50 protein-coding genes (1 of these 50 only partly in view) are annotated in these 57062 nt (G+C 59.8%); 28 read left to right on the top strand and 22 right to left on the bottom strand.

The genetic code is table 11. The annotated features are described in order from the left end of the window. The 4 genes from CLV74_RS16590 to CLV74_RS16575 form a co-directional block, all read right to left on the bottom strand. A protein-coding gene (locus CLV74_RS16590; RefSeq protein WP_245888579.1) for a sugar ABC transporter ATP-binding protein crosses the window boundary here: on the bottom strand, positions 1-809 show its 5' portion. 628 nt of this gene lie to the left of the window's left edge; only the first 809 of its 1437 coding nucleotides appear in the window; it begins with the start codon at positions 807-809; its stop codon lies beyond the left edge, outside the window. 343 nt (positions 810-1152) lie between these two features. Further along, positions 1153-1815 carry a sensor histidine kinase gene (locus CLV74_RS16585; RefSeq protein WP_106266981.1) on the bottom strand — a complete coding sequence of 221 codons (663 nt, stop codon included), beginning with the start codon at positions 1813-1815 and terminating at the stop codon, positions 1153-1155. Next, positions 1812-2252 carry a response regulator gene (locus CLV74_RS16580; protein WP_106266978.1) on the bottom strand — a complete coding sequence of 147 codons (441 nt, stop codon included), beginning with the start codon at positions 2250-2252 and terminating at the stop codon, positions 1812-1814. Before CLV74_RS16580 ends, CLV74_RS16585 begins: the two co-directional genes overlap by 4 nt. Beyond that, a complete protein-coding gene (locus CLV74_RS16575) occupies positions 2242-4791 on the bottom strand; it encodes an ATP-binding protein (RefSeq protein ID WP_106266976.1) in 2550 nt (849 codons plus the stop codon). The genes CLV74_RS16580 and CLV74_RS16575 overlap by 11 nt, the downstream gene beginning before the upstream one ends. Before the next feature lie 803 nt (positions 4792-5594). On the opposite strand from CLV74_RS16575, the gene CLV74_RS16570 reads away from it, so the two are divergent. Both CLV74_RS16570 and CLV74_RS16565 read left to right on the top strand, forming a co-directional pair. After that, the gene (locus tag CLV74_RS16570) at positions 5595-6113 is read left to right on the top strand and encodes an HlyD family secretion protein (protein WP_245888574.1); all 519 of its coding nucleotides are present in this window, start codon (positions 5595-5597) and stop codon (positions 6111-6113) included. A gap of 2 nt (positions 6114-6115) precedes the next feature. Further along, positions 6116-8113 (top strand): glycosyltransferase family 2 protein, encoded by a 1998-nt coding sequence (locus CLV74_RS16565; RefSeq protein WP_106266972.1) that lies wholly within the window; start codon positions 6116-6118, stop codon positions 8111-8113. On the opposite strand, the gene CLV74_RS16560 is transcribed toward CLV74_RS16565, so the two are convergent. Together CLV74_RS16560 and CLV74_RS16555 are read right to left on the bottom strand one after the other, a co-directional pair. Then, the gene (locus CLV74_RS16560) at positions 8110-8850 is read right to left on the bottom strand and encodes a class I SAM-dependent methyltransferase (RefSeq protein ID WP_106266969.1); all 741 of its coding nucleotides are present in this window, start codon (positions 8848-8850) and stop codon (positions 8110-8112) included. The genes CLV74_RS16565 and CLV74_RS16560 overlap by 4 nt on opposite strands. 152 nt (positions 8851-9002) lie before the next feature. Beyond that, positions 9003-9893, bottom strand: a complete 891-nt coding sequence (locus CLV74_RS16555) for a LysR substrate-binding domain-containing protein (RefSeq protein ID WP_106267096.1) — start codon at positions 9891-9893, stop codon at positions 9003-9005. Between the two features lie 189 nt (positions 9894-10082). Here CLV74_RS16555 and CLV74_RS16550 point away from each other — a divergent pair, with 189 nt between their 5' ends. The 9 genes from CLV74_RS16550 (at position 10083) to CLV74_RS16510 (ending at position 18706) form a co-directional block, all read left to right on the top strand. Further along, a complete protein-coding gene (locus CLV74_RS16550) occupies positions 10083-11093 on the top strand; it encodes a hydroxyacid dehydrogenase (protein WP_106266966.1) in 1011 nt (336 codons plus the stop codon). A gap of 2 nt (positions 11094-11095) precedes the next feature. Beyond that, on the top strand, positions 11096-11776 hold the full coding sequence (locus tag CLV74_RS16545; protein ID WP_211299067.1) for an RraA family protein: 681 nt from the start codon (positions 11096-11098) through the stop codon (positions 11774-11776). Between the two features lie 41 nt (positions 11777-11817). Continuing rightward, positions 11818-12774, top strand: a complete 957-nt coding sequence (locus tag CLV74_RS16540; protein WP_106266962.1) for a tripartite tricarboxylate transporter substrate binding protein — start codon at positions 11818-11820, stop codon at positions 12772-12774. A 134-nt stretch (positions 12775-12908) separates the two neighbouring features. Continuing rightward, positions 12909-13370 (top strand): tripartite tricarboxylate transporter TctB family protein, encoded by a 462-nt coding sequence (locus CLV74_RS16535; RefSeq protein WP_106266960.1) that lies wholly within the window; start codon positions 12909-12911, stop codon positions 13368-13370. Between the two features lie 3 nt (positions 13371-13373). Next, positions 13374-14870, top strand: a complete 1497-nt coding sequence (locus CLV74_RS16530; RefSeq protein ID WP_106266958.1) for a tripartite tricarboxylate transporter permease — start codon at positions 13374-13376, stop codon at positions 14868-14870. A gap of 112 nt (positions 14871-14982) precedes the next feature. Next, the gene (gene dctP / locus CLV74_RS16525; RefSeq protein WP_106266956.1) at positions 14983-15951 is read left to right on the top strand and encodes a TRAP transporter substrate-binding protein DctP; all 969 of its coding nucleotides are present in this window, start codon (positions 14983-14985) and stop codon (positions 15949-15951) included. Position 15952: 1 nt separating this feature from the next. Next, entirely contained in the window at positions 15953-16465 is a 513-nt protein-coding gene (locus CLV74_RS16520) for a TRAP transporter small permease (protein WP_106266954.1), read from the top strand. Between the two features lie 4 nt (positions 16466-16469). Continuing rightward, positions 16470-17762, top strand: coding sequence for a TRAP transporter large permease (locus CLV74_RS16515; protein WP_106266952.1), 1293 nt, complete (start codon positions 16470-16472; stop codon positions 17760-17762). Next, entirely contained in the window at positions 17759-18706 is a 948-nt protein-coding gene (locus tag CLV74_RS16510) for an SMP-30/gluconolactonase/LRE family protein (RefSeq protein ID WP_106266950.1), read from the top strand. The genes CLV74_RS16515 and CLV74_RS16510 overlap by 4 nt, the downstream gene beginning before the upstream one ends. A gap of 33 nt (positions 18707-18739) precedes the next feature. Here the strand turns inward: CLV74_RS16510 and CLV74_RS16505 are convergent, their stop codons facing one another. Then, positions 18740-19417 carry a GntR family transcriptional regulator gene (locus tag CLV74_RS16505; protein ID WP_211299066.1) on the bottom strand — a complete coding sequence of 226 codons (678 nt, stop codon included), beginning with the start codon at positions 19415-19417 and terminating at the stop codon, positions 18740-18742. Between the two features lie 152 nt (positions 19418-19569). Here CLV74_RS16505 and CLV74_RS16500 point away from each other — a divergent pair, with 152 nt between their 5' ends. The 4 genes from CLV74_RS16500 to CLV74_RS16485 all read left to right on the top strand — a co-directional run bounded on the left by CLV74_RS16500 (position 19570) and on the right by CLV74_RS16485 (position 23813). Continuing rightward, complete coding sequence (locus CLV74_RS16500; protein WP_106266948.1) at positions 19570-20508, top strand: 3-hydroxyacyl-CoA dehydrogenase NAD-binding domain-containing protein; 939 nt, start codon at positions 19570-19572, stop codon at positions 20506-20508. Between the two features lie 18 nt (positions 20509-20526). Then, positions 20527-21432: a beta-keto acid cleavage family enzyme gene (locus CLV74_RS16495; RefSeq protein WP_106266946.1), complete on the top strand. Its 906-nt coding sequence runs from the start codon at positions 20527-20529 to the stop codon at positions 21430-21432. Beyond that, entirely contained in the window at positions 21429-21818 is a 390-nt protein-coding gene (locus CLV74_RS16490; protein WP_106266944.1) for an acyl-CoA thioesterase, read from the top strand. The genes CLV74_RS16495 and CLV74_RS16490 overlap by 4 nt, the downstream gene beginning before the upstream one ends. A 174-nt stretch (positions 21819-21992) precedes the next feature. Beyond that, complete coding sequence (locus CLV74_RS16485) at positions 21993-23813, top strand: OmpA family protein (RefSeq protein WP_106266942.1); 1821 nt, start codon at positions 21993-21995, stop codon at positions 23811-23813. Positions 23814-23888: 75 nt separating this feature from the next. On the opposite strand, the gene CLV74_RS16480 is transcribed toward CLV74_RS16485, so the two are convergent. The 3 genes from CLV74_RS16480 to CLV74_RS16465 all read right to left on the bottom strand — a co-directional run bounded on the left by CLV74_RS16480 (position 23889) and on the right by CLV74_RS16465 (position 29521). Next, on the bottom strand, positions 23889-26387 hold the full coding sequence (locus CLV74_RS16480) for an Ig-like domain-containing protein (protein ID WP_146134972.1): 2499 nt from the start codon (positions 26385-26387) through the stop codon (positions 23889-23891). Between the two features lie 593 nt (positions 26388-26980). Next, complete coding sequence (locus CLV74_RS16470; RefSeq protein WP_106266934.1) at positions 26981-27376, bottom strand: (R)-mandelonitrile lyase; 396 nt, start codon at positions 27374-27376, stop codon at positions 26981-26983. Positions 27377-27550: 174 nt separating this feature from the next. Then, positions 27551-29521, bottom strand: coding sequence for a 3-hydroxyacyl-CoA dehydrogenase NAD-binding domain-containing protein (locus CLV74_RS16465; protein WP_106266932.1), 1971 nt, complete (start codon positions 29519-29521; stop codon positions 27551-27553). A 199-nt stretch (positions 29522-29720) separates the two neighbouring features. Here CLV74_RS16465 and paaG point away from each other — a divergent pair, with 199 nt between their 5' ends. The 4 genes from paaG (at position 29721) to CLV74_RS16445 (ending at position 33054) form a co-directional block, all read left to right on the top strand. Then, complete coding sequence (gene paaG, locus CLV74_RS16460) at positions 29721-30512, top strand: 2-(1,2-epoxy-1,2-dihydrophenyl)acetyl-CoA isomerase PaaG (protein WP_106266930.1); 792 nt, start codon at positions 29721-29723, stop codon at positions 30510-30512. 14 nt (positions 30513-30526) lie between these two features. Further along, positions 30527-30991, top strand: coding sequence for a hydroxyphenylacetyl-CoA thioesterase PaaI (gene paaI, locus CLV74_RS16455; RefSeq protein WP_106267092.1), 465 nt, complete (start codon positions 30527-30529; stop codon positions 30989-30991). After that, on the top strand, positions 30988-32295 hold the full coding sequence (gene paaK, locus CLV74_RS16450) for a phenylacetate--CoA ligase PaaK (protein WP_106266927.1): 1308 nt from the start codon (positions 30988-30990) through the stop codon (positions 32293-32295). Before paaI ends, paaK begins: the two co-directional genes overlap by 4 nt. Positions 32296-32454: 159 nt before the next feature. Beyond that, positions 32455-33054, top strand: coding sequence for a TetR/AcrR family transcriptional regulator (locus CLV74_RS16445; RefSeq protein ID WP_106266925.1), 600 nt, complete (start codon positions 32455-32457; stop codon positions 33052-33054). Here the strand turns inward: CLV74_RS16445 and CLV74_RS16440 are convergent. The 10 genes from CLV74_RS16440 to CLV74_RS16395 form a co-directional block, all read right to left on the bottom strand. After that, on the bottom strand, positions 33038-33679 hold the full coding sequence (locus tag CLV74_RS16440; protein ID WP_342753496.1) for an acyltransferase: 642 nt from the start codon (positions 33677-33679) through the stop codon (positions 33038-33040). The two genes, CLV74_RS16445 and CLV74_RS16440, sit on opposite strands and share 17 nt — an antisense overlap. Next, positions 33658-35724 (bottom strand): phenylacetic acid degradation bifunctional protein PaaZ, encoded by a 2067-nt coding sequence (gene paaZ / locus CLV74_RS16435; RefSeq protein WP_106266920.1) that lies wholly within the window; start codon positions 35722-35724, stop codon positions 33658-33660. The genes CLV74_RS16440 and paaZ overlap by 22 nt, the downstream gene beginning before the upstream one ends. Before the next feature lie 58 nt (positions 35725-35782). Then, on the bottom strand, positions 35783-36847 hold the full coding sequence (gene paaE, locus CLV74_RS16430) for a 1,2-phenylacetyl-CoA epoxidase subunit PaaE (protein WP_106266918.1): 1065 nt from the start codon (positions 36845-36847) through the stop codon (positions 35783-35785). A gap of 36 nt (positions 36848-36883) precedes the next feature. Further along, complete coding sequence (gene paaD / locus CLV74_RS16425) at positions 36884-37390, bottom strand: 1,2-phenylacetyl-CoA epoxidase subunit PaaD (RefSeq protein ID WP_106266916.1); 507 nt, start codon at positions 37388-37390, stop codon at positions 36884-36886. Then, a complete protein-coding gene (gene paaC / locus CLV74_RS16420; protein WP_106266914.1) occupies positions 37384-38157 on the bottom strand; it encodes a 1,2-phenylacetyl-CoA epoxidase subunit PaaC in 774 nt (257 codons plus the stop codon). The genes paaD and paaC overlap by 7 nt, the downstream gene beginning before the upstream one ends. Next, entirely contained in the window at positions 38157-38444 is a 288-nt protein-coding gene (gene paaB, locus CLV74_RS16415; RefSeq protein WP_106266911.1) for a 1,2-phenylacetyl-CoA epoxidase subunit PaaB, read from the bottom strand. The genes paaC and paaB overlap by 1 nt, the downstream gene beginning before the upstream one ends. A gap of 21 nt (positions 38445-38465) precedes the next feature. Beyond that, positions 38466-39449 carry a 1,2-phenylacetyl-CoA epoxidase subunit PaaA gene (gene paaA / locus CLV74_RS16410; RefSeq protein ID WP_106266909.1) on the bottom strand — a complete coding sequence of 328 codons (984 nt, stop codon included), beginning with the start codon at positions 39447-39449 and terminating at the stop codon, positions 38466-38468. A gap of 26 nt (positions 39450-39475) precedes the next feature. Continuing rightward, a complete protein-coding gene (pcaF, locus tag CLV74_RS16405) occupies positions 39476-40681 on the bottom strand; it encodes a 3-oxoadipyl-CoA thiolase (RefSeq protein WP_106266907.1) in 1206 nt (401 codons plus the stop codon). Between the two features lie 158 nt (positions 40682-40839). Continuing rightward, on the bottom strand, positions 40840-41664 hold the full coding sequence (locus CLV74_RS16400) for a PaaX family transcriptional regulator C-terminal domain-containing protein (protein ID WP_106266905.1): 825 nt from the start codon (positions 41662-41664) through the stop codon (positions 40840-40842). A 41-nt stretch (positions 41665-41705) separates the two neighbouring features. Beyond that, on the bottom strand, positions 41706-42584 hold the full coding sequence (locus CLV74_RS16395) for a LysR family transcriptional regulator (RefSeq protein ID WP_106266903.1): 879 nt from the start codon (positions 42582-42584) through the stop codon (positions 41706-41708). Positions 42585-42683: 99 nt separating this feature from the next. Between CLV74_RS16395 and styA the strand changes: the two genes are divergently transcribed. From styA to CLV74_RS16365, 6 genes are all read left to right on the top strand, one after another. Further along, entirely contained in the window at positions 42684-43934 is a 1251-nt protein-coding gene (gene styA, locus CLV74_RS16390) for a styrene monooxygenase subunit StyA (protein WP_106266901.1), read from the top strand. A 65-nt stretch (positions 43935-43999) separates the two neighbouring features. Beyond that, complete coding sequence (locus tag CLV74_RS16385; RefSeq protein WP_106266898.1) at positions 44000-44641, top strand: OmpW/AlkL family protein; 642 nt, start codon at positions 44000-44002, stop codon at positions 44639-44641. 55 nt (positions 44642-44696) lie between these two features. Next, positions 44697-45200: a flavin reductase family protein gene (locus CLV74_RS16380; RefSeq protein ID WP_106266896.1), complete on the top strand. Its 504-nt coding sequence runs from the start codon at positions 44697-44699 to the stop codon at positions 45198-45200. A 62-nt stretch (positions 45201-45262) separates the two neighbouring features. Next, positions 45263-45811 (top strand): styrene-oxide isomerase StyC, encoded by a 549-nt coding sequence (styC, locus tag CLV74_RS16375; protein WP_211299065.1) that lies wholly within the window; start codon positions 45263-45265, stop codon positions 45809-45811. Positions 45812-45841: 30 nt separating this feature from the next. Further along, a complete protein-coding gene (locus CLV74_RS16370; protein ID WP_106266894.1) occupies positions 45842-46162 on the top strand; it encodes an EthD family reductase in 321 nt (106 codons plus the stop codon). Positions 46163-46261: 99 nt separating this feature from the next. Then, entirely contained in the window at positions 46262-47659 is a 1398-nt protein-coding gene (locus CLV74_RS16365; RefSeq protein ID WP_106266892.1) for an aldehyde dehydrogenase family protein, read from the top strand. A gap of 166 nt (positions 47660-47825) precedes the next feature. Here the strand turns inward: CLV74_RS16365 and CLV74_RS16360 are convergent, their stop codons facing one another. Continuing rightward, positions 47826-48677 (bottom strand): hypothetical protein, encoded by an 852-nt coding sequence (locus CLV74_RS16360; protein ID WP_106266890.1) that lies wholly within the window; start codon positions 48675-48677, stop codon positions 47826-47828. Positions 48678-49050: 373 nt separating this feature from the next. Here CLV74_RS16360 and CLV74_RS16355 point away from each other — a divergent pair, with 373 nt between their 5' ends. Genes CLV74_RS16355 through CLV74_RS16345 form a run of 3 tightly spaced genes read left to right on the top strand, consistent with a single transcriptional unit; the run spans position 49051 to position 52056 of the window. Beyond that, positions 49051-50187 (top strand): ABC transporter substrate-binding protein, encoded by a 1137-nt coding sequence (locus tag CLV74_RS16355; RefSeq protein WP_106266888.1) that lies wholly within the window; start codon positions 49051-49053, stop codon positions 50185-50187. A gap of 55 nt (positions 50188-50242) precedes the next feature. Beyond that, the gene (locus tag CLV74_RS16350; protein ID WP_106266886.1) at positions 50243-51301 is read left to right on the top strand and encodes a FecCD family ABC transporter permease; all 1059 of its coding nucleotides are present in this window, start codon (positions 50243-50245) and stop codon (positions 51299-51301) included. After that, on the top strand, positions 51295-52056 hold the full coding sequence (locus tag CLV74_RS16345) for an ABC transporter ATP-binding protein (protein ID WP_106266884.1): 762 nt from the start codon (positions 51295-51297) through the stop codon (positions 52054-52056). The genes CLV74_RS16350 and CLV74_RS16345 overlap by 7 nt, the downstream gene beginning before the upstream one ends. Positions 52057-52721: 665 nt before the next feature. On the opposite strand, the gene CLV74_RS16340 is transcribed toward CLV74_RS16345, so the two are convergent. Continuing rightward, positions 52722-57062: beta strand repeat-containing protein (locus tag CLV74_RS16340; RefSeq protein ID WP_170108084.1), on the bottom strand; the 4341-nt coding region annotated here is incomplete at its 5' end.

Below are 57062 nucleotides of genomic sequence, written 5' to 3'. Positions count from 1 at the left end.
GCTAGTCCCAAGATCGTCCCGCGCTGGATTGGATGCTGGATGGTCGGTCCTGTCAGGGTCGCGACGACGGGCTGCCCGTCATTTCGGGCGATTTGCGCCTCGGCACGGTGGGCGGGCTGGCCCATTTCCTGAATGATCGCCGCATCCGTCAGCATCCCGATAGGCCGCGCATCAATGGCCGTTTTGCCATCCCGAATGATCGTGCAGACATCGCAAAGCTGCCGGATTTCCTTCATCCGGTGCGACACAAAAACGATCCCGATGCCCTTGTCTTTGGCCAGCCCTTTCAGGACTGCGAAGAGTTGTTCGGTTTCGGCGGCGGTCAGGTTTGCGGTGGGCTCGTCTAGCAACAGCACCTCGGCACCGGTCGAGAGGGCGCGGGCAATCTCGACGATCTGGCCTTCGTGCATGGACAGATCACCCGCCTTGCGAAACAGGGCTGTCCGCGCCAGATGCGGGTCGATCAACGACAGCGCCTCTTCGGCAATGAGGGCCGCCTGCGCCTGCCGTTTCAGAGCAAAACCCGAGGGCGCGTGGACCAAGGCGATATTCTCGGCCACGGTCAGATCGGGGATCAAGGCCAGCTCTTGGTAGACCACGGCGACCTTGGGATCGCCCCCGTGTGAGGCTTGCAGATGAAGATCGCCCGCGTTCGCGCGGATTTCACCGGTGATCACACGGATCATCGTGCTTTTGCCTGCGCCGTTCCCGCCAAGCAGCGCATGGATTTGGCCAGGCCGGACGGTAAAGTTCACGCCTTTCAGCACATGGGTCGGACCAAAGGATTTCTGGATGCCGCGCAGGGTCACCAAGGGCCGCTGCGGGTTAGACTGTCTTTCTGCAAGGGTTGTAGATGAACTTAAAGAAGTCATAGCGTCTGTGCCGCCATGACCAGAAATCTCATAGAAATAGGCGCAAGGCTTTGCGCCGTTTCAAAGCTGAAACAGCATAAAATCAAAGGCATGTTGTCCTCCCGTGTTTGCAACCATGAGGAGAGTTCACGGCGAAAGAAATCAGGAAGAATTTGAGTGTTGTGAAGAATTACTTCACAACTTTAGGGGAAACCGTGCAGCGATTCCGCGGCGCAAGGCGGCAAAGACGCCTTCGCGCGGCATAAGGAACGCCTTTACGCGATCGCAATTAGATAGAGGATCATCCGGCGGGCATCGGGCAGGTGATCGACACCTCAAACCCGTCGTCAGCTTGCGTCCAAGACAGCTTGCCATTCAGCTTTTCCACGGCAAGTTGGGCATAGTAGAGGCCCATGCCTTTTGACCCGCTGCGCTTCTTTTCGATTGTGCCCACCTGAAAAGGGGCCGTCGCCCTGTCTGCGAAGGCTGGGTCAATGCCGGGGCCTGAATCGCGCACGATGACGGATAACTCGCCGTCGTTATGGGCGATTTTCACATGGGCCCTGCGGGCGTCAGAATGGGTCAGGGCGTTCCGGACAACCTCTTTGGCGGCCAGATTGATCAGATGATTGCAGCCCGTAACGGTCTGATCCGCGACCTCAAACGTGATGTCCGCGCCGCTGAACTCAAACGCCAGATACAGCCTGATATCATCTAGGCCGAACGAAACGCTCTTAGCCGAATGGAACAGGATCGAGCGGATCCCGCGCACGCTGTCCAGAACATCCTGTGCCTGAACGATGGACTGCTGTAGCATGTCCAAATCCCGCTCAAGGCTTGCGCTGTCCTGACTTTCGCCGGCCTTGCGGACCCTATTGGTGAAATAGGTCGCGGCGCGAAGAGGCGCGCCCATGTCGTGAATGATCAGCGACAGGGCTTTTTCGATGTCCGTGCCTTGGCTCATGCAGGTTCCGTCGGAAGCGCGACCATCTGCACCCAGAAATGCTCGATCCCGCGCATGGTTTCCAGAAACTTATCCAAGTCGATCGGCTTTGCAATGTAGCAATTGGCGGCCAGATCGTAGATCTGTTTGATTTCACGGGGGTCTTCAGAGCTGGTCAGAACCACCACTGGAATGTCTTTGAGGTGCGGTGTGGATTTCACATGGGCCAGAATTTCCTTGCCGCTGGGGCCGGGCAGGTTCAGGTCCAGCAAAATGACATCGGGCAGCACGGCGCCTTCGCTTTGACCCGTCTGGTTCAGGTAATCCAGTGCCTCATAACCATCACGGGCGATGGCCATTTCATTGCGCAATTTGGCGTCCTCAAACGCGTCTTGCGTCAGCATGATGTCTGCCTCGTTGTCTTCGATGAGCAGAATTTTTATCGTTTCATGCGACATTCAGGGTGATTTCCTTCGCTTGTTCAAACGTCATGTGAAAGATCGTGCCGCCGCCCGGGGCGGGGGTGTGCCAGATGCGGCCGCCGTGAAGTTCGACGATTTTCTGGCAGTTCGACAAACCGATGCCGGTCCCCGAGAATTTTTCCCGCCGGTGCAGCCTGCGGAAAATCGCAAAGACCTCGTCCCCGCGGTTTTCTGGGATGCCGATGCCGTTGTCCTGCACGCACAGCTCGACGAGGCCGTCCTCCTCATGCCCATAGATCCGGACCTGCGCGGTTTCGGGGGTGTCTTGATACTTCAGTCCGTTGCTGATCAGGTTCTGGAACATCTGATGCAGTTGCCGGGGGTTCACCATCACCGAGGGCAGGTTGGCGTCGATCTGGACTTTAGCAGCTTGCTCCGGCTCTAGCAGAGCCTTCACGGCGCCTGCCACCTCGGTGGGATAGGCCGGTTCCGACACGACGTTGTCATGTTCGATCTTCGAATAGGCAAGAATATCGCGGATCAACGATCGGCTGTGGCTGGTGCCGTCTTCGATAAACCGCAGATAGGTCTCGCTTTTCTTGTCCAGCAGCTGGTTGCTATCCAGATACTCCCGCAGTTTCTGGCTGAAGGTCAGCGCAATACGCACCGGCTCTTGCAGGTCGTGCGAACAGATATAGGCAAAGCGCGACAGCGCCTCGTTGGATCGCATCAGCTTTTGCGTCAGTTCGGTCTGCTGCTTGAACTCTTCAAACAGCGGCCCGAGCGAGGTCAGGAAAAACACCTGCTCATAGCTTTGATTGCGCGCTTGCACATCGGGGAAGATGAACGACGACGACATGCTGACGATCTGGGTGTCGCCCTTCATCGGAACGAACTTCTGGATGTTCTTGAAGGCGTCATAGTCGATATGACGTTCGCCGAAGGCTGCATCGAATTCGGAAAAGTCATAATCCTGCAAGAAGCGGTCAATCGATTGCCCGATGCATTCAAGGTCGCGATCACCCAACAACATCAGTGCTGCGCGGTTGGCGCGGGTGATGGTGCCGTCCGGACGTGTAAAGATAATTGCGTCCGACACACCTTCCATGACGTCGGCCAGACGGTCGCGGGTGCTTTCGGCGCTTTTGAGGGCCCGTCTGCTTTGGCAGATGATCACCGCAAACAGGAATGCCGCAAAGAACGACAGGGCGGCGCCGACCAGTGTCACGATCAACGGATCCAACTGCCGCAGGGACATCAGATGGGTCGCGCTGGGAGAGATCGAAAAGCGCCAGTCTCGGCCGAAAAAGTCGATCTTTGTCGCGCGGGCGGGGATCGCGCCGGGTGTCAGCGGTTCATTGGATTCCAGTAGCGTCGCGCCGGCGTCGGTTAGCAAAAACGAGAACCGGTTGCTCAGGATGCCCGAAACCTCGAACAGTTTGGCCGCGCTGACGTTCACAGACATGACCGCGACAGAGCCGTCTTTTGCGACGACACGCTGCATGACCAGATTGCGAAGGGGCCCCGAAATTAGCCGGAAGGGCGCGGTTGCGACAGGATCATCCGTGGCCATTGCTTGTTCGAACGCCTGCGCTCTGGCGACGTCATAATCGTATTGCGATCCGATAATGCGCTGTTCGATTTCAGCCGGATAGGCCGCAATAATCCTGCCATCGGCAGAGGTCAAAGACACCCCGGCAACGTGAGTCATCGAGAAATAGCGCTCGGCAAATTTGCGGAAGTCCTGCGGGTCGATGGTCTCAGCTTCGCTGATTGCGTGGGACATCACGTCAATTGTCTTCGCCAACTGGCTCAGGTTCAGTTGCAGTGCCGTTGTTGTGCTGTCCTCAACGCTTTTCTGGTAGCTTTCGACCGTACTCATGTTCGATGTCTGGAGCAGCAAGCTGAGCAAAAGCGACAGCGGCAGGAACGCCACAAACGCTGTGGACACAAGGAAGGCAAAGCGGCCTTTTGTGTTAAGCTTCAGTCGGTTGGTCAGCAGACGCAGGGCCTCGGGGCCGCAAATGACCATGAAACTTAGGGATGCTTTGAACGATGCGCCCGGAAAGATCGCCGCCGATTGAATATTGTACACCGACGAACTTTGCGCCAACGCATTTGCGCCCGCCGCGCAGGCCACAACAGCATGCATAACCAACGCCTGATTGTCAGAGCGTGCGAAGGTAGCGGCGTAAAAGCCGCCAACAGCCATCAAGAACCACAGGGCGGTCGTATTCGACATCTGGCCTTTGCCCGCCGCAATGTCGGTCAGCGCAAAGCCTTTGAACATCCAATAGCTTTTGTCGCCAATCGTCAGAGCCACGATGCCAACCAAGCAGGCCACCATCAATTGGCGGGCATCCGAGATTCGCGCGACAATGAAGCAGGCCAACAGTAGAATACCCAGCGCTGTTGAGGATTGCATGGGCGACAGGCCGTCCAGAACAGTCACCAGCGCATAGTTGTCCGCCTGCCATCCAGCCAGCGCGATCATCGAAATGGCGACCGCAACGATGGCGGATAGCAGGGACAGTTGCCAGTTTTCCAAGATGGAATTGACGCCAATACGATTCATGGAACTATCCAGTCAGTGGAGGGATGACGGGTAAAAGATCAAGTAAATCGCACTAAAGGCTAATATTTCATCCTTTTTTATTAATTAAAAGATCACCTTTAGTCTTACCTTAGGTAAACTTTCGCGATGGCACGCAAGCAACAGCAGCTCTTAATCGATCATATTCAAAAACTGCTTGTTCTTTCTGGGGTTAGAGGTGCCCAAAAACGTCACTATTAAGAACAACTTAAAAGGACGTAAGGAAAACCTTACTTAATGAACGCATGGTAAAGGGCGGGGTTTGGCCAACTGGGTGGCCAAAATTTGCTGAAAATCATTTTCGATCCTCAGGTCTCATCTGCAGCGTGCGACTTGCCTGCACGCGACATGCAGTGTCGCAAAATTGCAGATCCAAGTGCAGCAGTTTTGCAATACATCACTACTCTGCCGATGCAATCGCTTAGTTTTGAAGCAGCTATAGCCTAAAACGTGGGAAACTGTTCGTTTGAATGGGCTACGCGACGTAAGGATAAACACTTTTTCGTAATCACTAGAATATCCGGATGTATCTCTGGTAACCTATTTGTAGAACCTAGCGTAAGCAGGATTTTCTAGTTTCCTCTCCTTTCCATCGTGACTCACCCTGCGCAAGCGATACGCTGAAAGGATTAGACGTGCGATATTGGCGACTGCTTCTCGGAGCCATACTGGTTATCACAGCTTTATGGATTATCCTGGGAGAGCAGATTTCAGGCATTAGTTCGGATGCGGTTATCAACGCACGTCTGTCGACGCTGCGCACCCCGATTTCCGGACAGCTGGAGATGCCCCTGCGGGCCTTCGGCGAGGAATTCGACGCCCAAGAAACTGTTGCCACGATCAAGCCGTGGATGGACGGAGAGACCGCTCCCCGAGCCACCAGCATGGACTTGGTGGCGCCGGTCAACGGCCTGCTTTGGGAAGTCCTGGCTGGCGACGGAGAATTCGTCGAGCGCGGACAGGATATCGCACGGTTTATGGTCTGCGGCTCGGCGCTGGTGACATTGTCTGTGTCGGATAACGTCTACGCCCGTCTACAGGTGGGCCAAGCCGCGCAGTTCCGCCTGAGCGGTAAAAGCAAGATCTACGACGGCACCATCACGCGGATGGCAGGCGCGGGCGCGGAAACGATTTATGGTAACCTTGCCGTTGCGCCCTCGATCAAGCACCTAGAACGGTATGACGTGGCAATCCTTGTGCCTGCCTTGCGCGAACAACCAGCGCTGAAGTGTTCAGTCGGGCAAACCGGACGGGTCTTTTTCGACGTCCGTCCTTTGGACTGGTTGCGCCAGATGATGCGCTGATCATGGATGATTTTCTGTTCCTCGGCGAAATTCAAAGCAGCCTAGCGCGGGTCTTTTTGGTGGTGGGCTGCGCGTTGGCGCTGCCTTTCTTCTTCGACAGGACCAAAAGCCTGCACCGGTCTTTTGTCTTCTTGATCGCGGGCCTTTTGTCCCTGCGTTACTTGTGGTGGCGGGCCACGCAGACCATCGCTCCGCTGGATTGGACATGGGATTGCGCTGCAAGCTGGTCCTTGCTGGGGATTGAAACGCTTGCGGTTCTAAGCGGGCTTAGCTCATTCGGCATTCTGTCCCGCGTGCGGCACCGCAGCGCCGATGCGACAGCACATCTGGGCTGGTGGGGCGCGGCCAAGCCACCCCATGTGGCGATCCTGATCGCGACCTACAATGAAGAGCTTGAGGTGCTAGAGCGGACGATCATCGGGGCCAAGGCGCTGAACCACCCTTCGAAAGAGGTGGTGGTTCTGGACGACGGTCGCCGCGATTGGCTGCGGGATTATTGCGCCAAGCAGGACGTGCGGTATCTGACGCGGACCAAGAACGAAGGGGCCAAGGCGGGAAACATGAACAACGCGGTCCGTGTGCTGGCCGCCGATCCGGTGCCGCCGGACTATATCGCGGTGCTGGATGCGGATTTCGTGCCGCATCGCGGCTTTCTGAGCCGCTCGCTGGCGCTGTTTCATGATGAAACAGTCGGCTTGGTCCAGACCCCGCAGCACTTTTTCAACGCCGATCCGATTCAGCATAACCTTGGCCTTAGCCGGTCTTATCCTGACGAGCAGCGCCTGTTCTTTGACCACCTGCAACCCGCGCGGGATGCGTGGGGCATCGCCTTTTGCTGTGGCACATCCTCGGTCATCCGCTGGCAGGCCATTCAGGACGTGGGCGGCTTTCCCGAAGACAGCGTCACCGAAGACTACATGATGACGCTGGTGCTGCGCGATGCCGGTTGGCAGACCGTCTATCTGGACGAGCCCCTGACCGAGGGCCTCGCCCCCGAAGGGCTAAAGGAATACGTCACCCAGCGCGCCCGTTGGTGTCTTGGCATGATGCAAATCGCCCGCAGCCGCGTTGGCCCGTTTGCCAAAAACAACCTTCGACTGCGCGACCGTTGGAGCGTCATCGACGCGGCGCTCTACTGGCTGACGACCTTTCCGTTCCGTCTCGCAACCCTGATCTACCCGTTGTTTTATTGGTATTTTAACATCACTGTGGTGGATGCAAGCGTTGCGGAAGTCATCAACTATTTCGGCACCTACTACCTGTGGATTCTGCTGGCGATGGGCCTGATCGCGCGTGGTCTGGTGATGCCGGTTCTGAACGATGTCAGCCAGATCCTCGGGGCGATCCCGATTGCGCGCTCGGCCTTTGTGGGGCTGCTAAAGCCCAAGGGCCACCCGTTCCACGTGACGGCAAAGGGCGGGGACCGCAGCAACATCATCGTCCAGTGGGAGCTGATGCGCCCCTATCTGATCCTTTTGCTGCTTAGCATCGGCGGGATTATCATCGGCATCCTCACCGATTTCTTTGCCTATGATGACGCGGGGCAGGGCAAGCAGGTTGTGCTGTTCTGGACCATCTACAACATTGTTGTGCTGTCCCTGACCGCTTTGACCTTTGTCGAGCTGCCCCGCACCGAGGTTCACGTGGCAGACAAGCCCGAACAGACTGTCTTTACCTTTGCAGAGGGCGAAGTGCCGGTCAGTGTCCGCGAACTGACAATGGACACCTTGCGCATCAAAGGGCAGGTGCTGCCGCTGGGGACTGTCGGCTCGGTCCAGTTGAGGGACGTCGGAGAGGTGCAAGCCACAGTCGTTTCAAACCTGCGCAATGGCGTCCGGCTGCGATTGCAGGCCACGCCAGAGCAGAAAGACGCGCTGATCCTGCGCTTTTACACGGACGGCGATGCGCCGGGCATCCCGCGTGCAAAGCTGGCCGCCGTGCTGCAAGGGATCGCGTGGCGACTGTCCGATGATCAGGAAAGCCGGTTGGGCAAGCGTTAAGGTTTTCGGGCACAGATCGCATAGCGGTGTTCACTGCGCCGCAAGAGCGATTTGCGCCAACCTAGCTGCGCCGCCTGCGCCCTGTGGATGGGGCCAAGCTTATGGTCGATCGTCAGCCCGTCAAAGCCGGTGCGGCGCAGCAGGTCCGCCACCGCATCGGCCCGCGCCCCTTGCGTGAAGTAGACCTGCGCCAGGATTTCTTGATGCCGCGTGGTTCTGCCGTTTGCTGTCGCAGGGCGCGGTGCCAGCCAGCGGGCCAGCCAATTGCGAGTCACGAAATCGCCGTCGACGATCAACAACACGCCGCCCGGTTTCAGTACACGGAACCATTCAGCAAAGGCGCTTGCGGCATCGACCAGTGTCCAGACCAGATGGCGGGTGACAATCACATCCATGCACCCGTCCGGCAGCATCGTTCGTTCGGCATCTGCCTGTAGAAAGCTCACCTCCGGTAGCTTGGCGCGGGCGCGCTCCAGCATCGGCTCGGCCCAGTCCAATCCGGTGACGGTAAAGCCCAAGGATTGACACAGACGCGCAATCTCGCCGGTGCCCGAGGCCAGATCCAACAGGTTGCGCCCGTCTGCGGCACCCAGATGCCACGTGAACAATGCCCGCCATGCGGTCATCTCTGCCCCCTCAGCAATCTTGTGGCCGGGGTCATTGTCAAATGTCGCAGCGCGGTCGGACCAGTAGTCACGGATTTCATCGCGCAAACTGCGGTTGGATTGGGATGTCATAAGGTGTGTCGTGCCTACGCTAGGAGGATCATCAGCATCGAACGGCTGAAGATCCTTGAACCATCTCAAACCAGTGGCGTTGGCTACCTAGTCTTCCGCACACCTGCCTGCTTCGGTTGCTGCTGTCAATTGATCGCGTCAACCGGTGCCCCTCAGGCAGACCGCTCAACCCCGTATTCGCCGCAAAGCTCTGACAGGACCGAGTGCAGTTTTGCGATGATCTCACCTCGCGGCGAGACGGTGCGCTCTACGATGCCGATCTGCCGCGTGACTTGTGGAAAGCCGAAGGGCAGGCGCAGGATGCCCACGTCCTCTGGCTCTTGCAGCGCCACATGAGGCACGACCGAGATCCCAAGCCCTTGCCGGACACAGGTCACGATAGACCCGATGGTGTCCATCTCGGCCACGTCATTGGTGACCACCCCAAGGCGCGAGACCTCGGTGTCGATCAGGTTGGCCAAGGGAACCGCGCTGCGAAACCGGATGTAGGGTCGGGTGTTCAGCAGCTCGATCGGGTCGGTGCTAGTCGTGCCTGAGGGTGCGATCAGCCACAGAGGTTCACGCAGAAAGGGGCTCCAGCGTAGGGCGTTCGGGAATCCCACATGCTCGGCCACAATCGCTGCATCAAGACGGCCCGCCGCCACATCGGCAATCAGCGTTGAGGACAGCGAGACCCGCAAGCTGGATTTCAGGTCCGGATAGCGTTGGCGCATTTGCACGAGGGCGCGCGGCAGCAGGTTCAATGCACTGGACCGGACCGAGCCAAGCATCAAGGTCCCCGCGATCTGATCACCCCGCAGGCTGGCCTTTGTATCCTCTTCGCGCTGAAGGATATCCTTGGCCATTTCAAGAACTTGCAGGCCGGATGGCGTCAGGCGCGGAGGGCGCGTGCTGCGGTCGAAAATACTGACGCGCAACTCATCCTCCAGGGCCTGAATTTGCTGGCTGACCGCCGACGGGGTCAGGCCGACCACATCCGCCGCATGGGCAAAGGTGCCGTGCGATTGGATCGCAAGAAGGGTCTTCAGCTGTCGTGTGTCCATCATCAAATCCAGTTTTGCTTAATCTAATAACCAGAATTACGCGCTTTTGATAAGACATTCTTCGCATTAGGTTCAGCTTTCAAGGAGGATGCTGCTGGCAGGGTTGGGAGACCTGCCGCGGTTCAATCGACAGAAATGCAAGAAAATACCGCGTTCCGAGGCTTCGGGACGCCATTGGAGAGATGTGCGATGAGCAAAACAATCCTGGTGACGGGGCCTGATCTTGATCCCTTGGCTGCCCGCCTTGTGGCGGACCACGGATACCAGACGGTGCATACCCCGGCCTATGCCGACAACGCTGTGATTTCCGAATTTTTGCAGAAGACCGGCGCGGTGGGGATTGTCTCTCGGATGGGGCGGATTGATGCCGCGGCGATGGATGCCGCGCCGCAGTTGCGCGTCATTTCCAAGCACGGCGTTGGCGTTGACAACATCGATATTCAGGCGGCGGCGGATCGGGGCATTCCGGTGCTGGTCGCCACGGGGGCCAATGCGGTTTCCGTCGCAGAGCATGCCATTGCCCTGTTGCTGGCGACGGTGAAACGCATCCTGCCGCTGGATGCCGGTCTGCGTGCGGGGCGCTGGGAAAAGCCCGGTTTTGCAGGGCGCGAGATTGCGCAATCGACCATGGGCCTGATGGGTATGGGATCAATCGCGCAGGCGACGGGGCGTATGGCCAAGGGTCTTGGGATCAAGCTGGTGGGCTATGACCCCTTCGCCCCCGATAGCGCCTTTGATGAGCTTGGCGTGACCCGCTGTGCCAGCTTTGAGGACATGCTGGCCCAGTCCAATATCCTTAGCCTGCATTGCCCGCTAACTCCGCAAACCCGCCAGATTCTGAACGCCAAGACCATCGCGCTGATGCCGCAGGGCTCTTTCGTGATCAACACCGCGCGGGGCGGTCTGATCGATGAGGCCGCACTGGTTGCCGCGATCCGCTCGGGCCATTTGGCAGGGGCAGGGCTTGACACCTTCGCGACCGAGCCGCCCGCCGCAGACCATCCGTTCTTTGCTGAACCCGCCATCGTGCTGACCCCCCATATCGGCGGCGTGACCCGAGAGGCGGGCGCACGGGTGGGCGTCGATGCGGTGCGTGGGATTTTCCAGATCCTCGACGGTCAGCCTGTGGCCCCTGAACGCATCATCAATCGCAAACTCATGGCCGCCGATCAGGCGCAACTTGCCCAAGGAAAGAAATAAGCATGACCATCGGTTTTCGTATCCTGAACCGTGAACGCACCGCCTCGAAAGAGCTGGTGGCAGAGTTCGCAAAACTGCCTGTGGCCAATGTCTCGGACAGCATGGCGCGGATGACTGCGGCAGGCCCGACCTTGCGGCCGATGCACACCTCGGGCGGCATGGCGGGGGTCGCGCTGACCGTCAAAGCGCGCCCCGGTGACAACCTGATGCTGCACAAGGCAATTGATATGGCCGTACCGGGCGATGTCATCGTGGTTGATGCAGGCGGCGATCTGGCCAATGCCCTGATGGGCGAGTTGATGCTGGCCTACGCCATCAAGAAAGGCGTTGTGGGCTTTGTCCTGAACGGTGCGATCCGCGATCTGGACAACTTTCGCGCCACAAACCTGCCCACCTATGCGGCGGGCGTCACCCATCGCGGCCCCTACAAGGATGGCCCCGGAGAGATCAACGTGCCCGTCGCGATCGACGGCATGGTCATTCATCCCGGCGATATCATGATCGGCGACAGCGATGGCGTGCTGTGCGTGCCCATCGATGGGGCCGAAGAAATTCTGAAATCCACGCAGGCCAAATCCGAAGCAGAAATCAAACAGATGGCAGCTATCGAAGCGGGCACCAACGACCGCTCGTGGGTCGACCGAGCCCTGACCCAGCGCGGCTGCATCCTGCCCACCGACTGACCCGACCCCAAAAACACACCGCATGATCAAGGAGGAGCGACATGCTAACCATCTTTAAAAAGGCCGCCATTGCTGGCGTTATGACCCTCGCCGCGGGTGCGGCATTGGCCGAAGGCTATCCTGAAAAGCCGATCGAGGTCATCGTAGGCTATTCTGCCGGTGGCGGCACCGACGTGATGGCCCGCACCACCATGCCGTTCATCGAAAAATACCTTGGCAACGGCGCAAGTCTGGTCGTGAAGAACGTCCCCGGCGCGTCCGGCCAGATCGGCATCACCGAAGTCGCGAATGCGGCGCCTGACGGCTATACTCTGGGCACCTTCAACCTGCCCGGCATGATGGCACGGACGCTGGACCGCGAGGCGGGCTATGACCGTGACAGCTTTACCTATCTGGCGAATGTGGTGAATGACCCAAACGTCATCGTCTCGTCCAAGGACAGCGGGATCAACACGATGGACGATCTGATCGCAGCCGCGAAAGAGAACCCGCTGGCGATCACTGTGGGCATGTCCTCGCTTGGGGGTGATGACCACTTCCTGCTGATCAAACTGCAAAAAATGACCGAGACCGAATTCACCATCGTGCCTTTCAAAGGCTCGGCTCCGGCGCGGACGGCGGTGATGGGCGGCCATGTGGCCGTGGGCATCTTCAACGTCTCGGAAGTGGCGAAATTCGCGGGCGAGTTGAACATCCTTGGTGTGGCGCAGCCCGAGCGTTCGGAATTTGCCCCTGACGCGCCTACCTTCCGCGAACAGGGTCTGGACCTGATCAACGGATCGCTGCGCGGTGTCGTGGCCCCCGCTGGCCTGCCCGACGATATTGCGGCCAAGCTGCGCGATGCCTTTGAAAAGGCCGCGCAAGACCCCGAGTTCGTCAAGGCAATGGCCGACACTGCGAACCCCGTTGCCGTGGTCACCGGCCAAGAGTTCCGAGAGTTGACCGACAGCCTTTACGATCTGGCGAAAGAGGCGTGGGAAACCACCCCTTGGAACTGATCCGCGCTTGTGCCGGCGTGTCCGGCCCTGACCTCCCAGTGGCCCTGTGCCCTTAGGGACAAGGCCACAGCGCGCGGACCGGACGTGTCCAGCGTCTGCGCGCACCTCTTCTTCTTTGCAAACGAGAGCATGTCATGTCTGACCGATCTCATAACCGTCTGACCAGACCCGAGACGCTGACCGCCGTCGGCATCATTCTGATCGCAGCGGGTTTCCTTGTTCCGACCACGGATTTGCGTTCGATCTCTGCGCTATTGCCTGCGGCTATGTTGATTGGACTGATCGTGCTGGCGCTGGTGCTGCTGGTGATGGATCAGCGCAAGGCGGCTAGGGCCGAGGCTCCGGTCCAGATGACCCAAGCGCCAAAGCGTGTTGCGGGCGCATTCCTGTTGATCCTTGGCTACGCGCTGGCCTGCGATTTTATCGGGTTTTACGTCAGCACTGCCGTCACCATTCCGCTGGTAGCTTTTGCCTTTGGCTACCGCAATCCGCTGGGGCTGCTGGTCGCGACGGGAATCGTGGTGGGCAGCATTTGGCTGATTTTCGATTTCGGGATGTCCCAAAGCTTTCCCGCTGGCCGTCTTTGGAAGGACTGATTCATGTACGCTGACCTTCTTCACGCTTTGCCGGATGTCTTTGCTTGGACCAACTTTGCCGCCGTGGTGATCGGCGTGATCGCCGGTATCGTTGTCGGCGCCATGCCGGGCCTGTCGGCCACAATGGCGATTTCGGTTCTGGTGCCTTTCACCTTCGGACTTGAGCCCCTAGTGGCCCTTGGCCTGATGGCGGGTATCTATAACGGCGCGATGTACGGGGGCGCGATCCCTGCGGTTTTGCTGCGCATCCCCGGCACTCCCGCCGCTGTGGCCACCACCTTCGACGGCTATCCCATGGCGCAAAAAGGCGAGGGGGGCTTTGCCCTGCAAGTAGCGGTGGTGTCTTCGTCCATCGGCGGCATCGCCTCGGCTTTTGCGCTGATGTTGCTGGCCCCGCCCCTGAGCAAAGTCACTTTGCTGTTCGGCCCGTCCGAGGTGTTCTGGGTGGCGGTCTTCGGCCTTGCCTCGATCATCTTTCTGCTGGGGGGGAACCCGATCAAGGGGCTGATCTCTGCGTGTTTCGGGGTCTTTGTCTCGGTTATCGGATCGGACCCGATTTATGGTAATGACCGTTACACATTCGGCCAGCTAGAGATGCTGGATGGCATCCATATTGTGATCCTTCTGGTGGGGCTTTATGCGCTGCCGCCGGTGATCGATCTGCTGGAAACCCCGCTGAAGACTGGCGTGAACAGCTCTAACTTAGGGACCGAGCCGATCTGGAAGGCCATCCCCCGCATGAAGGGCTATTGGAAAACGTGGCTGCGAGGGTCTTTCATCGGGATCTGGATCGGCATTCTGCCCGGTGCGGGCGGCTCGATGGCGGCGTTCATGTCCTATAATGAGGCCCGTCGCGCCTCAAAAAACCCCGAAACATGGGGCGAGGGCGAGCCCGAAGGCGTGGCTGCCGCCGAAACCGCCAACAATGCCGATACCGCTTCGGCGCTGATCCCCGCTTTGACCTTGGGTATTCCGGGCACTGCTGTGGCGGCGGTGATGCTGGGGGGGCTGCTGGTCCACGGTCTGCAACCCGGCCCGATGCTGTTCCGCGACAACCCTGACGTTGTGTTCGGCTTTATGTGGCAGTTCCTGTTCGGTGCAATCCTGCTGGTTCTTCTGGGCGGCAGTCTGGCCACCAACAGCTTTGCGCGGCTCTTGAACCTGCCCCGCCCGCTGCTTGGGTCCGTGATCATCGTGCTGATGCTGATCGGCGTCTATTCGATCCACGGCCGGATGTTCGATGTCTACCTGATGCTTGGCTTCGGCGCTGTGGGCTGGGTGATGGACAAGCTGAAATTCCCGCTGCCCCCTGTTGTACTGGGTCTGATCCTAGGCGGCTTTGCCGAAGAGAACCTGCGTCTTGCCCTGCGCATTGGCCGCGGTGATCCGCTGGTCCTGTTGCAGAACACTACAAGCCTTGTGCTGGTGGCACTGACCGTCGCGGTCATCATCGGCCCGACCATCAAACAGCGCCTTGCCGCCAGCCGAAAGCCCGCGTGACGGCGCAATCCGTCGCCATCCCTAAGAAGAAAAGCCCTGAACGCAATTGTAAGGCCGGATGGTTGTTTCCGGCCCCCAAAACACCCGATATGAGTACTGGAGGAGACATCTAATGACACTCAGAACCCTTGGCGCTGCGGCGCTCATCGCGGCATCCGCCACTGTTGCCCAAGCGGATGATTGGACCGCTTACACCTATTCGTCGGTATCCACCACGTCGGCGGTCAAAGGCATGAACCGTATCGTCGAGCGCGTCGGCGCAGACAGCGATCTGTCCATCGACCTGCACCTTGGCAAGACGCTGCAAATCGCCTCGGCCGATATCACGCAAGCGGTGGGCGATGGAATCATCGATATGGCGGCAGATTTCTTCTTCTCGGGCAGCGTGCCGCTGGCGCGGGTTCTGAACCTGCCGATGCTGATCGAGAATGACGACGAATGGGCCAAAGCCTATGCCGCGATGGAGCCGACCCTGATCGACGCCTTCGCACAGCAGGGTGTGGTTCTGCTGGGGGGCTACCGCTATCCCGAACAAACCATCTTCACCACGTTCGAGATCACCTCGCTGGCCGATCTTGAAGGGCACAAAATCCGTGTCACCTCTCCCGAGCAGGGCCACTTTATCGAAGAGTTCGGCGGCGCGGCGATTACCCTTTCGGGGTCCGAAGTGCCCACCTCGCTTGAGCGCGGCGTGATCGAAGGTGTTTTGACCGCATCGGCGGGCGGGGCGAAGAACTGGCATGAGTTCCTGCCCTACAACTATCGCTTTGCGGTGAACTACGGCAACTCGATGATCATTGCGAACGCAGATAGCTTTGCAGCCCTTTCCGAGGACACGCAGAACGCCCTGCGCGCTATTGTGGCCGAAGAAGGCCCCAACACCACCGCCGCCTTTATCGAGGACGAAGCCGCGCAGCAAAAATCGCAGGCCGAGGCTGGCATGACCATTGTTGCAGCCGCAGGCGGCGATGCGGCAGCGGCCAGCGCGAAACTGGCCCCCTACTGGGAAGCATGGGCCAAAGAGAACGGTCCCGAATATGAGGCCGCCCTTGCAACCGTCCGCGCAGCCATCGGCAAGTAAGATGCAGCTTGATACCAAAAAGGGGCCGGCTTCGGCTGGCCCCCTCTTTGACATGGCGGCAAAGGCGACGGGCGTTCTGACCAGCACCGTTCTGGCCGCGCTGGTGATCCTTGTGTGCCTTGAGGCGTTCTTGCGCGGGGCCTTCAATTACTCGCTTGGCTTTGCCGAAGAACTGACGGGCTACGGCGTTGTCTTTCTGACCTTTTTCGGGGCGGCACTGGCTTTGCGCGGATCATCCATGTTTCAGGTCCACTTCCTGCTGGACCGCTGGTCAGAGCCGACCCGCCGCCTGCTGATCCGGCTGTTTGTTGTGATCGCCGTACTGATCTGCCTTGTCCTTGCGTGGAAGACCAAGGACCTGACGCTGAGCTCATTCTCGCGGGGGAAATTCGCGCCCACTGTGCTGCGCACCCCGCTGTGGATTCCGCAGGTCATCCTGCCTGCCGGTTTCTCTGTTTTGACGTTTTTTCTGGTCGAGCAGTTCCTGCTGACCTTCCGTAAATCAAAGGACTGACCCCATGGAAGCGATCCTTGCCTTTGGCCTGCTGATCGGAATGATCCTCGGCGGGATGTGGGTGCAATTTGCCGTGGCCGGTGCGGGTCTGACCTATATCTGGATGCTCAAGGGGTTCGCGGGCTGGAAGGCCCTTGGTCTGGTTAGTTGGGGCGCGGCCAACAGCTTTACCCTTGCCGCTATTCCCCTGTTTGTCCTGATGGCCGAAATCCTGCTTGGCTCTGGCCTGTCCACGCGCCTTTACAACGGCGTTGCGCCTTTCATGCGCCGTCTGCCGGGTGGGCTGCTGCACACCAATATCGCGGGCAGCGGGATTTTTGCGGCGATCTCCGGCGGATCGGCCCCGACTGCGGCGGCCATGTCCACTGTTGCCCTGCCAGAGATGTCAGCACGCGGCTATAACAAGCGTCTGGTGGCCGGGTCGCTGGCGGCGGGGGGTACTTTGGGCATCCTGATCCCGCCCTCGATCACCATGATCATCTACGCCACCTTTACCGAAACCTCGATTGCGCGTCTGTTTGCGGCAGGCCTTTTGCCCGGTATCCTGCTGGCCCTGTGCTACATGGGGTTCATCGTCCTGCGCGTGAAGATGAACCCCGCGCTGGCACCCAAGAATGACACCCCCGCCAGCTTGGGCGATCTGCGGCGGGCGCTTCTGGATATCGTGCCGTTCCTGATGTTGATCGTCATCGTATTGGGCAGCATCTACGGCGGTTTCGCCACCCCGACCGAGGCAGGGGCCGTAGGCACCATAGGCGCGATCCTGATCTCTGGCCTCTATGGGAAACTGTCCTTGAGCCTGATCACCGAGGCCCTCTCGCGCACCGCATCCATGAGCGGGAACATCCTGTTCATCGTCTTTACCTCGATGATTTTTGCCTACGCCACGGCGCTGTCGGGCATTGGCGAAGATTTGGTCGGGGTTCTGGAAAACGCCGATGTCTCGCGCTTGGGGTTCTTGCTGATCATTATGGTGGTCTTCGCCATTCTGGGCTGCTTCATGGAGGGGCTGGGGATGATCGCGATCATCGTGCCGGTGATCTTCCCCGCGCTGGTGGCGCTGGATGTGGACCCGATCTGGTTTGGCGTCTTTGTGGTTATTCTGGTGGAACTGGGCCAGCTGACCCCGCCGCTGGGGGTGATCCTGTTCGTTGTGGCGTCTTCGTCCGATCAGGTGAAGGTCGAAGATGTGATCATGGGGACTTTGCCCTTCTTCATCATCATCGTGTCCTTCATGCTGCTGTTGATCGCCGCACCGCAAATCGCGTTGTTCCTGCCGGAGTTCACCTACCGATGAGCCACACCTACCCCTTCCCTGAACCCGTGATCATAGACGCCGAGGTTTTTACCGAACTGCCCGCCGCTCTGCGCCGCACGGGACAGCCCTCCTACTGGGCCGAGAAGAACCGGCGCGGTGCCCCTGCGGACAGCTTTCTGGAGGGTCCGTCCTTTGACCGCGCGGGTAATCTCTACTTCGTCGATATCCCCTTTGGCCGCGTGTTTCGCGCCAGCCCTTCGGGTCAGATTACGCAGATCACCGAATATGACGGGCAGCCCAATGGTCTGAAGATCCATCAGGACGGCCGGATTTTTCTGGCCGATTACCAGAACGGGATTATGCAGCTTGATCCCGCCACGGGCGGCGTCACCAAAGCTCTTGGCGACGCGGATACCGAAAGCTTCAAAGGGTGCAATGATCTGCATTTTGGCAGTGACGGAGCGCTGTATTTCACGGACCAAGGGCAGACGGGCCTACAGGACCCCTCGGGCCGTGTCTGGAAATGGCAGATGGACAGCGGGCGGCTGGAATGCATGATCGACAGAGTTCCCAGCCCGAACGGTCTGGTTCTGGATCTGGCCGAGCATGTCCTATTTCTGGCCGTCACACGGGCGAATGCGGTCTGGCGCTTGCCGATCTCTCCCAGCGGGCGGGTGAATAAGGCGGGCCTTTTTATCCAGTTCTCCGGAGGACGTGCAGGGCCGGACGGGTTGGCGCTGACCTCCGACGGGGGTGTCGTGGTGTGTCAGACCGGAATGGGGCTGGTCTGGGTGCATAATGCGCTAGGCCAGCCGATTGCCGTGATCCGCAGCCCCCGCGGTCTAGGCACCACCAACTGTGCCTTTGGCGGCCCTGAAGGACGGACCCTTTTCATCACTGAAAGCGATAGCGGCAGCATCCTGAAGGCAGAGCTGCCTAAGGACCTTGGCATCACCGGCGCGCCTATGTTTTCGGGCTGCTGAAAGCAGCTTTCTTCAAGTTTGGCGGGCAGCGTCCTATTTCGCTGCCGCGCCCAAGGCATCGCGAATATGCGCCGCAGCATCTGTCAGGTCCGCTGAAATGGCGTCTTTCGCGGCCTCTGCATCGCCAACGCGAATAGCATCAATCACCGCTTGATGGTGGTTCGCGCCCGTGCGGGACAGAACGCCACTGCGCACGGTGCTCATCAAGGGGCCATAGCGCATCCACAGCAGTTCAATCATGTCCAGCAGATCGGCATTCCCAGCTGCCCCGTAGAGTGTGAAGTGGAACCTTTGATTGGCATTCAGATAAGCCTTGAGGTCCTCGGCGGCGGCGTGGCGGGGCATCTCTTCGTTGATCTTGGTTAGCGCTTCGGCCAGCGCGGCACCTTGTGCGGCCGCCAAACGCGTCGCCTCACCCTCTAGCAGCAAACGCAGGGGCAGCAGCTCGTTCAACCGTTCAAGCGTCGCCTCGGGGATGCGCAGGGACCGGCGGGGCGGTGCCTCCATCGCTTTGGCAGCGATCAGGCGGTTGGTGGCCTCGCGGATCGGCATCTGGCTGGTGCCAAAGGCCTCGGCCAGCTGGGGCAGGGTCACTTTCTGACCGGGCGTGAACTCTCCGTTCATGCAGGACTGCTTCAGCGCCCCATAGACGTAATCCAGATCGGACACCGGACGGCGGGCTTCGAAGGCGGGAATGGGCGGTGTCGTCACGGGCGGCCTCTTTTTCTGCTGTCACGGGTTTCGCAAATCTGGCCCGAAATTCAAGCGTTCACCATGGGGGCGGGCTGAAGGGGCGGAAAGAATGTTGACTCATTTATGATATCTGATCAGGTTTTGGAGATCCAGAATCGAAAGGGTATGTCGTGCAGCAGACAAAACAGACAGTGGCGGTGATCGGGGCAGGGCTGATCGGATGCAGTTGGAGTGCGCTTTTTCTGGCCTGCGGCCATGGAGTGCGCCTTTACGATCCGCGTCCTGAGGCAGGTGATATCGTGCAGGGATTTTTGGCCGAGGTTCGCCCGACCCTGACGGCATTGGGCCACGATTGCAGCGGTTTCGATGCGCCCGCGCTGACCCTCTGTGCCAGCGCGCCAGAGGCTGTGACGGGGGCCGAGATCGTCATGGAATCCATCCCCGAACGGCTGGACCTGAAACAAACCCTCTACGCGGAAATCGAATCTGTTTTGCTGCCACAGGCAATTGTGGCGACCAGTTCGTCGGGACTGAAGCTGTCTGACCTACAGGCGCTGATGGCCGATCCTGCGCGTCTGGTGATCGCCCACCCCTTTAACCCGCCGCATCTGATCCCCTTGGTGGAACTTTTTGGCAATGACCGCACCGCGCCCGATGTGGTGCCCGCGGCGCGGGCGTTCTTTGAAGGCTGCGGCAAGGTCTGTATCGAGCTGAAGAAAGAGGTTCCCGCCCACGTCGCCAACCGCCTGCAGGCCGCCCTTTGGCGTGAGGCAATCCACTTGGTCGCCGAGGGCGTCGCCAGTGTCGAGGATGTTGACAAGGCCGTATGGGCCGGACCGGGCCTGCGATGGGCGGTGATGGGGCCGCATATGCTGCTGAACCTTGGTGGCGGGGCAGGGGGGCTGCGCGCCTACATCGATCAGTTCGCCGACAGTTATGCCGCATGGTGGGATGATCTGGGCCGCCCCGCGCTGACCCCTGAAACCATCGCTGCCCTGACCGATGGGTTGGCCCAGGAAATCGACGGTCGTGACTACGCGACCTTGCGCGATACCCGCGACACTCAGTTGCTGTCTGTTTTGACTGCCCTGCGCAGCGCCCGCGCTTAACCCACAAGGAATTTTCTCATGAAACGCAAAGTTGTCCTGACCTGCGCTGTGACCGGCGATGGTCCGATCCACCCCAAGTATCCTGACTATCCGGTGACGCCCGAACAGATTGCTCGCAATTGCCTTGATGCAGCGGCAGCGGGGGCTTCGGTCGTGCATATCCACGGGCGCAACCCCGAGACGGGTGAAGGGGACCGATCCCCTGCCGTTTTCCGCGAAATCGTCGAGCGTATTCGTGCCGAGAATACCGATGTGCTGATCAACCTGACCACCGGCATGGGCGCAACCTTTGTTCCCGATCCGCAGGATGAAGGGCGTGCGCATCCCTCAACCGATGTGGCCAGTGCCGCTGAAAGGGTTCGCCATGTGCAGGACATGCGTCCTGAAATCTGCACCTTGGACACCACGACGATGAACCTTGAAGGCGGGATCGCGGGTGCGCCTGACTGCATCTTCATGAACACCCCCGGCACGCTGGCCAAAATGGCCGATCTGATCCGCGCAGCCGGCACCAAGCCCGAGATCGAAGCCTTTAACCCTGGCGATATCCTCTTGGCCCGCAACCTGATGAAAAAGGGCCATATCGACGCCCCCGCGCTGTTTCAGATTTGCCTTGGCGTGAAATGGTCGGCACCTGCGGACGCGCAAACGCTTTTGTATATGAAGTCTTTGCTGCCCGAAGGTGCGGTCTGGTCGGCTTTTGGCATCTCGCGTCACCAGATGCCAATGGTGGCCCTGTCCACGAACATGGGCGGGCATTGCCGCGTGGGGCTAGAGGATAACATCTACCTTGAACGGGGGGTCTTTGCGACGAATGTGCAGCTGGTGGAACGGGCCAGACGCATCATCTGCGATCTGGGCTGTGAGGTGGCCACACCGGATGAGGCGCGGGATATCCTTGGCCTGAGGGGGATAGGCGCATGAGCGCCCCCGTCTTAACGGCCGTCTTTCACAACTGGCATTGTGACCACTTTGGCCATGTGAATGTGCGCCACTATGCGGCGGCCTTCGATGACGCGATCTTTGCGTTTTGGAGTGCGATGGGCACGGCAAAAGCCGGCATTGTTCCCGTGACCGCGCAGCAAACCACGACATTCACCAGCGAGGTGAAGGCGGGCGATGTTGTAGAGATCACGGCTACACTCACCCGTCTGGGGGGCAAATCCGCAACGGTGCAATTGGCCATGCAGGACGCTGCCAGCCAAACCCTGAGGGCGACTTGCGAAGTGGTTGAGGTTTTCTTTGACATGGATACCCGGCAAAGCGCACCCATGCCTGAGGCCGTGCGAATGGCTCTTGAGGCAAAGTAGACCTGAAGGGCCACTGGCTGCGGGCCGTTTCCTCATTGACTAATAGGTTCCCTCTGGCCCGATCAATTCAACGTGTTCCTCATCGACACCCTCTGCATGGAACAACCGCTGATGACATATGGTTATTGACGCCAATGGGCAGAGTTTCTGCCGCAATGGACACGGGAGATAGCCATGAAAGCCCTCAAGAACTCGACCGCGCTTGTCGTTGCGCTTGGTCTGATGACCCCGCACTACGGTTTGGCACAAGGGACCGCAGCCAATCTCGAAGCGGATATCGCCGCTAAAGAGGATGCGCTGGCGTGCATTACCAAAGGCATTGCCGATGGTATGACCGAAGAGGATGCCACAGCCGATTGCCAAACCAACGGCGGCGCTGCGCAGGGGGAAAGCGCGGGTTATGTGGCCGAAGATCCCACGACCGCCGCAGCTGCTGGCGCTGAGACTGAAGCAAGCCCTGACGCATCCGCGGACAGTGCGGCGCAGGCCACAGCGGAAACGCCTCAAATGCCCGAAGCGCCCGCAGTTGAGGGTGCCGCCGAAGTGCAGCCCGAAACCGTGGCGCCCGACGTCGCAGCAGAAGCCCCGACTATGAGCGAGGCGGATGCACAGGCGGCAGCCGAAGCGGCCATTGCCGCGCAAGAGCCCGCTCAGACCGAGGCCACAGAAGACGCACCGGCTGAGGCCACAACCGAAACAAATGAGACGGTTGCACCTGAGATCACCGTTGAGGCTCCCCCAGCCGAAGCGCTTCAGGCGACGCCCGTTGAGGAACCTGCACAGGATACCGCCAAGGCCCCTGCGCCTGAGGCACCCCAAGAGCCTGTAACCAATATCGCTGAGGATACCTCGGCCCAGACCTCGACCGCGCCGGAACCGGAAATGTCCCCCGAGGCTGAAGCCGCTGCGCAAATGCTGGAACAGGCCCTTGAGGCAGAGGCTTCTGACGGCGCGCCGCTGGCCGCTGCCGCTTTGGCCGCGACAACGCAAGACGATGCCGCCGCGCCGATGGTCGAAGAGACCGTGACCGAGGAGACAGCCCGCTCGTCTTCCGAGGATTTCTCGAACAGCGTCAGCGGCAAGGCAAAGGCGTCGGATGATGAACAGAAGGGTCTGACCAATCTGGAGAAGGCCGCATTGGCCGGTCTTGCGGCGCTGGCCGTGGGCGCTGTGCTGAAGAACGGCAGCGAAGTGGCCGTGAACTCGGGCGACCGCGTTGTCCTGCAAGATCCCGATGGCAGCTATCGGGTGATCAAGGATGATGGCGCGCTGCTGCGTCAGCCGGGCACCACCGTGCGCACCCAGAACTTCAGTGATGGCTCTAGCCGGACCGTCAGTACCCGTCCGGATGGCGCGGAAATCGTGACCATCTATGACAGCCAGAAGCGGATCATCAAACGCACTCGCATCGAGCCGAACGGCGATGAATATGTGCTGGTCGATGACAGTCGCGGTGCCGCGCCCGTTGAGGTAACTGAACTGCCGCAAGTGAATGTCACCGAAACCGTGACCGCCACGGACCGCGATGCGCTGGCCGCAGCCTTGGCCCGTCAGGCGGAAACCTCGCGCAGCTTTACCCTGAGCCAAGTGCGCCAGATCGCGCCGGTCCGCGCCCTTGCCCCTGCGGTGACGGTGGACAACGTGACCTTTGCCAGCGGCTCGGCGGCCATCCGACCCGAGCAGGCCGAAGAACTGGCCTTGCTTGGCACTGCCATCCGCGAGCGTATCGCCCAAAACCCGCGTGAGGTGTTCCTTGTCGAAGGTCACACGGACGCTGTCGGCAGCGGGGCCTTTAACCTTGCCCTGTCGGACCGACGCGCCGAAAGCCTAGCGCTGGCACTGACCGAATACTTCGACGTGCCTTCTGAAAATCTGGTGATCCAAGGGTATGGCGAGGAATACCTGAAGATCGCAACCGACGGCCCCGAAGAAGAAAATCGCCGCGCCACCGTCCGCCGCATTACCGATCTTCTGCGAACGGCCACCGCGGAGTAATCGCCTTGGTGCAAAATCAAAGGCCCGCGTGTTGCGGGCCTTTTTTATTGGGTCGAAAGACTGGATCGCCTTTGATTAGACGAAGATGAAATCTTCCATGGCCATGTGCGTGCCATCTCCTGATGTGCCAGCATCAGTGCCCCCGTATGTTTCGAACGTTACCTGATCCACATCCTCCCAGTTGAAGGTGAACGGTGTCGGTTCATCATCGCTGACCACAACTGTCCGAGAATAAAGTTCGACACCATCGCGGTAACCAGTGACATCGATATTCAGGTTGTCATTCCAAGCCGCTGTCAGTGTGACACCGACAAAATCGAACTCATCAACCGGATCTGATACAGTCACCGTACTTTGGCCGGTGTTAAAGACAACGAAATTACCGGATGTGTTGCCACGAATATAGCCCGAGTCTTGATAATCGAAGCTTGGTGTGTGCAGGACCTTTGCCCCCGACCAATTCAGGCCACCGTATCCGTTCGGCACGAGCGGGCGCGTTTGATCCGCCGTAATGTCATCGAACGTCAGCGTGGTTGGATCGGTAACGCCATTGACGACCAGTGTTGCTGTATTGGCGGTTCCTGTGATCCCGTCCGAGACGTTGTAGCTAACGGTGACAGTCGCGGCCTGCCCATCGTCCAACGCGCCAAACTGGCTGGGATCAATCGAAATGCGGCCATTTCCATTGTTGGTGAAGGCAACCGAAACACCGTTCTGATCCACGGCGGTGATATCGATCGCGGACAGGACAGCGCCATTGTCCACATCTCTCTGCCCCGCCAGCAGGTTGATGGTCTTCGCGGCAGCGTCCTCGGTGACCGAGCCTGCGTCAATTTCTGCAACCACCGGCGCATCATTGGTGCCGGTGACGGTGACATTCACGGTGCTGATCGTAGCGGCCGCGTGGGAATCGAGTGCGGTAATGCCGACCTGAACGTCACGGGTCTCGCCCTGCGCCAGATCTTGGAAGGCACTACCTGCGGCAAAGGTCAGGGTGGTGCCGCTGATGGACGCCGTGCCCTCGGCAGGGCTTGAGCTGACAGAGTATGTCAGGGAACTGCCGGTATCATCGCTGTCTACGTCATCGCCAAGGGTAGAAAGGTCTAGCGTGACGTTTGGGCCATCCTCGGTCGCGGCCAGCGTGCCGACCTCAAGGGTGGGCGCGTCATTCATACCGTTAACGACGATGGTTGCGGTCGCTGTAGCCTGATCTCCGTCCTGATCCCTGACCACATAGGTGAAAGTGTCGGTCAGGCGTTCATCGGCGGCAAGCTGATCAATGTTTGCAATTCCTTGGGCGTCATAAACGAACGCGCCCGAGGCTTTGACCTTGAAGGCTGCGCCGCCTTCCGTGGTTCCGGTCATGGGAACAACACTCAAGGTATCGCCAAGCCGTGCAGGAATGTCATTCGCTAGCAGGCCATTCGCTGCATCGCGATCCAGAGTGGCATTTTCGTTTGTGATGAACTGGTCATCTGTACCCGTGGGATTGTCATCAACCCCGTGAACGGTGATCGTTGCGGTGGCGTCCTGAGATGAGCCGTTCGCCGCAAAGATGCGATAGTCAAAGCTGATGTCGCGGATATCCCCTTCGCCCAGGCCGGCAAAGCCGGTGGTCGTGTCGAAGGTGATATCGCCGGTTTCCCCATCAAGGGTCAGGGTGCCCTCTGCGGGGCCCGAGATCACTTCAATCCGTTCGGCACCGAAATCGTTCTCCAGAACCGAGCCCAAGATGACCGGTGCGGAATCCTCTTGCACCGAGAACTGATCGTCCTCGGCCGTGAGGATGGGCGTCAGAACGCCGTTCACCTTGACCTTCACCTTTTCAAAGCTGCTGGCCGTCAGACTGAACGCGTTGAAGGAGTAAAACGCATTATCTGCCTGACCGGTTTCACTATTGGTGTGGGCAGCCATAAAGCGGGCGAAGGCCAGCACGTCCTGCTTGATGTCAGCGCGCGCCCATTCGGCTTTGGTGAACTCTAGCTGAAGGGTGTCTACGCCGCTGTTGCCGCTGTAGTTGTCCACCACGCCGCTGTTCTGGCGCAGGATATAGCGCAGGGTGTCGTATCCCTCGCCACCTTGCAGGACATCACTGCCGCCGTTGCCGACCATGATATCGTTGCCCTTGCCCCCCAGCATCCGGTCATTGCCGATGCCCCCCAGCATCCTGTCCGCTCCGCCGCCGCCATACATCCGGTCATGGCCCTGTCCGCCGCTGAGAAAGTCCTTTCCCTTGCCGCCGAAGATCTTGTCATTACCATTGCCGCCGACCAGCCGGTCATTGTCGGTTTCGCGCTTGGACGAGGGCTCGGCGGCGTATTTGTCGCGAAACGGATTCATCAGCGCGTCATCGCTGCCGATCAGCAGGTCATTGCCGTCCCCGCCAAGCAAGGTGTCATCACCTGTTCCGCCCAATAACGTATCATGGCCGCCCGCCCCCAGCACCTTGTCCTTTGCGCGATTTCCCCATAGCAGGTCATTCCCGTTAAAGCCTCTGATGTGATCGTTTCCGACCGTTCCCTCAACGGTGTCCTTACCGGAAGTGCCTTTAAGATATTTAGCGAAGGTGACCATACTTTTTGCCTTATATATCGACGCGAAACATTAGCGCCCTTAAATGAAATCCTAGTTTGAGAAACGAACCGCGATTGGATCGCGTAAGGCTCTGAAATAGCTCAATAATTCTGACCTAGTACGTAAATTCATTGTTGCCTCCGAAAAGGGGCAGACGAAATCTTTTGGTGTGAAATTCGATCCTAGAAATACCATATATTGATAAATGTACGTAGGTATTCCTAGTGGATCGCAGGTCGGGAAAACCTGTAATCTTTTTTGATAATCAACCTATAGTTGTAATAAATCAGCCATCAATGAAAAGTGCAATGGCTGCATGCAATGCCACTTGGTCGATTTCCGATACGATAGGTGATGATAACAGGTTTAAGTCAGGTCTACCTCGAATTTGACGTTAGAGGTTCAGCGTATCGGACCTGCGGGTGAGTATGATTTTGGGACGGAAACCACAGAATTCATCAAGGCAGGCGGTATTGAGCCCTTCGCGGTGCGCCAAGGAGGGTGCTTAGATTCGGCAAGGCTGCGTCCAAACAGCAAAACGGCCGCCCGAATGAGCAGCCGTTCATTGATCCAAGCCCTCAAGATGGCAGCTCTTAGCCCGCGTAATCGGTGTCCGAGACCTTTTCCATCCAGTCTACCGCCACGCCGTTGATGGCCTCCTGCACGGCAATGTGGCTCATGGCGGTGTCGGGTGCGGCTCCGTGCCAGTGCTTTTCACCAGCCGGAAACCATACCACATCCCCGGCCGAGACCTCTTCGACAGGACCGCCTTCGCGCTGAACACGGCCTCGGCCGAAGGTGATGATGATCGTCTGGCCCGCGGGGTGGGTGTGCCATGCGGTACGCGCGCCGGGTTCAAAGGTGACATGGCTGCCGCCCACACGGCCCGGATCTTCGGCTTGGAACATCGGGTCGATCCGGACGGTGCCGGTGAACCAGTCTGCGGGGCCTTTCATTGAGGCATTGCTGCCTGCGCGGGTGATCTTCATAGGGTTCGCCTTTCAGAGTGTCTTGAAACGGTTCGCGAACGCGGTCGCTTGCTACAGAAGTGGGGTCGCACCATGCCCCCGTAAATGGGCGAAATCATCATCAGGTTGATGACTCCATTTCATAAATCGGCCTCATGACCCCTTAGACCTCTGCCCCTTCGCAGGATGCGCGGATTACGATACTTCCGCATTCGCCGCATAAAACATCGGGCCGCCTTTCCAGCGGGGAAACCCGTAGCCGTGGACCTTGACCAGATCGATGTCGCTGGCGGTCTGAGCGATCCCTTCATCAAGGATCGCTTGCCCTTCAGCGGCCATAGCGCCCACAAGGCGTTCTGCGATTGCCTCAGCAGTCAGGGCCGGTCCCGCTGTAATCTGAGCGTTCAGCAGTTCGGCAACGGCCTCAGATGGTTTGGGCGTTCGGTCACCCGCGTCATAGTCATACCAACCGCCTTGGGTTTTCTGCCCCTTGCGTCCTGCCTCGACTAGAATGTCGCCAAGGGCTCTTTCGACGGTCGCGCCGCTGTTTCGGGCAGCCTCCCGTTGTAGGTAGGCAATATCCAAACCGCCAAGATCCTGCGCCTCGAACGGGCCCATGCGAAAGCCGAAGGCCCGCATGGCGGCATCAATGTCCGCAATGGGCACGCCTTGGCGCACCAGCGTCTCGGCCTCGGCGCGGTAGCGTTTCAGGATACGATTACCGATGAACCCTTCGCAGATGCCCGCCTGTATTGGGATTTTCCCAAGGCGTTTGCCAAGGGCAAATCCGGTGGCCAAAACGTCCCGTGACGTCTGCCCTGTCGGCACGATTTCCAGAAGCTTCATCACATGGGCAGGGCTAAAGAAATGCAGCCCGATAAACCGTTCCGGATGGGGCAGGCCCGCAACGATCAAAGACGGATCAAGGTATGATGTGTTCGTGGCCAGAACCGTTTCAGGGCCGCAGACCTCGGTCAATTTGCGGAAGACCCCTTGCTTGACGGCAAGGTCTTCAAACACCGCCTCAATCACCAGATCGCAAGGCTGCAACGCCGCGTAATCAGCGCCGCAGGATAGGGCGGCCATGCGCTGTTCATAAGCCTCAGGGGTCAGCTTGCCGCGTTTCAGCGCGCCGTTCAGGATTGTCTGGACGTTGTTTAGGCCAGCTTGCGCGGCCTCTGGGCCCCGCTCGATCAGGGTCACTTGCAGACCTGACAGCAGACACGCGGCGGCGATGCCCGCACCCATAGTGCCGCCGCCAATCACACCGCAATGTTGCAGCGCCCGCGGAGTGGTATCTCGAAGCGCCCGAGGTTTCGGCGCAGCCCGTTCTGCAAGGAACACATGGCGCAAAGCGCGGGCCTCAAAGCTAGAGCGCAGGGTCAAGAAGGTCTCACGCTCATGGGCCAGCGCGGCCTCTGGTTCATGCTCCGAGCCAAAGCGCAGGCAGGCCAGTGCGCTTTGATGGGCGGCGTGGCCTTCGTTGGGCGCTTTTGCTGCGGCCTCATGCCAATAGACGTCCGTTTGGCGCGGATTGGGCCGCTGCAATGTGGCAAGGGGCAGGGGCTCGGCCAAGACTTTGCGTGCAAAGGCCAGCGCCTCTGTTTGCAGGTCCGCGCCGATGATCCCGTCGATCAACCCCGCTTCAAGGGCCGCCTGCGCGGTGATGGGCTTTCCGCTGACCGCCAGTTGGATCGCCATGTCCATGCCCGCCAGTCGCGGCGTGCGCACGGTGCCAGATGCGCCGGGGATCAGGCCCAGATTAACCTCGGGCAGACCCAGCTTGGCCGTTTCGGTGGCCACGCGGAACCGGCAACCCATGGCAATCTCTAGCCCTCCCCCCAAAGCAGCGCCGTGAATCGCGGCGATCCAAGGCTTTGCCGCTGTCTCGATCCGCATCACCACATCGGGCAGCGCGGGCTCTTGGGGTGGCAGGTCAAACTCTTTCACGTCCCCGCCCGCGATAAAGGTGCGCCCTGCGCAAAGCAGAACCACTGCATCGACCGAGGCGTCTTGGTCCAGCATCTCGGCATAGGACTTCAAACCGGCGCGGACCGCATTCGACGTGGCATTTACCGGCGGATTGTCCAGCGTCAGGCATGCGATCCGGTCAAACTTTTCCAGCTTAAACAGGGCTGCGGCGTCATTGGGTGTCAGGTCGTTCATTCGGGGCGTCCGCTTTGAGTGTGGGCCAATATAAGGATCAAAGACGAATTCTCCCCAACAGCGGCTGCCATTCGCGGCCCCTTGGAAAACCTTCCTCCCAGATGTTCATAAAGATAATTGACCGACCGGACGGTTTATGCAAGCTATATTCAACGGGCCGACGTCTGAGGAGGATGCCTTCGGCTTTGGAGGAGACATTATGACTGAAACTCAGACCGTGCTGTCCAGCTTGGATAGCGGCGTGCTGACCGTGACCCTGAACCGTCCGGACAAGCTTAATTCCTTTAATGAGGTGATGCATCTGGCCCTTCGGGACCAGATCCAGCGCGCGCATAGCGACGGCGACGTGCGGGCTGTTCTTCTGACCGGTGCAGGACGGGGATTCTGCGCCGGTCAGGATTTGGGCGATCGTGATCCGCGTTCGGGGGAAAAGCCCGATCTGGGGCGCACGCTGAATACATTTTACAACCCGACCCTGCGGCTGATCCGGTCTTTGAACAAGCCGGTGGTCTGCGCGGTGAATGGCGTGGCGGCAGGGGCAGGGGCGAATATCGCGCTGGCTTGCGACATCGTTCTGGCAGCAAAATCAGCGAAATTCATTCAGGCGTTTTCTAAGATCGGCCTTATCCCTGATGCGGGCGGCAGTTGGGCCCTGACCCGACTGGTGGGCGAGGCCCGCGCCAAGGCGCTGGCCTTAACGGCCGAGCCTGTGATGGCCGAACAAGCCGCCGAATGGGGCATGATCTGGCGGGCGGTTGAGGATGCAGACCTGATGGCAGAGGCGCAGGCACTGGCCGCCAAGCTGGCCGCAGGCCCGACCTTTGGTCTGGGGCTGACCAAGCAGCTGATCCAAGAGGCTGCTACCAATGACTTTAGCACTCAGCTGGACCGCGAACGGGATTGCCAGCAGGCCGCAGGCCATAGCGCCGATTACGCTGAAGGGGTGCTGGCGTTCTTGGAAAAACGCCCTTCCAGCTTCAAGGGGTGCTAACCATGACCGAAACTATGGACCCGCAAACCTTGGCCGAAGCCAGCGCCGCCGCGCTTTGGCAAGACGATCAAACCACCCAAAAGCTGGGGATGACGCTGGAACGCATCGCCCCCGGTGAGGCGGTGATGACCATGACTCTCACGGGCCAGATGACCAACGGTCACGGCACCGCTCACGGCGGCTATCTGTTCACGCTGGCCGACAGCGCCTTTGCCTTTGCCTGCAACAGTTACGGGCAGGTGACGGTCGCGCAGCACTGCTCGGTCACTTACATCGCGCCCGGTGCTTTGGGCGACAGGCTGACCGCCCATGCGCGCGAGCTGTCCCGTCAGGGGCGCTCGGGCATCTATGACGTGACGATCACCCGAGAGGACGGGACCGTCATCGCAGAATTCCGCGGTCATTCGCGGAGCATCAATCGCTCGTTCCTGTCCGCAGAAGGCAGCGGAGCGCAGACCAATCGGGAGGAAACGCAATGATCGACTTGACCCCTGCGCGGGAGCTACTGGACCCCATCGAGATCGCCAGTCGGGACGAGATCAGCGCCCTTCAGGAAAAGCGCATGGCGTGGTCCTTGCGTCATGCCTACGACAATTCGCCCTTCTACCGCGCGAATTTTGACAAGCACGGCGCCCATCCCGATGACTTCAAGACGCTGGCCGATCTGGCCAAGTTCCCCTTCACCATGAAGCAGGACCTGCGCGACACCTACCCCTTCGGCATGTTTGCCGTGCCGCAAAACCAGATCGTGCGCATTCATGGCTCGTCCGGCACGACCGGCAAGCCGACGGTCGTGGGCTACACCCAGAATGACATTGATGTCTGGGCCGATTGCGTGGCGCGGTCCATCCGCGCATCGGGGGGCCGCAAGGGCGACATGTGCCATATCTCTTACGGCTATGGTCTGTTCACGGGTGGTCTTGGCGCCCATTACGGGGCCGAGCGTCTAGGGTGTACCGTCATTCCCATCTCCGGTGGCATGACCGAGCGCCAAGTCACCCTGATGCAGGATTTCAAACCGCAGATCATCATGGTCACGCCCTCTTACATGCTGGCCATTCTGGACGAGTTCAAACGTCAGGGGATCGACCCGCGTGAAAGCTCGCTCAAAGTCGGGATTTTCGGGGCCGAGCCTTGGACAAACGCCATGCGCGAAGAGATTGAGCAGGCGTTTGATATGCACGCGGTTGATATCTATGGCCTGTCCGAGGTCATGGGGCCAGGCGTTGCCAATGAATGTGTGGAAACCAAGGACGGGCTGCACGTCTGGGAAGATCACTTCTACCCTGAAATCATTGATCCCGTCACGGGTGAGGTTCTGCCCGATGGCCAAATGGGCGAATTGGTCTTTACCACGCTTACCAAAGAGGGTCTGCCGATGGTCCGTTACCGGACCCGCGATTTGACCCGCATTCTGCCCGGCACGGCCCGATCCATGCGGCGGATCGAAAAGATCACCGGCCGCAGTGACGATATGATCATCCTGCGCGGCGTGAATGTCTTTCCGACCCAGATCGAAGAGCAGCTTTTCAAATGCGCGGGCCTTGCTCCCCATTTCCAGATCGAACTGGTCAGCGCGGGGCGCATGGACGCCATGGTTGTCCACGTCGAGGCAACGGCGGCCATGTCATCCGCAGACGCGCGGGCGGCCTCTGCGAAAGAGCTGTCCCATCACATCAAATCGGTTGTCGGCATCTCGACCAAGATCGAGGTCCACGATCCGGGCAAAGTCGCCCGATCCGAAGGCAAGGCCAAGCGCGTCGTCGACAATCGTAAGGCATGAGGTTCCCAATGGACCGGCTGTTCAAAGAACCAGTGAATGTCTATTGAACCAACTAACCCGAGCGGGGAAGCAACGCTTCCCCGCGATTTTGCATGAAAAGACCCGTATCAGGGCAGGGGCAAGGTCAGGCGCTTTCCGTCAGGGCCACAAAGGAGACATATGGCACGTACACGCGCCAAGGATTTCGAGGAAAAGCAGCATCAACTGCTGTTGGTTGCGGCCAAAGTGTTCGCGACCGAAGGCATGGAAAAGGCGTCGATGTCAGGGATCGCCAAGCTGGCGGGCGTCTCGAAGTCGCTGCTCTATCACTACTATCCGTCCAAGTCGGAACTGATCTACTCGATCATCCTTGAACATCTGACCGATCTGAACGCGGTGATTGCAGAGGCGAATGATCCGTCACTGGAACCCCGCGACCGGCTGGTCTCTATGGTGACGGCGGTCCTGATCGCCTATCAGGGCGCGGACGATATGCACAAAGTGCAGCTGAACGCGGGCGAGGCTTTGAACGAAGAGCAGCACACCGAGATCACCCGCCAGAACCGCGAGATTGTGAAACCGTTCTCTGATGTGATCCACCAGATGCACCCCGAGTTGCGCGGGAATACCCCGCCGCTGTTGATGCCGGTCACCATGTCCCTCTTTGGCATGATGAACTGGGCCTATCTGTGGTTCCGCGACGATGGCCCCATCACCCGCGAAGAATATGCGAAGGTTGCCACCACGCTAATCCTCGAAGGGGTTAAGGGTATTCGTTAAACGCCGCACGCTCTAGGGCCAGCGGGTCATATTTGGGGGCCTCTACACGGCGGCGATCCGGCTCTACGGCGGTCAAAGGCTGGGTGCGCACCAATTTGGTCCGCGCCTCAAGGGCGGTTTGCTGATACACGCCGGTGCCGCGCCGTTTCCAGTCGATCTCTTCGGCGCTCAGTTCCCGCAGGACCCGCGCGGGCGAGCCGACCGCCATCACGCCTGATGGAAGCACTTGGTTCGCCTTCACAAAGGCCATCGCGCCGACGATGGTATTCTCGCCCACCACAGCGTCATCCATGACGACCGAGTTCATGCCGACCATGGCGTTCTTGCCGATATGGCAGCCATGCAGCACTGCGCCGTGACCGATGTGGCCCAATTCCTCGACAACCACGTCTTTGCCGGGAAAGGCGTGGCAGACGCAGGTTTCTTGCATGTTGCTGCCCGCCTGCATGGTGATGCGGCCAAAATCGCCCCGCAGCACGGCGGCAGGCCCTACATAGCAGCCCGCGCCGACGATCACGTCACCGATCAACACGGCGGTCGGATGAATATAGGCGCTGGGGTCCACCACCGGCACGACCCCGTCCCACGCGAAAACCTGCCCCATCATGCGGTCAGCAGCGGCCACGTGCGGGCCACCATTGTCAGAACGTCATATTGCGCCACAACCGCATCGTGCTGGTTGGTCACGCAGCAATCCCAGCGCACCTCTCCGTATTCGGTGCCTTCGCGGGGGCTGATTTCCTTACAGGTCAGGCGCACGCCAAGGGTGTCGCCAAAGTAGACCGGCGTCAGGAAGCGCAGGTTATCCACGCCGTAGTTGGCCAGAACAGGGCCCGGATCAGGTTGCACGAAAAGACCCGCCGCGAATGAGGCGATCAGATAGCCGTGGGCCACACGATCATCAAAGAACGGGTTCGCTTGCGCCGCCGCCGTGTCCATATGGGCATAGAAGGTGTCGCCGGTGAAATGGGCGAAATGCTCTACGTCTTCCAAGGTGATTTCGCGCCGCGCGGTGATCAGCTGATCGCCAATGCGCAAGGTCTCTAACGATTTGCGGAACGGGTGTTCATCATCTTGGGTCGGCGCACCGGCCACCCATTGGCCGGTGACAGTGGCCAGCATCGTGGGGCTGCCTTGGATGGCGGTGCGGGCCATGAAGTGCTTTACCCCGCGCATCCCGCCCATCTCTTCGCCGCCGCCCGCACGGCCCGGCCCGCCGTGGATCAAGGGGGCCAAGGGCGAGCCGTGACCGGTCGAGGATTTCGCCGTCTCGCGGTTCGCAATCAGCACACGGCCATGTTGCGGCGCAAGGCCAAGGGTCAGATCGGTGACATTGCCTGCATCATTGGTAAAGACCGAACTGACCAGCGATCCGCGTCCCTTCATCGCCAGTTCCACGGCCTGATCCAGACCGTCGTAGCCCATGACGGTGGCGACGGGGCCAAATGCCTCGATATCATGGGGGGCGTTGGCTCCCATCGGGTCGGCGCAATGCAGCAGCACGGGGTTCAGGAAAGCGCCCTTTTCCGGATCGCCGCTGGATGTGGTCACCTGCGCAGGATCGCCAAAGACGATCTCGGCCTCTTGGGCGATGCGGGCGATCTTGTCGCGCACGCTGTCGCGGTCCGCCAATGAGGCCAACGCGCCCATGCGGGTCTCTTGCCGGTCGGGCAGGCCCGGAACAGATTTCGCCAACGCTGTGGAGAGCGCCGCGATCACTGCATCCGCTTGACCGTTCGGCACCAGAATGCGGCGGATGGCGGTGCATTTCTGACCGGCCTTTCCGGTCATCTCGCGCTGGACCTCTTTGACGAACAGATCGAACTCGGGCGTGCCCGCTACCGCATCAGGCGCAAGGATGGAGGCGTTCAGACTGTCGGCCTCCATCGTGAACCGGACCGAGTTTGCCACGATCGCCGGATGGCTACGCAGCTTTTGCCCCGTGGCTGCCGATCCGGTGAAGGTCACCGCGTCCTGTTCGGTCACATGGTCCAGCAGATCCCCGACCGAGCCGCACAGCACCTGCAACGCCCCATCGGGCAGAATGCCCATCTCAAGGATGCGGCGCACGACCAGTTCGGTCAGATAGGCGGTGCCAGAGGCGGGTTTGACCAAGCAAGGCATACCGGCGATCAGTGCGGGCGCGATCTTTTCCAGCATCCCCCAGACGGGAAAGTTGAAGGCGTTGATATGCACCGCCACACCCAGCATCGGGCTTAGGACGTGCTGACCCACGAATGATCCGTCCTGCGACAGCATTTCAACCGGACCTTCGGGCAGAACCTTGGCATTGGGCAGTTCCTTACGGGCCTTGCTGGCAAAGGTCAGCATCGTGCCGATGCCCCCTTCGATATCGGGCCACGCATCGCGGGGGGTGGCACCGGTGGCCAGACTTTCCGCGTAGAACTCGGCCTTCATCTCCATCAGTTTCAGGCCGATGGTCTTTAGCATCATGGCCCGTTCGTGGACGGTATAGCGCCGCAGCGCAGGGCCACCGACCTGCCGCCCCCATGCCAGAGCGCCCGCCATATCCAGACCCTCTGCACTGATCCGCGCATGGACCGCGCCGGTGGCGGCATTCAGCAGAGGCTGCCCCTCGCCCGCGCCCGCCCGCCAAGCGCCCATCAGATAGCTTTCAAGGCGGCGTGCGTCCCGTCCGGTGTCCAGCATGGCATTCTCCAATTCGTCGTGGGGGCGCGGATCGGCCCCGAAATTCTGGTCTTGGGGCTTATTCGTCGTAGGTCAGGACAACTTTGTCCGACAGCGGGATGCACTGGCAGGACAGCACGTAACCGGCGCGAACTTCATAGTCTTCCAGCGCGTGGTTGGTGCGCATCTCGACCTCGCCTTCGGTCACTTTGGCGCGGCAGGTCGAACAGACGCCTGCCTTGCACGAAAAGGGCGCGTCCATGGCGTTCTCGATCGCGGCATCCAGCACAGCGGTGCCGTCCTTGGGCATCTTGAAGGCGCGGGTCACCCCGTCCAGCGTCACGGTCACATCGCAGGTCTCACCGCCCGTATGGGTGGCCTTCGAGGCCGCCCGCTGCTTGGCCCGCCCGTGCTGTGAGGCGAAGAGTTCGAACTTGATCTGATCTTCGGTCATCCCGTGGCGCAAGAGGCCGTCCTTGATGGTCAGCATCATCGGCTCTGGCCCGCAGATAAAGGCAGTGTCGGTGTCCTCGGCGTCCAGCCACAGGCGGAACAGGGCATCCATCTTTTCCCCGTCGATCCGGCCGGTGAAAAGATCAATATCCCCCTCGGATTCCAGAATATGCAGGATCGAGAGCCGCCCCAGATAGGTGTTTTTCAGGTCCTCAAGCTCTTCTCTGAACATGATCGAGGTCACCTGACGGTTGGCATAGACCAGCGTGAAGGTGGCATTGGGCTCGCGCGCCAGCGTCGTTTTGATGATCGACAGGACCGGCGTGATGCCAGAGCCGCCCGCGAAGGCCAGATAGCTCTTGGCCGAGGAGGGATCGAGGACGGTAAAGAACCGCCCCTGCGGCGCCATCGCCTCCAACGTGTCGCCAGCCTTCAGGTTTTCATTGGCCCACGTAGAAAAGGCCCCGCCATCTACCCGCTTGATCCCCACGCGCAGGGTGCCATCGTCCAGACCGGCGCAGATCGAATAGGACCGGCGCAGTTCCTCGCCATCGAAATCGCGGCGGAAGGTCAGGTACTGGCCTTGGGTAAAGCTGAAGTCCGCATCATCGCGCGGCGCCAGCGTCACAACGATGGCATCGCGGGTTTCCTGTTTGACGTCCAGAACGTCCAGCGTGTGGAAACGGGGCATGTCAGTCCTCCTTCGGTCCGAAATTCGGGGCCGGTGTCAGTGGCATTTGAAGTAGTCAAAGGGCTCTAGGCAGTCGCGGCACACATAGGCCGCCTTGCAGGGGGTCGAGCCGAATTGGGATACCTTGTCCGTGTTGCCAGAGGCGCAGCGCGGGCAGGGAATGGTCAGGTTGTGTCCCGAAAGCCGTGCGGCGCGTCCCATCCGGCCATCTGATGCGGTGCCATCGATGGGCGGTGCGATGCCGTATTCCCGCAGCTTGTCGCGGGCGGATTGCGCGACCCAGTCGGTGGTCCAAGGGGGCGACAGGCGGCGTTCCAAAGCGATGTTCTGAACGCCCTTTTCCCGCAGCTTTTCCTCAACCATCAGATCAATCACGGATGTGGCCGGACAGCCCGAATAGGTCGGCGTGATGGCGACTTTCAACGTGTCACCGTCCCACGCAACCTCTCGGATGATACCCAGTTCCGTGACCGAGACCACGGGGATCTCGGGGTCGGGAACCTCGGCCAGCCAGTCCCAGATTTCTTGGGTCGGCGTCACCATTCCGCCCCCGGATAGGCCCGTTGCAGGAACTGCATTTCCGCAAGGATATAGCCCAGATGTTCCGTATGACGGCCCTGTTTGCCGCCCGTATGTACGTCGGGGCGGCGGTCGGGACGGGTCAGGGTGGCCTCATCCAGAGTGTCAGAGACGATGGCCTCCCACTTGGTTTGGATGTCAGTCAGACGGGGCGCAATGCCGGCCTCTGCCAAAGCGTCATCGGTCGCATCCGCCAAGAACATCTCGCCCACATAGGGCCAGAGGTAATCCAGCGCGGCTTGCATCCGGCGGTGGCTTTCCTCGGTCCCGTCGCCAAGGCGGACCACCAGATCGGACGCGCGGTCCAGCTGGTAAGCCACCTCTTTCACCGCTTTGGCGGCGATCTCAGAGACTTTGGGATCGGTGCTGCCGGTTAGGGCGGTCAGCAGTTCAAAGTGAAAGGCGTTGAACAGAAATTCGCGCATCATGGTCTGGCCAATATCGCCGTTCGGCAGTTCGACCAGTTTGACGTTCTTGAACTGAATGGCATCGCGCAGATAGGCCAGATTGTCGGCGGTGCGGCCCTTGCCCTCGACCTCGGCGGCAAGGGTGTACCACATCTGGCAATGGCCGATCAGGTCCAGCGCAGTGTTGGCCAGCGCGATATCCTCTTCTAGCGCGGGTCCATGCCCGCACCATTCGGACGTGCGGTGCCCGAGGATCAGCGCATTGTCCCCCAGCCGCAGCAGCCAGTCGAACAGGGTCTGGCGGTCCAGATCCAGCGCGACCATCACATATGCCCCACTTCGTCGGGGATGTCGTAAAAGGTCGGATGGCGATAGACCTTGCTTTCCGCCGGATCAAACAGTGCGCCTTTCTCGGACGGGCTAGAGGCGGTGATCTGCGCCGAAGGCACCACCCAGATCGACACCCCTTCCTTGCGGCGGGTGTAGACATCGCGGGCGTGGTTGATCGCCATTTCCGCATCCGGTGCGTGCAGCGATCCCACGTGACGGTGGTTCAACCCGTGCTGACCACGGATGAACACTTCCCAAAGGGGCCATTCTTTCTTGGACATGTGGATTTCCTTCCGTTGGTCTTATTCTGCGGCGTGGGCTTTGCGGCGGGCGGCCTGCTTTTCGGCATAGGCCGTCAGGCCATCGCGGAACCATTCCCCATCGTCCCAAGCCTTGCGACGTGCGCCTAGGCGCTCTTCGTTGCAGGGGCCATCGCCTTTCAGGACGGCAAAGAACTCGGACCAGTCGGGTTCCGAGAAGTCCCAGCCTTGCTTGTCCTCATTCCATGTCAGGTTCTCGTCCGGCACTTCCAGCCCCAGATAGCGGGCCTGCGGGACGGTTTCGTTCACGAAGCGCTGGCGCAACTCGTCGTTGGTGTTGATCTTGATCTTCCACGCCATGTTCTGCGCCGAATGGACCGAGTCCTTGTCCGACGGGCCGAACATCATCAGCGAGGGGTACCAGAACCGGTTCAAAGCATCCTGCGCCATCGCCTTTTGTTCGGGTGTGCCTTGGGCCATCTTCATCATGATGGTGTAGCCTTGGCGCTGGTGAAAGCTTTCTTCCTTGCAGATGCGGACCATCGCGCGGGCATAGGGCCCATAAGAGGTGCGCTGCAACGGCACTTGGTTCATGATCGCCGCGCCATCCACCAGCCAGCCCACTGCGCCCATGTCGGCCCAAGTCAGAGTAGGGTAGTTGAAGATCGACGAATACTTCATCGCGCCCGAATGCAGACGATCAAACAGCTCATCCCGGCTGATGCCCAAGGTTTCACAGGCGCTATACAGATAAAGACCGTGGCCCGCCTCATCCTGCACCTTGGCCAAGAGGATCTGTTTGCGCTCTAGCGTGGGGGCGCGGGTGATCCAGTTGCCCTCTGGCAGCTGACCGACGATTTCCGAATGGGCGTGCTGGCCGATCTGGCGGATCAGGGTCTTGCGGTAGCCTTCGGGCATCCATTCCTTCGGCTCGATCCGTTCGCCCCGATCAATGCGGGCCTGAAAGGCGGCCAGCAGTTCGGGATCATCGCTGGATTTCTCAGAAGTGATCATTTGGGCGTACATGGTCGCTCCTCCTTGGGGCAGGCAGTTCAGACACGTTCCAGGATCATGGCGATGCCCTGACCCACACCGACGCACATGGTACACAGGGCATAGCGGCCTTGGGTCCGGTGCAATTGGCGGGTGGCGTGCAGCACAAGGCGCGCGCCGGACATTCCCAGCGGGTGGCCCATCGCGATGGCCCCGCCATTGGCGTTTACATGGGACGCATTGTCGGCCAGTCCCAATTCCCGCAGCACCGCCAAACCTTGGGCGGCAAAGGCCTCGTTCAACTCTATCACATCCATCTGGTCCAAGCTCAGACCGGCGCGGGCCAGAACGCGGTGGGTGGCAGGCACGGGACCGATCCCCATAACGCGGGGCGCAACCCCTGCGGCGGCCATTGCCACCACGCGGGCCATCGGGGTCAGGCCGTTGCGGCGCGCTGCGCTTTCCGAGGCCACAATGACCCCCGCCGCCCCGTCATTGACGCCCGAGGCATTGCCTGCGGTGACAGTCAGGTCCGCCCCATTAACGCCGCGCAGCTTGGACAGTTGTTCCGGCGTGGTCTGCGGACGGGGATGTTCGTCCGTGTCGATCACCAGCGGATCGCCCTTGCGCTGGGGGATGATGACTGGGGTGATCTCATCGTTGAAAACACCCGCTGCCTGCGCCGCGGCCCACCGCCGCTGGGATTCCAGCGCGAAGGCATCCTGATCGGCACGGCTGATGTTGTAATCCTCGGCCACGTTGTCGGCGGTTTCGGGCATCGAATGGGTGCCGAACATCGAATGCAGTTTGGGGTTCGTGAAGCGCCAGCCGATGGTGGTGTCATACATCTCGGCGTTGCGGGAAAAGGCGCTGGTGGCCTTTGCCATCACGAAAGGCGCCCGAGACATGGATTCCACGCCCCCCGCCAGCAGCAGATCGCCGTCACCAGCCCGAATTGTGCGGGCGGCCAGACCAATCGCGTCCATGCCAGAGCCACACAGACGGTTCACCGTAGTGCCCGGAATGCCCTCTGGCAGACCTGCCAAGAGGGTCGCCATGCGGGCCACGTTGCGATTGTCCTCACCGGCCTGATTGGCGCAGCCAAGGATCACATCATCGACGCTGTCCCAATCCACATTGGCGTTGCGCTCTTTCAGCGCCGCCAAGGGGATCGCTGCCAGATCGTCCGCACGAATGCCCGACAAGGCACCGCCATAGCGACCGATGGGCGTACGGATGCTGTCACAAATGAATGCCTCGGACATTCGCGTCTCCTCCAAACGTCTTCGACCGGGCGATCTCCATTCGCTGACCGATCGGTTGATGAATGAGTAGCGCACAAAACATCACGCGTAAATAATGTTTTTAATTTTCTTGTGATGTTTTGAGGGACACCAATAGAACCTTATGAAAATTCATAAGGTTACAGGCTACGCGCCTCAGCCATCAGGCGGGTATCGCGCTGGGTACTGGCGGGTGTCTGAGGGGGTAGGGGGCCGTCTTGTGACTCGCACAAGGCGGGAATCTGGCGTGACGCGCTCTCGGACATTGCCAGATAAAGCCGGACGAAAAGGCGCCGCGCCTCATCGGCGGGCCAGTCATCGGGCAAAGCGCCTTTGGGCAGGCGCGGGTCCGCCAGCGCGGCACTGCGATAGTCATCCACAAGGCGCAACCGCAGGGCCAGCGCGTCCTTTGCCTCATGGGTATTCAGACCGCTGAAGCGATCCAGAAAGACACGGTAGGCGGCGGCCACATCGTCCAAGGGCCAATGGCTGCGGGCCAGTTCGGGCAAATTCCCGAAGGGCTGGTCGGCCTCAAACACCACCGCATTGGGTAGCGAAGGGTCTGAGGTAAAAGGCGCCAAAGCGGCCCCGTTGCCCACGCGCACCCAAGGCCTGCGCAGATCGGGTGTCTCTGGCCCCAGCAGCGCAATCTGCCAACGGGTCGGTAGAGGCTCGGGGTCAAAGAGGATACGAGAGGCGTTCTGGAACTCTTGCTTGGCCTGCTCGGACAGTTGGTAAAAACTGCGCCGCCCCACGCGTACCCCCTCTAGCCGTCCCGACGACACCAGCCGCGACACCGCCGTGCGCACCAGGCTTTCGCTGATGCCATGCTGTGCGCAAACCTCGATCAAGGACCCCATCCACAGCGCGCCGCCACGCGGTTCCACCACGTCCCCGTAAAGGGTGACGATGAAATGAGGGGCCCGCGGCGGGGTCGGGCAAATCTGGGCGAGGCTCTGAGTCATAGGCTATGTCTTCAAGGATCAGGCGATCCGTGTCCAGTCACTCACATCCGGCCCGCCCGAGCCAGAAGGAATTCGATCAGGGTGCGGACCCGTCGGGGAATGATCTTGGCGTCGGGAAAGATCAGCCGGATCGGGATCGGCTCTAGGGCATATTCCTCTAGCACCTGCTCCAGCGCGCCGCTGCGTTCCAGCATCCAGTCGGGCAGGATCGCAAGGCCCGCATTCTGCCATGCCGCCCCTTCGGCAAAATCCACATCGTTGCCCGTCAGGCGGGACCGGATCGCAATGGATTGCTGCCCGAATTCTGAATCGAACTTGAGCATGTCAAAGGGAAAGACCTCAGGCACGATCAGCCAGTGATCCTCAAGGTCTGTGGGCAGGGCAGGGCGTCCGTGGCGTTCGAAGTATTCGGGCGAGCCGACAATCACCCAGCGATGGGTGTTCAAAAGCCGCTGCCGGTAAGGGCCGTCCAGAATGGTCGCGCCGCTGATCGCCAGATCCAGCTTGTGGTCCAAGAGATCGGGCGGCGTGGTGTGCAGGGCAACCTCGACACTGATGTCGGGATACTGATCCATAAAGTCTACCAGCTGCGGCAACAGAACCCGCCGCCCGTAGGAATGGGGGGCCGCGATACGGATGTTCCCCGACAGTTTGGGCAGCTCGCCATGGGCGACGCGCAAGACCTCATTACGGGCATCCAGCATATGGCGCACGTGGGGGATCAGCGCCTCGGCCTCGGCGGTCGGGTTGATTCTGCGCGTCGAGCGGATGAAAAGCTGCACCCCAAGCGCCTGCTCCAGCGAAACAACCTGCTTTGAGACCGTCGCTTGCGGAATGCGCAGGGCCCGCGATGTGTCGGAAAAGCTTTTCCTTTCCATCAGCTCGGCAAAAATCTCATAGGCCTGCAAGCGGTCGCTCATCTGATTTATTCCAAATGTAATAAGTCCTATGCGACAATTTATCTTTCGTTGACCGACCTGTCGACTTATTCCTTTCACAAGGAGATTTGGGAGGAAGAGATGTCCAAGACTATTGCGATTATCGGTGCGGGGACTGCAGGCCTGCAACTGGGGCTTCACCTGCTGCAGAACGGGATCACACCGAAATTGTACACGGACCGCACGCCCGAGGAATATGCCGGTGCGCGCCTGATGAACACCGTTGCCCACCACCATGTGACGACCGCGCGTGAGGATGCGTTGGGCTGCAACCACTGGCCAAGCGACGAATACGGCTACTTTGGCCACTACTACTACATCGGCACCCCTGACCCGATCCATATCTATGGCGATCTGGCCCGTCCCAGCCGCGCTGTGGACTACCGCATCTACCAGCCCAAGCTGCTACAGGACTACATCGACCGCGGCGGCGAGGTTGTCTATGGCGCGGTCGAGCGCGAGATGATCGAAGGCATCGCAGACGAGCATGACCTGACCGTGGTTTGCACCGGCAAGGGGCCGATCGGCCAGATGTTCGGCCGCGACGATCGTTTCTCTCCGTTTGAACGCCCCCAGCGGATGCTGTGCGTGGGCCTCTTCAAAGGCATTCAAGAGACCGAGACCCGTGCGGTTACCATGTATTTCTCGCCTGGTGCGGGTGAATTGATCGAAATCCCCACCTGGTCCTTCAATGGTTGGTGTCAGGCGCTGGTGTTCGAGAACCACATCGGCGGCGATCTGGAGGTTCTGGCAAAGACCAAATACGACGACGACCCCCGCGCGTTCCTTGATCTGCTGCTTGAGAAGATCGAAAAGCATTACCCCACGCTCTATGCCCGTATTGATCGTGAGGCGTTCGATCTGGCAAATTCGAACCTTGATCTGCTGCAAGGGGGCGTGACGCCGACGGTCCGCAAGACCTACACCACGCTGGAAAACGGCAAGCTGGCCGTCGCCTTGGGCGATGTGCATGCGGTCGTTGATCCGGTGCTGGGGCAGGGGGCGAACATGGCCTCATACGCGGCGGTTATTCTGGGCGAAGAGATCGTGGCAAACGATGTGTTCGATCAGCGCTTTATCGAGAAATTCGACGCCCGTCGCCATGACCGCGTGATGTCCGGCACCCGCTGGACCAACTACATGCTGGAAAATCTGGCCAAGCTGGACCCGACCCTGCTGCAATACATCGGCGGCATGGCCCAGAGCCGCGATCTGACCGACCAGTTCACCGAGGACTTCAACCATCCCGAAAAGCAGTGGGATGTTTTCTCTAGCCCTGAACGCGTGCGCGCAGCCGTCGCCCGTTCGCAGGTTCCGATGGCGGCGGAATAACCGAACCGTCGCAGCGTGGTGGGGTCATCGCTGATCCGACCGCTGCACGTTCAAGGAAACATGACATGAAAACGATCCTATCCGCGGCAGCTCTGCTGACCGCAACGGTGACCTGCGCGCAGGCGCAAGAGGCCGCGACCCCTTGGTCCCTGCGTCTGGGGATTGCCAACCTTGGCTTTGACGAGAGCGCAGACATCAACCTGAACGGTGCCCGCTTGCGCGGCGCCAGCTTTGAAACGGATGACGACACGACGCTGACCGTGTCTCTGGGCTATCGGTTTGCCGAGCACTTCTCAGCAGAGGCCACAGTCGGACTGCCCCCCACCGCGCAATTGAACGGCACCGGTCCCCTGCAAGGGATGGAACTGGGAAAGGTCACCTACGGCCCTGCCACCCTGACCGGCCTATATCATCTGCCGCTCACCGACAGCTTTGAGGTCTACGGCGGTGCAGGCGTCAACTACACCATCATCTTTGACACCGAAGATGGCGTCATTGACGGCTTTGAGGTCGACAACGCATGGGCACCCGTTGTGCAGGTGGGTGTCTCGGGGGCGATCCCCCAGTCCTCGGCTGAGTGGTTTGTGGATGTGAAGTACATCCCGCTGGAAACCAAGGCCCGCGGCACCGTGGGCGGTGCCAAGGCCGAAGCCGACATCACCCTGAACCCCACAATTGTCACCGCAGGGATCGGCTTCCGGTTCTGACCATCGGCCCCGCCGGACGCTGAGGCGGGGCCATCCATGACACAAGGAGATCACCATGGTTTGTGTAGAGACCTTCCGCGCCGCGCTTGGAGAGTTGGCAGCAGGGGTCAATATCGTCACCACCTGCCTCGGGGATGAGCGCCGCGGGATCACCGCGACCGCTGTCACGTCGGTCTGCGCAGAGCCTGCCACCGTGCTGGCCTGCACCAACATGAACACCGGCACCTACCATATGATCCGCGACTCTGGCCGCTTTGCCATCAACATGCTTGGCAGCGAACATCGCGCCGTGGCCGAGACCTTTGCAGGCAGGGGTGGGATCACGGGGGATGACCGCTTTCGCACCGGCGCTTGGGGCACGGGCACTGCCTTGGGCCTGCCGATCCTTGGCGGCACCAGCGCACTGGAGTGCGAAGTCTCGCAGATCGTGAACGCAGGCACCCATGCGGTCATCTTCGGCCAGATCAAGGGCGCGACTTTGAACCGTATCGATCCGCTTGTGTACCACGCCGGCGCGTTCCGCAGCCTTGTCGATATGCAAGCACGTTTGGCCAGCTAAGCGGCCGCGCCTTGGCCTCTGGAGGAGAGGCCAAACCACATCCATATCCTAGGGAGGAATTTATGATGGATACCACCACTGAAAGCTGGAAGCCGCGCCTGCGCGATATCATGGCGGGCAACGGCGTATTGATGATCTTTGCCGCGTTGGTCGGGGGGCTTGGCCTGTGGATGTACGTTCTTGGCGGCTTTGAACTGTTGCCGGGCGTATTCTTGGAATTCCAACTGCCCGGCTCGGAACGGGGCTGGACTGCCGCCCACACGGGTCCGGTGATGAACGGGTTGATGGTGATCGCGGTCGCCTTCGTGATGCCTCACCTCAGCTTTTCGCAGAAGTGGGGCCAGATCTGGGGCTGGATCGTGTTGCTGGATGGCTGGTCGAACGTGGGGTTCTATTTCTTCTCGAATTTCTCGCCCAATCGGGGTTTGGCCTTTGCCGAGACACCGGTTCTGGGTGGCGCGGATATCTTCAGCTTTCTGGCGCTGTTTCCAGCCTATGTCTTTGGCGTGCTGAACATGATCGCGCTGGTGGCCATCGGGCGTCAGGCCATTCTTGAGGCAAAGGCCCGCCGTGCGGGCCACGCCAATGCCGCCGAAATGCTGGCCGCCTGAGACCTTTAGAGACCCCGTAAGGAACGCCCCATGTACTGCCTCAGTGTCCAATACCCGATGCCGGACGATCCCGACCAGTTTCGCGATTACTATCTGAACCGCCATATTCCTTTGGCCGAAACCCTACCGGGCCTGCGGGCCTATGAGGTGGCATGGCCCAAAGCCCTTGGCGCAGATACGGATGTGCCCTTCTGCATCTTTCGCGGCTACTTCGACAGCGCGGACGCCATGAAGAAGGCATTGATGAGCGAAGAAGGCTCGGAGGTGGCGGCAGATGTCCCCGCCTATTCGCCCAAAGGCGCAACCATGTGCCATTTTCCGGTCGAGACCAAAGAACTGGCGCTGGCCTGAGCCGCGCCACCACACATCCCGCGCGGGTCTGCGCGGGATGCACGCAAAGCAGCCGCTTCTTTGAATCGCGGCGCAACTCACCCCAACAGGAATGACCCTATGAACCTTCACACTTCGCCAGAGGGCACCTCTGCGCGCACTAGTTTTGCCGTCCTCAATCCCGCCACCGCCAAGGCCGTTGGCCATGCCCCGAACAATACCCTAGCCGATCTGGATGCAGCCGTTGCCCGCGCCCAAACCGCGTTCCAAACGTGGTCCCAAACGCCCGATGCCGACTTGCAGGCCTATTGCACCAAGGTCGCCGAGGCGATTGGCACCCACGCCGAAGAGCTGGCCCAACTGGTCACCCAAGAACAGGGCAAGTCTCTGAACGGGCTTGGCTCCCGCTGGGAAATCGGCGGCGCTCAGGCGTGGGCGGGCTATACGGCCAGCCTGTCGCTGCCGGTGAAAACCTTGCAAGACACCGACCAAGGCCGCGTTGAACTGCACCGCAAGCCGCTTGGGGTTGTCGGGTCGATCACCCCTTGGAATTTTCCTGTGATGATAGCGGTTTGGCACATTCTGCCTGCGCTGCGGACGGGCAATACCGTGGTGGTCAAACCCTCGCCCTTCACGCCTTTGGCCACGATCCGGCTGGTGGAAATCATGCAAAGCGTCCTGCCCGCGAATGTGGTGCAAGTGGTCACTGGCGACGACAAAGACATCAACCTTGGCGCGGCCATGTCCGCCCATGAGGGTATCCGCAAGATCGTCTTTACCGGCTCTTGCGCAACGGGACGCCGCGTGATGCAGACCGCCGCCGACACTATGAAGCGCCTGACCCTAGAGCTTGGCGGTAACGACGCAGGGATCGTTTTGCCCGACGCGGACCCCGCCGCAATCGCCGAGGGGCTTTTCTGGGGCGCTTTCATCAACAACGGCCAAACCTGCGCCGCGATGAAACGCCTTTATGTGCATACCTCGATCTATGACGCTGTCTGCGAACATCTGGTGGCTTTTGCCAAGACGATCCCAGTTGGCGACGGTCAGGACGAAAGATCAATCCTTGGCCCGATCCAGAACCAGAAGCAGTTCGACAAAGTCGCACGGCTGGTCGAGGCGGCCAAAACCAAAGGCCGTGTTTTGCTTGGCGGGCAGGCGGGCGAGGGCCTTTTCTATCCGCCCACCATCATCGCGGATCTTGACGCCTCGGACCTGCTGGTCAGCGAGGAACAATTCGGTCCGGCCCTGCCGGTGATCCGCTATTCTGATCTTGATGAGGCCATCGCAGCGGCGAACGCGTCGGAAAATGGCCTTGGCGGCTCGATCTGGACGTCGGACATCGTGAAAGGACGCGCCTTGGCAAACCGTCTGGAATGCGGCTCGGTCTGGATCAACAAGCACGGAGCCATCCAGCCGAACGCCCCCTTTGGCGGCGTCAAACAATCGGGGCTTGGCGTGGAATTCAGCGAAGAAGGTCTGGCCGAATACACCGATATTCAGGTCGTTTTCTCTTAACACCTTATCACGCGGCGCTCATCGGCATCGCTGGCCAAAGGCTGGGGGTGCCAGTTCTTCTAAATTTCAGCGTGCAAACCGCCAGATTTACCGACGTATGCAAAATAAAAGGCCGCACTGTTTTCCAGCACGACCTTTCGGTTTGTTGTCACATCTCAGACTTTGATCAGAAGTCGCCGACCTTCGTGTTGCCCTTCGGCTTGGCGGCGTTTGCTTTTTCCTGCGCGTCGATGAGAACCTGCATGAATGCTTCTTGGTCGTTCCACATTTTCAGATGATCGATGAACAGGAATTCGACATTGGGAACATTGCCGTTCTGGTCCTGCCCATAGCTCACCATCAAAAACGCGTCACATGGTTTGCCTCTGTTATTTCCGCCGGTGAAGTACAGCTGCGGTGTGTTCACGCGGATACGGCCCTCTTTGTTCATATCCTGCAAACGGCGCGGGGATTGGCTTAAGAACTGGCAGTTATACGGCAGATCAGACATTGCTTTGCCATCGTTGAAGGCCCACCGCAGATAGCGTCCCTTTTGTTCTGTCGGTTCGCCGTAGGTCTCTTTCAGCTTGGCAATCAGCGCGTCCAAGTTGAGGGGTTCATCGTAGATAACACGGCGAGAAATCGTCTCAACGCCACTTCCGGATGACGGCGAAGAATAAGTCACATAGAAATATTCGCCCTCAGGTTCGTATCCTAGGCGGTTCCTGATCATAACGGCCTCATTCCCACCGAATTCTAGCAGCAAAGGGTCGGTGATCAGAGGGTTGCTTACTTTTCGTTCATTAAAATTGGTACCGCGTTTGATGATTTTCGCCGTGTAATCAGGGTTGATTTCCACTGTTTGGATATCGGGCAGCAGCGCTTCGCGGATTTTCGGCTCAACACTGTCATGGGTGTCGCCAATCGCTACGCCGCTGACATGTGCCGGAAAGCCATCTGGAAAGCCAGACTGAGCAATCGCGGATGTCGAAAGAGCAGAAGCCAGAACGGCAACCGCGCATTTTGAGAAAATCTTCATTGTCCCTCGCAAGGTCGTGTACTCGTGAAATTGTCAAGAAAATATATGACACTCAGCCAGTTAAGAAGTTTTAAAAACTAAAGCAATACCATTTGTACGCAAATTGATACCAAGCCTCGGCTCTAAATGTCTTGCCTATGAAATAGCGATTAAATGAAAGAATTTTTTACCATTTATTCGAGAATTCGAATACTGCACGGAAGTCGACAACACCTCAAAAACTCAACCTGACCAAGAAGGCGCAACCGCTGTCTTACCCACAGAAGGTGGCGCCGGTCGCGGCACAAATCATACTATTTCAATCAACTTTATTCTTGACTAAAACACTAAGATTAAACTAGGTCCCGCCCCATACACTAAAGAGGGACATGTTATGATCCGTATCGCCCTGCTTGCCGCCACCGCGACAAGCCTTTTCACCGCCAGCCTCGTGCAAGCCGCCCCTGTAACGCTGACCGATATCGCCGGTCGCGAGGTCACGGTTGATGCGCCGGTGGACCGCGTGATCCTGGGCGAGGGTCGTCAGATCTTCTTTGCCGCTGTTCTGGACGGGGAAAACCCGTTTGAACGGGTGGTCGGCTGGCGCGATGACTTCCGTCAGGCATCGCCCGAAAGCTACGACATCTACGCCGAGAAATTCCCGCAGCTGAAGGACATCCCGACCTTTGGCGGCTTCAAGGATGGCTCGTTCGATATCGAGCAGGCGGTTGCCCTGACCCCTGACGTGCTGATCATGAATCTTGAATCCAAGGCCGCCACCGATGAGGCGGGCTATGAGGAAAAGCTGGCCAAGGTTGGCATTCCGATCGTCTATGTGGATTTCCGCGAAAAGCCGTTCGAACATACCTCTCAATCGATGGAAATCATCGGCAAGCTGTTTGGCGAAGAGGAAAAAGCGTCCGAATTCAACGCCTTTTATGAAGAGCAGATCGCCCGCGTCACTGATGTGATCGCCGCGCATGCCGATCTGGACCGTCCGCTGGTCTTCGTGGAACGGGCAGGCGGCTATTCCGAGGATTGCTGCATGTCCTTCGGTGGCGGTAACTTTGGCCGCTTTGTCGAACTCGCTGGTGGCAAGAACATGGGCAGTGAATTCATCCTCGGCACGTTCGGCACCGTGAACGCCGAGCAGGTCATCGCCTCGGACCCCGATCAAATCGTGGTGACGGGTGGCAACTGGGATGCCTATGTGCCGGGTGGTGCATGGGTCGGCATGGGGCCGGGCTCGGACATGGATGAGGCCGCCCGCAAACTGGCTGCCCTGACCCACCGCCCTGCCTTTACCGGCGTCAAGGCCGTCGAAGAGGGCAACGTCCACGCGATCTGGCACCAGTTCTACAACTCGCCCTATAGCTTTGCGGCGGTCCAGAAGCTGGCCACGTGGCTGCACCCCGAGCTGTTCCCCGACCTTGATCCCGACGCCACCATGGCAGAGCTGCATGAACGCTTCCTGCCCGTGGACTACCAGCCGGGCTACTGGGTCTCGCTGCCCGAAACAGCCACTCATTAACCAGTGACGGGGGCGGCACCTGACAGGCTGCCCCCTTTTTCCTATGAGATTTCAAATGACCCTTGCCGCCAACACCCCCACCCATGCGCAGGCGTATCACGGGCTTGTGGCCCGCCGCCTTGTGATCCTTGGCGTGCTGGTCATCGCCCTGATCCTCTCGGTCGCGGTAGATGTCTCGCTTGGACCCGCGCGCTATGCGGTCAGCGATGTGCTGCGTACCCTTTTCCTGCCTGCCCAAGCCGATATCCAGATGCGTGTGGTGGTCTGGGATATCCGCATGCCTATGGCGCTATTGGCCGTGACGGTCGGCGCGTCCCTGTCCTTGGCAGGCGCGCAGATGCAGACCATTCTGGCGAACCCACTGGCCTCGCCTTTTACACTAGGGCTGTCGGCGGCGGCCTCATTCGGCGCGGCGATGGCAATGGTGCTGGGGGTTGCGATCTATCCGGCGGCGGTCACGCTGATGGTGCCGATCAACGCCTTTGCCATGGCGATGGCCGCATCCCTTCTGATCTTCGGCCTTTCGACCTTACGCGGCGTGACGGTGGAAACCATCGTCCTCTTAGGCATCGCGCTGGTCTTTACCTTCAACGCAGCCCTTGCCCTGTTGCAATATTTCGCCTCGGAACAGGCGCTATCAGCGGTGGTTTTCTGGACCATGGGCAGCCTGACCAAAGCCACATGGGGCAAAGTGGCCGTCACCGCCGTAATCCTTGCCATCTGCGCCCCGCTCTTTGCCCGCCGCGCATGGGCCTTGACCGCCATCCGCTTGGGCGAGGCCCGCGCCGCCGCCATGGGCGTGCCGGTCAAACGCCTGCGGCTTGAGGCACTGTTTCTGGTGTCCCTACTGGCGGCAGTGCCGGTCAGCTTTGTCGGCACCATCGGGTTCATCGGCATCGTCGGCCCCCATGTGGCGCGCCTGCTATTGGGCGAGGATCAACGGTTCTTCCTACCTGGCGCAATGCTCTCGGGGGCGCTGATCCTGTCGGCCACCTCGGTCCTCTCCAAAGCAATCCTTCCGGGCGCCGTGCTGCCCATTGGTATCATCACCGCCCTAGTGGGCGTTCCGGTCTTCATGACCCTGATCCTGACGAAAGGGCGCAAGGCATGGTAACGCTGCAACTGGACCGCATCGGTGCAGGCTACGGCCGCCACCAGATCCTGACTGACATCTCATCGCCGATGATCCAAGGCGGCGCTCTGACCGCCCTTGTCGGCGCAAATGCTGCTGGCAAATCCACCCTCTTCCGCCGGATCGCAGGCCATCTGCGCGGCGCCGGCACGGTCTCCCTATCAGGCGCCACAAAAGACGATCTGCGCTACATGCCCCAAGACACCGGCATGAGCGCTGCCCTCACGGTCTATGAATCCGTGATCCTTGCGCTGAAACAGGGCAGGGGAGGCTGGCGCCTATCCACCACAGAACTGAACGCAGTGGACAAAGCCCTCCACCGCTTCGGCATTGCCCATCTGGCCGAACACCAACTGGCGGAACTCTCAGGCGGCCAGCGTCAGTCCGTTTCAATCGCGCAAACACTAGTCACCCAGCCCAAAGTCGTCCTGATGGACGAGCCCACCTCAGCCCTCGATCTCCACCGCCAGTTCGAAGTGCTAGAGGCCCTGAAATCCTACGCCCAAGAGACCGGAGCCGTCCTGATCTTGGCCCTTCATGATCTGAACCAAGTGATGCGCTGCTGCACCATGACCATCGCTATCGCAAATGGGCGCACCCTCGGCGCAGGCTCCACACTCGAAGTCCTCACCCCCACCCTGATCCGCGCCCTCTACGGCATCGACGCAAGGGTCGAAAGCTGCTCGCGCGGCTGCCCGATGATGATCGTGGACGGTCCGGCGCGGCAATCTGCATAAACTTTCAGCCATGCAGTACACGCATTGCTGCATTGCAGAGAAATCCTTTGTGCAGGTGCAGCAATCCGGCTATGTTCAAAGGGTAGACAGCGTCTCTCCTCCTCCCTGACGCAGTCTTGAAAATTCAGGCGGCACACATCTCCTCCTCCCTTGTGTGTCGCCTTTTTCTTTTCCCCACGCCGCCAAAGTCCAAAACCACCGCTGCCTTCATCTTGGGAAAAATACCTCGGGGTGCGGGGCAGAGCCCCCGCGAACGCCTGACACGATCACAGCGGTAAAATCGAACTGCAGCCGCTGATATTTGAAATTTGAAATTACAATTCAGGGAAACGCCCCCGGAGCCACGATGGCGCGGAAGAACTACGGCTTTTCACTATGCCCTATAAAATTTCGGATTTTTCTATGCGTCATAGTATGGGTAACCAGCCCAAAAACCCTTTTATGAGTCATAGCTCCAATTTTATTCCCACCTTTTGATGTGGCGTGAACGCATGGTCTGGTGCGCTAAGCCACCTGCCATGGACCAATTTCGGCTGTCAAATTTGTAATAATTGATAACCAATTAGAGATCACTTCGCGGGCATATGAAAAGCCCCGCCGCCTTCTCACAGACGACAGAGCTTCCCCATGTGCGAGAGGCCCCACCCGCAGGCGGGGCCAGCCGTTTAGAATGCCAGATTCAACTCATAGGACAGTTGCGGCGCGCCTGTAGATCCGGCACGCAGAGCAAAGACACTGCTGCCTTGTCCTTTCGCAAAATAGCGAGTCAGTGCCAGCGACCCGCGCACAGCGGTGTGCTGCTCGGTCGCTTCGGCGTCCAGCTCGAACCCGAACGCGCGGCCGGTTTCGGGGTTCACCTTGTCATAGGTGATTGCCCCACCAGCCCCGCAGCGGCTGTCGAGCCCGTCAAAGCTGTCACAGAACCCGCGCAAGGTCAGCGAAAGTGCACCGCCAAGCCCGTCCCACATTCCCTCACCATCAAAGGCTTTGCTGGGATCATTGGCCAGACGGACTTCTAGGAACGTCCGGTTACCAGTCACACCGTCAACGGTCAGATTACCGGACTGCTTGAACGGCCCCGAGGTCGCGGTGACATCTGTGGTCGTATCCGGTGCGTGGTAGAGATCGATCCCGACCCTTGGCGTGACTATGGTGTCGCTAAAGCTCAGATCGCCCGCCAAGGATGCCCCAGCAAAAAGGCCGAAGTAAGTGAAATCGCCGGTCGCGTTTATGGTCCGATCTCGCTCGAAATCCAGATCATAGCTATGTCGGCCTACGACACCTGCCAGATGGTAGCTATAGAACATCTCTTCAGAGATACGGCCCGCCCCATAGAAACCACCGTTCACGCCCAGGCCGGCAATGGTGCCATCCGCTTTGTCCGTCACGGCACTCTGGCTGAGATAGCCGCCGATAAAGTTGCCGGTCACCCGATCATCGCCGCGCAGACGTTCTTTGCGGTGGGCAAAGCTTAGAAGATGCTGGGTGCCCAAGTCATCGTCGTGGGTCAGGGTCAGCGACAGTTGATCGACCACGCGCACGCCGGTGTCGGCATTGCACAGCTCGCGCTGCCAGTCTGTTTCCAGATCCAGAGACCCGCCCGATGCATTTACCTTGCCCGACAGCGGATCGCTGTTGGATGCGCAAGGCACGACACCAACGCCATCGCTAAACCGCAGCGAGGCTTTCAGCCAGTCCAGCGCATCGGCGCTATACTCCGAAATCTGGGCCGACTGGCGCTGCATGGTCACGCGGATGTCGTCCGACAGGATATCGGTCAGGTCATCCTTGATCATGGCGATCATGTCGGGGGTGATGGTGACCACGGTCGCCTCGCCATTGCCCGTGCCGCGCAGGGTGTTGCCGGTAGGCCGGCTCTCGTAGACATGGACACCACCGATATCCGATCCCGTCGGGGCAGCCCCCGATGTGGCGGTCGAGCCGGCCAGCAAAGTGGCCTGCAAGGTCGCAAGGTTGCTGACCTCACCCCGACGCAGGTCGGCTGCGGTTAGCGTATAGCTGGCAGTGTAGCGCCAGATCTCGCCCGCCCCTAGAATGCCGTCATCGGTGACACCCACTTCTGCCACAAGGGCCTCGTCACTGGTCAGGGGATCATCAAGGCTGACGGTGTCATAGTCCAACTGGCCAAGGTTCTGCACGGTGATGGCGTAGGTGATGACCTCGCCCACTTCGGGGAAGCTGGACAGACCGCTGGCATCCGCAGTCTTGGTCACCCGTAGGCCAGTGGTATAGCCATTGGGGTCCATGGGAATGTGGTTGTGCACGATCCCTTTCGACAAGGTGGCCGAATTGGTCCAGTCCCCGAAGGTAAAGCCGAAATTCAGATAGTAGGTCTCATCTCCGCCCGAGGCACTGGGCAGGTCAGATGATGCCACAATCTCTTCCACCCCTAGGCCAAGTGCCGGTGTGTAGGTGCCGCTTTGGGGCGGGATGATGTCCGATACAAAGCTGTAGTCGGCATGGCTGACCCGCAGGCTATATGTGCCGGACTGCGCTGGAGATTGCAGCAGGAACGAATAGCGTCCGTCCGAACCGGTGACCTTGTTGTTGCTATCGCCTGCGGCGGTGTCCAGCCAGCTGTTGGGCACTTCGCTACCGTTGAACAGCAGAGTCACGGTTGCATCCTGAAGCGGTTGGCGGGTGATGGCATCGTAGACCACACCGCTGGGGTCAACGACCAGTGCGTCTACTTCGGTAATCACGCGATCAGCGCCGGCGGCAACCTCGATGTTCTGGACTGTTTCGCCCTGTGGGTTCCCCCGTTCCGAACGCGATTGCACGGCAACGTCCCCCGGTGGAACAAAGCGGATGCTGTAGGTGGCCTGCTCCAGTTCAAGGAATTTGTAGAGGCCAGTGCTGTCCGTGGTTGTGCGGGCAACCTCAAGACCAGTGCTCTGGTCATAGAGGATCACTGTCACCCCTTGCTTACCTGTGGAACCATCAGTCACGTGACCACCGATCGAGCCGAGGAAGGTCACAATCGCCTCATCGGTGTCGAACGTCGGACCCGATTGGTCACTGACGCTGCCCGTGCCAGCAGTTGCGCTAACCGTGGCAAGGTTGCTGACCGAGCCGGTGTTCAGATCGGCCGTAGTAATCATGTAGTCCAGCACGAAGGTCAGGCTGTCGGTCTGCCCCGGAGCCAGCGACGCAATGGTCTGCGCCACGGTGCCGCCGAACAGCGGATCGCTAAGTGTCACATTGGTTAGCGTAACATTCCCGGTGTTCTTGACCTCCAGAGTATAGACAATCTTGTCCCCAAGCGAGGTGCCAAGCGTGCCGTCAATATCCTGCAATTCGCCGGATTTCTTCAGGGCAATTCCCGCAGTGCCGGCAATCGGGGTACTGAGGGCTTGGGATAGGGTGTCCGAGACGGTCTCGGACCCGTCTCCGGTTTTGGTTCCACTGCCATCGTCGTCCGACCATGCGGTTGCAGTGGCCGAGTTGGTGACCCCGCCAGCATCCACATCGGCCTGAGTAACCACATGGGCAAAGCTGGTGGTCGCCACAGCGCCCGGCAACATCAGCGCGGCTGTGGAGCCGGTGCTAAAGTTGGCCGCAGGCACAGTGGCGGTCAGGACCGTATTGTCCGCGCGGCGGAAATCTTCGGTAATCGCAACATCGCGCAGGGTGGTGTTGCCGCTGTTGGTCACGGTGATCGTGTAGGTCAGCGTATCACCCAAGGTGACGGTGCCGCTTTGGTCCGCATCTGTGTGACTGACGGTCTTCGCGATGGCAATATCCGCCGCTTGGGTCAAAGCCGTATCCGTTGTCGACGTGTCTGTGACCTGACTTGCCATCGGCGTCGTTGCTGTCACTAGCGCGGTGCTGCCGACGCTGCCGCTGTCGATATCGCTCTGGGTCAGTACGTAGCTTGCGGTGTAGCTGGTGCTGTCGCTGGCACCGGGCAGCAGAGATGCAATCGGCCCGCCAGTCAAAGTCACCCCCGCATCGGTCAGCACCACATTGGTCAGGGTCACGTTGCCGGTGTTGGTCACGGTGAAGGCATAGGTCACCGTATCGCCAGCCGCAGGCGTGCCCGATCCCAGCGTTGCGGTCTTGACCAAGGAAATCCCGCCCGCCCGCGTCACGCTGTTGGTCACGGCCATATCAGTGGTGTCGGTCACATCCTCACTGCCGTCGCCCGCACGGGTGCTGTTGTTGTCGCCGTCGACCCATGCGGTCGCGGTCGCGTTATTGCTAAGACCGCCCGCATCAATGTCCGCTTGGGTCACTGTGTGGGTCATCGTCACGGTTGCCGTCGCCCCAGAAGGGAAGCTGGCCGCACTTGCTCCGCTAGAGAACGCAGGCGTCCCTAACGATGCGCCAAGAACAGTGTTATCAGCGCGCGTGAAATCATCGCTCAGGCTCAGATCCGAGACCGTGACCGAACCAGAGTTCGTGGCGACCACAGTATAGGTCAGGATATCGCCCGCCGTCAGGGTGCCGCTGCTGTCCACGTCATTGCTGCTGACGGTTTTGGTGACTGTCAGTTCCGGCACTGTGGGCAAGCTAGTGACTGTCGGGGTGTCGCCGGTGCCCGTGGCACTAGAGCTATCCGAAACATCATCGCTGCCAGTAGGACTGCTGCCTATAATGGTAGCACTATTGGTCACGCTGCCTGCATCCAGATCTGTCTGGGTGATCGTATGAACAGCCGTGTAGGTGACCGTATCGCTCGCCCCCGGGACCAGCGATGCAATCGGCCCGCCGCTCACCATGGCATTGGTGTTGGTCAGGTTCAGGTTGGTCAGGGTCACATTACCAGTGTTCGTCACGGTAAAGCTGTACGAGATCGTCTCTCCCACCTGCGCGAAACTGCCGGTCATGTTCAATGTATCAGCCATCGCCAGTGTGACTGCGGGCGCTGAAGTGAGAGCCGAGGTGATTGCGGTCCCATTGCCCGCGCCAGTCGTGGTGTTGCCGGACGAGGTGCTCTCTACAGTAAACGCAGTGCCCGTATCGCCATCAGTCGTCAAAGCCGT

Origin of the sequence: Donghicola tyrosinivorans, from assembly GCF_003003355.1 — a bacterium.
Lineage (GTDB): Bacteria > Pseudomonadota > Alphaproteobacteria > Rhodobacterales > Rhodobacteraceae > Donghicola > Donghicola tyrosinivorans.
Note: the sequence above shows the minus strand (reverse complement) of the source record. Positions and strands in the feature narration are given on the sequence as shown.

Excerpts from the sequence above, each read along its gene's own strand:
- paaD (WP_106266916.1), bottom strand. The coding sequence starts at position 37,390 with ATGGTGACGCCGACCCAAGAAATCTGGGACTGGCTGGCCGAGGTTCCC.
- CLV74_RS16550 (WP_106266966.1), top strand. The coding sequence starts at position 10,083 with ATGAGCAAAACAATCCTGGTGACGGGGCCTGATCTTGATCCCTTGGCT.
- pcaF (WP_106266907.1), bottom strand. The coding sequence starts at position 40,681 with ATGTCCGAGGCATTCATTTGTGACAGCATCCGTACGCCCATCGGTCGC.
- CLV74_RS16510 (WP_106266950.1), top strand. The coding sequence starts at position 17,759 with ATGAGCCACACCTACCCCTTCCCTGAACCCGTGATCATAGACGCCGAG.
- CLV74_RS16465 (WP_106266932.1), bottom strand. The coding sequence starts at position 29,521 with ATGAACGACCTGACACCCAATGACGCCGCAGCCCTGTTTAAGCTGGAA.
- CLV74_RS16350 (WP_106266886.1), top strand. The coding sequence starts at position 50,243 with ATGACCCTTGCCGCCAACACCCCCACCCATGCGCAGGCGTATCACGGG.
- CLV74_RS16480 (WP_146134972.1), bottom strand. The coding sequence starts at position 26,387 with ATGGTCACCTTCGCTAAATATCTTAAAGGCACTTCCGGTAAGGACACC.
- CLV74_RS16385 (WP_106266898.1), top strand. The coding sequence starts at position 44,000 with ATGAAAACGATCCTATCCGCGGCAGCTCTGCTGACCGCAACGGTGACC.
- CLV74_RS16445 (WP_106266925.1), top strand. The coding sequence starts at position 32,455 with ATGGCACGTACACGCGCCAAGGATTTCGAGGAAAAGCAGCATCAACTG.
- CLV74_RS16585 (WP_106266981.1), bottom strand. The coding sequence starts at position 1,815 with ATGAGCCAAGGCACGGACATCGAAAAAGCCCTGTCGCTGATCATTCAC.
- CLV74_RS16515 (WP_106266952.1), top strand. The coding sequence starts at position 16,470 with ATGGAAGCGATCCTTGCCTTTGGCCTGCTGATCGGAATGATCCTCGGC.
- CLV74_RS16520 (WP_106266954.1), top strand. The coding sequence starts at position 15,953 with ATGCAGCTTGATACCAAAAAGGGGCCGGCTTCGGCTGGCCCCCTCTTT.
- CLV74_RS16485 (WP_106266942.1), top strand. The coding sequence starts at position 21,993 with ATGAAAGCCCTCAAGAACTCGACCGCGCTTGTCGTTGCGCTTGGTCTG.
- paaZ (WP_106266920.1), bottom strand. The coding sequence starts at position 35,724 with ATGCTGGACACCGGACGGGACGCACGCCGCCTTGAAAGCTATCTGATG.
- CLV74_RS16580 (WP_106266978.1), bottom strand. The coding sequence starts at position 2,252 with ATGTCGCATGAAACGATAAAAATTCTGCTCATCGAAGACAACGAGGCA.
- paaI (WP_106267092.1), top strand. The coding sequence starts at position 30,527 with ATGGACCCGCAAACCTTGGCCGAAGCCAGCGCCGCCGCGCTTTGGCAA.
- styA (WP_106266901.1), top strand. The coding sequence starts at position 42,684 with ATGTCCAAGACTATTGCGATTATCGGTGCGGGGACTGCAGGCCTGCAA.
- CLV74_RS16370 (WP_106266894.1), top strand. The coding sequence starts at position 45,842 with ATGTACTGCCTCAGTGTCCAATACCCGATGCCGGACGATCCCGACCAG.
- CLV74_RS16470 (WP_106266934.1), bottom strand. The coding sequence starts at position 27,376 with ATGAAGATCACCCGCGCAGGCAGCAATGCCTCAATGAAAGGCCCCGCA.
- CLV74_RS16535 (WP_106266960.1), top strand. The coding sequence starts at position 12,909 with ATGTCTGACCGATCTCATAACCGTCTGACCAGACCCGAGACGCTGACC.
- CLV74_RS16545 (WP_211299067.1), top strand. The coding sequence starts at position 11,096 with ATGACCATCGGTTTTCGTATCCTGAACCGTGAACGCACCGCCTCGAAA.
- CLV74_RS16400 (WP_106266905.1), bottom strand. The coding sequence starts at position 41,664 with ATGACTCAGAGCCTCGCCCAGATTTGCCCGACCCCGCCGCGGGCCCCT.
- CLV74_RS16565 (WP_106266972.1), top strand. The coding sequence starts at position 6,116 with ATGGATGATTTTCTGTTCCTCGGCGAAATTCAAAGCAGCCTAGCGCGG.
- paaB (WP_106266911.1), bottom strand. The coding sequence starts at position 38,444 with ATGTCCAAGAAAGAATGGCCCCTTTGGGAAGTGTTCATCCGTGGTCAG.
- paaA (WP_106266909.1), bottom strand. The coding sequence starts at position 39,449 with ATGTACGCCCAAATGATCACTTCTGAGAAATCCAGCGATGATCCCGAA.
- styC (WP_211299065.1), top strand. The coding sequence starts at position 45,263 with ATGATGGATACCACCACTGAAAGCTGGAAGCCGCGCCTGCGCGATATC.
- paaE (WP_106266918.1), bottom strand. The coding sequence starts at position 36,847 with ATGCCCCGTTTCCACACGCTGGACGTTCTGGACGTCAAACAGGAAACC.
- CLV74_RS16355 (WP_106266888.1), top strand. The coding sequence starts at position 49,051 with ATGATCCGTATCGCCCTGCTTGCCGCCACCGCGACAAGCCTTTTCACC.
- CLV74_RS16365 (WP_106266892.1), top strand. The coding sequence starts at position 46,262 with ATGAACCTTCACACTTCGCCAGAGGGCACCTCTGCGCGCACTAGTTTT.
- CLV74_RS16495 (WP_106266946.1), top strand. The coding sequence starts at position 20,527 with ATGAAACGCAAAGTTGTCCTGACCTGCGCTGTGACCGGCGATGGTCCG.
- CLV74_RS16570 (WP_245888574.1), top strand. The coding sequence starts at position 5,595 with ATGCCCCTGCGGGCCTTCGGCGAGGAATTCGACGCCCAAGAAACTGTT.
- CLV74_RS16555 (WP_106267096.1), bottom strand. The coding sequence starts at position 9,893 with ATGGACACACGACAGCTGAAGACCCTTCTTGCGATCCAATCGCACGGC.
- CLV74_RS16345 (WP_106266884.1), top strand. The coding sequence starts at position 51,295 with ATGGTAACGCTGCAACTGGACCGCATCGGTGCAGGCTACGGCCGCCAC.
- CLV74_RS16560 (WP_106266969.1), bottom strand. The coding sequence starts at position 8,850 with ATGACATCCCAATCCAACCGCAGTTTGCGCGATGAAATCCGTGACTAC.
- paaK (WP_106266927.1), top strand. The coding sequence starts at position 30,988 with ATGATCGACTTGACCCCTGCGCGGGAGCTACTGGACCCCATCGAGATC.
- CLV74_RS16575 (WP_106266976.1), bottom strand. The coding sequence starts at position 4,791 with ATGAATCGTATTGGCGTCAATTCCATCTTGGAAAACTGGCAACTGTCC.
- CLV74_RS16395 (WP_106266903.1), bottom strand. The coding sequence starts at position 42,584 with ATGAGCGACCGCTTGCAGGCCTATGAGATTTTTGCCGAGCTGATGGAA.
- CLV74_RS16490 (WP_106266944.1), top strand. The coding sequence starts at position 21,429 with ATGAGCGCCCCCGTCTTAACGGCCGTCTTTCACAACTGGCATTGTGAC.
- paaG (WP_106266930.1), top strand. The coding sequence starts at position 29,721 with ATGACTGAAACTCAGACCGTGCTGTCCAGCTTGGATAGCGGCGTGCTG.
- CLV74_RS16360 (WP_106266890.1), bottom strand. The coding sequence starts at position 48,677 with ATGAAGATTTTCTCAAAATGCGCGGTTGCCGTTCTGGCTTCTGCTCTT.
- CLV74_RS16530 (WP_106266958.1), top strand. The coding sequence starts at position 13,374 with ATGTACGCTGACCTTCTTCACGCTTTGCCGGATGTCTTTGCTTGGACC.
- paaC (WP_106266914.1), bottom strand. The coding sequence starts at position 38,157 with ATGGTCGCGCTGGATCTGGACCGCCAGACCCTGTTCGACTGGCTGCTG.
- dctP (WP_106266956.1), top strand. The coding sequence starts at position 14,983 with ATGACACTCAGAACCCTTGGCGCTGCGGCGCTCATCGCGGCATCCGCC.
- CLV74_RS16380 (WP_106266896.1), top strand. The coding sequence starts at position 44,697 with ATGGTTTGTGTAGAGACCTTCCGCGCCGCGCTTGGAGAGTTGGCAGCA.
- CLV74_RS16540 (WP_106266962.1), top strand. The coding sequence starts at position 11,818 with ATGCTAACCATCTTTAAAAAGGCCGCCATTGCTGGCGTTATGACCCTC.